The organism is Lysobacterales bacterium (assembly GCA_016703225.1).
GTDB lineage: Bacteria > Pseudomonadota > Gammaproteobacteria > Xanthomonadales > Ahniellaceae > JADKHK01.
In genome coordinates this window covers 284,498-341,458 of record JADJCM010000002.1, presented here as the reverse complement: position 1 = coordinate 341,458, position 56,961 = coordinate 284,498, and the positions used below count along the sequence as shown (strand labels likewise).

Genomic DNA, 56,961 nt, shown 5'->3' with positions numbered 1-56,961 from the left:
GCCATCGTCGTGCGCCCGATTCCGCTCGAAGCGATGGCGATCGAGACCTACGCCGGTGACGTGCGTGCGCGCGTGCAGAGTTCGCTCGGCTTCCGCGTTGCCGGCAAGATCGACAAACGCCTGGTCGATGTCGGCGCACGCGTGCGCAAGGGGCAGACGCTGGCCGAACTGGCGCCCGAAGACCTGGAACTGCAGGCCGGCGCGGCGCAAGCGGCGGTTGCCTCGGCCGAAGCCAACCTGGCGCTGGCCGACGCCGAATTGGAGCGCCATCGCCTACTGCTCGACAAGAAATACATCAGCCAGGCCCTGTTCGACGCCCGCGCCAACCAGCAGAAAGCCGCAGCCGCCGGGCTCGAACAGGCGCGCGCGCAACTCGAAGTGGCGCGCAACCAGAGCGCCTACACCACCTTGCTGGCGACCGCGGACGGCGTCATCACCACGATCAGCGCCGAGGTCGGCCAAGTCGTGTCGGCCGGCCAGCCAATCATGACCCTGGCCCATTCCGGGGAGCTTGAGGTCGCCATCGACGTGCCCGAATCGCGCGTCAGCGAGTTCAAGCCCGGCCGCGTCGTCATCGCCGAGATGTGGGCTGCAAGTGGCAAGCGCTACGCCGCCACCATCCGCGAAGTGTCGCCCCAGGCCGACCCGGCGACGCGTACCAGCGCCGTTCGCGTAGCGCTTGATGTCCCCGATGCCGACGTCCAGCTCGGGCGCACCGCACGCATCTACCTCACCGATGCCGCGCGCGCGTCCTCGCTGCTGCTGCCACTGTCTGCGATCCACGAAAAGGACGGCAAGCCGGCGCTGTGGGTGGTCGACGCGAAGACGCGCAAGGTCGCGCTGCGCGAGGTCACGCTCGGCATCTACCGCGAGGATGGCGCCACCATCACCGCCGGCGTTACCGCCAGCGACTGGGTCGTCGCCAACGGCGTGCACAAGCTGCAGCCCGGCCAGGCGATCAAGCCGATCGACCGCGACAACCGCCCGGTGACGCTGTGAGCGGGTTCAACTTGTCCGAGTGGGCGCTGCGCAACCGCTCGCTGGTGCTGTACTTCGCGGTAGTGCTGGCGATCGCCGGCATCTGGTCCTACTCACGCCTGGGCCAGAGCGAAGACCCGCCGTTCACCTTCAAGGTCATGGTCGTGCGCACGCTGTGGCCGGGCGCGACCGCCGAGGAAACCGCACGCCAGGTCACCGAGCGCATCGAGGAAAAGCTGCAGGAGCTGCCGCAGCTCGAGTTCATTCGCAGCTATTCGCGTCCGGGCGAGTCGAACGTGTTCGTGATCGGCAAGGACTCGCTGCCGTCGAAGGACATGCCTGACTTGTTCTACCAAGTGCGCAAGAAAGTCAACGACGTCCGCCACACGCTGCCGGCAGGCACCCAGGGACCCTTCGTCAACGACGAGTTCGGCGATACCTTCGGCAACATCTACGCACTGGTTGGCGACGGTTTCGACTACGGCCTGCTCAAGTCGTATGCCGAACGCGTGCAATTGCAGCTGCTGCGCGTGCCCGACGTGGCCAAGGTCGAACTGGTCGGCCTCCAGGATGAGCGCATCTACGTCGAGATCGCGAACGCCAAGATCGCCACCTTCGGCCTCGATTTCAGCGCGGTGATCCAGCAGCTCGAACAGCAGAACGCGGTGACGCCGGGCGGCAGCTTCGAGACTGAGAACGATCGCATCTTCGTGCGCGCCAGCGGCGCCTTCGACTCGGTCGACGCGATCCGCAACATCACCATCCGCGGCAACGGCCGCCTGTTCCGGCTCGGCGACGTGGCCGAGGTCCGCCGCGGTTTTGTCGATCCGCCGGCTGCGCGCATGCGCTTCCAGGGCCGCGAGGGCATCGGCCTCGCGGTGGCGATGAAGAAGGGCGGCGACATCGTGCGCCTCGGCCGCGCACTCGACGAGGCAACCGCCAATATCGAGAAGGACTTGCCGGTCGGGCTCGAGTTCGCGCGCGTCGCCGATCAGCCGCGCGCGGTGCGCAACTCGATCGCCGAATTCGTGCGCACCCTCGGCGAGGCGGTGCTGATCGTGCTCGCGGTGAGTTTCTTCTCGCTCGGCTACCGCACCGGGCTGGTGGTCGCGCTGTCGATCCCGCTGGTGCTGGCGATGACCTTCGCGGCGATGTACTTCTTCGACATCGGCCTGCACAAGATCTCGCTCGGCGCGCTGGTGCTGGCGCTCGGCCTGCTGGTCGACGACGCCATCATCGCGGTGGAAATGATGGCGGTGAAACTGGAGCAGGGCTACGACCGCATCCGCGCCGCCGCGTTCGCCTATTCGAGCACGGCGTTCCCGATGCTCACCGGCACCCTGATCACTGCCGCCGGCTTCCTGCCGATCGCGACCGCACAGTCCGGCACCGGCGAGTACACGCGCTCGATCTTCCAGGTGGTGACGATCGCGCTGGTGCTGTCCTGGATCGCCGCGGTGGTGTTCATCCCCTACTTCGGCTATCGCCTGCTGCCTGACGGCGACAAGTTGCGCGCCGAACACGCCGGGCACGACCTCTACGACACCCGCTTCTATCGCCGCTTTCGCGAACTCCTGGAGTGGTGCCTCGATCATCGGCGCACCGTGATTGCGGCCACCGCGCTCGCCTTCGTGGTCTCGCTCGGGCTGTTCCGCTTCGTGCAGCAGCAGTTCTTCCCGGCTTCGACGCGACTCGAACTGATGGTGGACATGAAGCTACCCGAAGGCAGCTCGCTGCACGCCACCGACAAGGCAGTGCTTCGCCTGGAGCAGTTCCTGGATCAGCAAAAGGGCGTCGAGAACTATGTGGCCTATGTCGGCACCGGCTCGCCACGCTTCTACCTGCCGCTCGACCAGCAATTGCCGCAGGCGAGCTTCGCGCAGTTCGTGGTGCTGACCGAGTCGATCGACGCGCGCGAAGCGCTGCGGGCGAAGCTGATTCGCCTGTTCGAGGACGAGTTCACCGGACTGCGCGGACGCGTGACGCGCCTGGAAAACGGGCCGCCGGTCGGCTTTCCGGTGCAGTTCCGGGTGATGGGCGAAGACATCCCGACGGTGCGCCGCATCGCCCGCGAGGTGGCCACGGTGATGCGCGCGAATGCAGACCTGTCCAACGTGCATTTGGACTGGGAGGAGCCGAGCAAGGTGATCCGCCTGGTCATCGACCAGGACCGCGCGCGCCAGATCGGCGTCAACTCGCAGCAGCTCTCGCAGTTCATCCAGAGCTCGATCAGCGGCTCGCGCATCACCCAGTACCGCGAGGGCGACGAGACCATCGACGTGATGCTGCGCAGCCCGGTCGAGGAGCGTGCGCGGCTGTCGCTGCTCGACTCGCTCGCGGTGCCGACCGAGTCCGGAAAGTCGGTGCCGCTGGCGCAGATCGCGACCATCGAGTACGGGCTGGAGGAAGGCATCGTCTGGCGCCGCAACCGGCTGCCGACGGTGACCGTGCGTGGCGATGTCTACGGCGAGGTGCAGCCACCGACGGTGACGGCGCAGGTCGACCGGCAGTTGGCCAAACTGCGCGCCGAACTGCCGCCGGGTTATCTGTTGCAGCTCGGCGGCACGGTCGAGGACAGCGCCCGCGGCCAGGCCTCGGTGAATGCTGGCGTGCCGCTGTTCGTGGTGGTGGTGCTGACCCTGCTGATGTTCCAGCTGAAGAGTTTCTCGCGCACCTTCCTGGTGTTCCTGACCGCGCCGCTCGGCCTGATCGGCGTGACCCTGTTCCTGCTGCTGTTCAACACTCCGTTCGGTTTCGTCGCGATGCTCGGCACGATCGCGCTGTCCGGCATGATCATGCGCAACTCGGTGATCCTGGTCGATCAGATCGACCACGACATCGGAGAGGGCATGACCCCGTGGGACGCGCTCGTCGGCTCCACCATCCGCCGTTTCCGTCCGATCGTGCTGACCGCACTCGCTGCCGTGCTGGCGATGATCCCGCTCAAGAGCAGCGCCTTCTTCGGCCCGATGGCAGTTGCGATCATGGGGGGATTGATCGTCGCCACCGCGCTCACGCTGCTGTTCCTGCCGGCGCTGTACGCGCAGTGGTTCAAGGTTGAGCGGCCGCAACTGAAGCCGACGGAACTCGGCGACGACCCTTGGCCCGGAGACGAGATCGAGGCCTGATTCGGGACGGCGCGGACTGGCCGCGGGCGATCCGGCGCTAAGATCGCCGGTCCGGATCGCGACACAGAACCGACGAATGGAAGCTGGACCTGTTGATATCGGGCGCGCGAGGCACATGCACCGCCTCGCACGCATCGCGGTGCCGCTCACTGGCGCAATCGGCATCGGCCTCGTCCCACTGCTGTGGGGCGACGCCGCCGTGCTGACATCGCCGCTGCGACTGGCCACCAACCTGCTGCCCTGGTTCGGCCCATGGCTGCTGCTGCTGGCGTGGTTGCGGCGTCCACTCGCAGCAAGCGTCTGGGTGATCCTGCTGCAGTCGATCTTCCTCGGCCTGCACGAACTCAAGCTTCGGCACCTGGGCCTGCCACTCGTGCCCGCCGATGCCGTCGCTGCCGAACAGATGCTGTTCAGCCCTGCGCTGTACCTGCGCTATCTCGATCCATCCTGGCGCTTGGCCGGCGCCGCCGGGTTGGTGGCGATCGCGCTGCTGCATCGTCTCGACCAGCCCGCTGCGGCACTGCGTGGAAGGCTTCGCTGGACGACCGCGATCGCCGGCGCGGCGATGATCACATCCCTCGCACTGGCGGCCTCGCCCTGGCGCTGGCTCTATGACCGCGAGCGTCTCGATGTCCACGTCTGGATGCCCGCCGAGGCCGCCGAGGCCGCCGGCGCAACCGCCCACTTCCTGCACCTGTACCTGCATACCTCGTCCAGCCTGCCGCCCGCCGACGCAGCCGTGGCGGCGGATGCGATGGCCTGGTTGGCGCGGAACGAACACGAGTTCGGCGTGACCGCCAGCACGACAACGCTGCCGGACCTGATCGTGGTGCAGAGCGAGTCGTTCATGGACCCGGGCGCGCTGCTGGGCATGGATACCGAACAATTCGCACCGCAGCTGGCGCGGTTGCGTCTCCAGCATGCACACGGTGACTTGCGCGTCCCGGCATTCGGCGGACTCACCACGCGCACCGAGTTCGAGTTCCTCACCGCATTCCCGTTGCTCGAGGACGCGCGCATCCAGTACCCGTACCAGGGTCTGGTGCATCGCCCCCTGCAGGCACTGCCCTGGACCCTGGTGACGCTTGGCTACCAGACCGCCGCAGTGCATCCCTACGACCTCCGCTTCTACCGGCGCGACCTCGTGCTGCCGCTGCTTGGCTTTGAGCAACTCCACGGTATCAGCGAATTCGATCCCGCCGATGTGCATGGCTACCACGTCTCGGATGCGGCACTGAACCGCCGCATCATCGAACTGCTCGGCGATGGCGCACCGCAGTTTCTCTTTGCCGTGACCATGGAGAACCACGGGCCTTGGGATGAAAGTCGCGCGATTCCGCAGGATGCTCTGCCGCAGTTGCCCGCAGCCGTGGCCCTGGCCGAAACCTCGGCGCTGCAAATGCGTCGCTTCCTGCATCACACGCGGCGCGCCGATGCGGCACTCGGCGAGCTGGCGCGGTGGGTGATGCAACGCCAGCGACCGACCCTGCTGCTGTTCTACGGCGACCACTTGCCGGGTCTGGCACCCGCGCTGGAGCAATGGGGATTCGACGATGGCCTGACCGCGGTGGCGCAGGCGACGCCCTGGCTGCTGGTTGACAACCGCAGCACCGGCACGCAACGCATCGACCTCCACGCCCATGAACTCGCGCCGTGGCTGCTGGCGCGCGCCGGCATCGCCGATGCCGGGCTGTTCGCGCCGCTGGAAGCGCTCCGGCGCGCACGCGCGCGATCGGCGCTGCCCGAGTCGGCGCGCGACTGGCACTCTCAGCTGGTGGCGGCGGCTTTGCGCGAGGAGCCAACGGCGCGCTCGATCGCGCTGGCGGACGCCGAGATGACAAAGCTCGTCGCATGGAGTCCGCAGTCGGCCGAAGCCGATGCCGAGGTCTCCGCGGCGCTGACCGTATGGTTCCAGTTCGAACCTGCCATCGACCGCAGCTTCCAGCTGGAAATCGGCGGCGAGCGCCTGCGCACGCTCAGGCAGGACGGCCATCTGTTGGTGGCCGAACTGCCCGCGCCCGGCCACCGATCTCTGCGTAGCGAACCGGCAACCGTTCCGGTGCGCCTGGTCGATCCGGTCGGGCGCCGCCAGCAAGTCATCGGCAAATTCGTCGTGCGCCCTCGCGCCGAGCGCCTGGGCGGTTGGCATGGCTTCGGCGCGGGGCCCTTCTGTGCGATCGACATCTTTGGTCCGCCGACCCTTGCCGCCAGCGCGAGCGCCGGCAATGAACGCGTCGGCCTGTGGTTGCGCGCCGGCTGCATTCCCGACGGCGCCAAACTGGTCTTCGACGGGACGGTACTCGACACCACCGTGGTCGACGACCTGGCTACCGCGTGGATTCCGCCCGCCCTGCTCGCCAAGCCGCGCGACGTGGCACTGCAACTGCGAGCCGGTGACGCCGAGCTGGCGGTCGGGCACATCGCGATCCAGCCGTGATGGCTCAGCCGTCTTCGTCGGTGAGCCGGCGCAGGTAGTCGTCGACATCGACCTCGACGGTGCGCGGGCGGCGGTTCAACAGGTCCTGGATGCGCTCGTTTTCGCTGGCGCGCACCTCGGCGACGGTGCCGGTGGTGAGCATGTCGCCCTGGTCGAGCACGGTGATGCGGTCGGCGATGCGGAACGCCGACTCGAGTTCGTGGGTGACCACGACGATGGTCATGCGCAGCGCATCGCGCAACTTCAGGATCAGCTCGTCGAGTTCGGCCGAGACCACCGGATCGAGACCGGCGCTGGGCTCATCGAAGAACAGCAGCTCCGGGTCCATGACGATGGCGCGCGCCAGCGCGGCGCGCTTGATCATGCCGCCGGAAAGCTGCGAGGGCATCAGGTCATGGAAGCCACCGAGGTTGACGAACTCGAGCTTGAGCCGCGACATGATGCGGATGGTGGTTTCGTCGAGCGCGGTATGTTCGCGCAACGGCAGCGCGACGTTCTCCCCCACCGACATCGAGGTGATCAGCGCGCCGCCCTGGAAGGAAACGCCGAGCTTGCGCCGCACTGCGAGCAACTCGCGCGCACCGGCAAGACCGACATCGACACCGAGGATCTTCACCGTGCCCGACACCGGTCGCTGCAACCCGATGATGTGGCGCAGCAGCGTTGACTTGCCCGAGCCCGACCCGCCCATGATCACGCGGATCTCGCCGCGCTTCACGCTGAAATCGACCCCGTGCAGGATGCGCCGACGCCCGTAGAAGGCTTCGAGTCCAACCACTTCGATCAGCGGCGCGGCGGCATTCATCGGTTCAGGAAAAAACTGAAGATCATGTCGGCGACGATGATCGCGCTGATCGAGACCACGACAGCACGCGTGGTCGCGCGGCCGACGCCTTCGGCACCGCCGCTCACCGAGAAGCCGGTGGCGACGCCGATGACGGTAATCAGCAGCGCGAACACAACGCTCTTGGCCAGTCCTTCCCAGACGTCGCGCGGGGTCAGGTGTTCCAGCGTCTGTGCCAGGTAGGTCGGCACGCTGATGTCGAGCATTGGCGCCGAATACAGCGCCGCGCCGAAGATGGCGGCGGCGTCGCTGAGTACGGTCAGCACCGGCAGCATCAGCAGCATCGCGACCAGCGCCGGCGCGACCAGATAACGCACCGGATCGATACCCATGACGCCGAGCGCGTCCACTTCCTGCGACACCGACATCGAGCCGATGCGCGCCGCGAACGAGGAGCCGGAACGGCCGGCGACGAGGATGCCGGTGATCAGCACGCCGAACTCGCGCGTCACCGACTTGGCGACGGCGAGCACCACCTGGGTCTGCGCGCCGAACTCGCTCAGCGTCGCGATGAACTGGATGGCGAGCATCAGACCCACGGTGAGCGACAGCAGCATCACGATTGGGATGGCATCGAATCCGACCTGGCGCATCTGCTCAACGATCGCAGCGAGTCGCACCGGCTGGCCGCGGTATCGACCAACCGCGGTGAACACCATCGCCTCGGCCACCAGCCCGGCGCCGTAGCCGACCGCGTCAACCGCGGCCACGGTACGGCGGCCGAGCCGGTTCAGCAGGTGCAGGGCCGGCTTCATTCGGTCGAACGCGCCGCGGCGAGGTCGGCGAAGATCGGGAACACGCGGTCCAGCCGCGCCAGCTCCAGCACCGCGCGCACCGGCTCGCTCGGCGCCAGCAGCGCGAAGCGACCGCCCTTGCCGCGCGCATGCTGGAAGCCCTCGACCAACGCGGCGATGCCGGAGGAGTCGATGTAGCTGACTGCATCCAGTTGCACTGCCAGCGCGCGCACCTTCGCGAACGCGTCGAGCACCTGGCGGCGCACGTCCTGCGACCACGACAGATCGACCTCGCCCCACACCTTCAATACCGCCCAGTCGCCGTCGCGGCTCAGCTCGCAACCCTTGTTCATGGTGCCGTCCTCGCATGCAGCTTGCGCACCATCGTCAGCACATTGCCGCAACGGTGCCTGAGCGGCCGCAGCCGCCAGTGGTCCATGGTTTCGTCGATGATATTGATGCCGAGCCCGCCCGGACGGCACTCCTCCAGATTGCGCGGGCGCAAGCAGCCGGGGTCCACCGCCGGCGCGCGGTCGCGCAGGCGAAAGCGCAGGCGTCCGCGTCGACGCTCGATGCACAGACCGATGCAGCCGCCATCACATTCGCGGTAGGCGTGGCGGATGATGTTGGCGCAGGCCTCATCGATCGCCAGCACCAGCTGCGCGGTATCGCGCGCCGCCAGCCCCTGGGCAGCGAGCGCGCGTTGCACCGAGGCGCGCACCGCAGACAATGCTTCGGCGCGCGCAGCAAACTCGATGCGCAACAGTGGCGGCGCGCTCATGCCGCAGCCTCGATCATCAACAAGGTGGTGTCATCGCCGAGCTGGCGTCGGCGCAGCTCGCCGACGATGCGGCGCAGACGCGTTTCCGGGCGCCACTGCGCATGGCGCTGGATCAGCTCGACCACGCCGTCGACGCCGAGCAGGTTGCGCGACTCGTCGCGCGCGTCGGTGGCGCCGTCGGAGAACAGGTACAGGCAACGCCCGTGCAGCACCGCCTGCTGCTGCGGAAAATCCATGCCCGGCACGATGCCGAGCGGCGGCCCCTCGGCACGAAACAACTGCGCACCCGCCGGACCATGCACCAGCACCGGCGGGAAGCCGGCATTGGCCCAGGTGGCGCTGGCGCTGGCCGGATCGTAGTAACCGACCGCGGCGCAGACGAAGGTGCCGCCGGCCACGGTGTCGCACAGGTCATCGTTGGCGCGCGCCAACCACTGCGCGGGGGTCAGCCCTTCCTTGCCGATGAAACGCAGCAGGCTGGCGCAGCGCACCATCAGGAACGCAGCGTCGAGGCCTTTGCCGGCGACATCGCCGATGGCGAAGCCGATGCGGCCGTCGGCGAGATCGAAGTGGTCGTAGAAGTCGCCCGAAATTTCGCGCGCCGGGCGGTTGATCGCGAGCAGCGGATAGCCACCGCGCCGACGCATCGGCAACAGCGAACGCTGCATGCGTCGCGCCAGCTGCAGTTCGCGGCGAATGCGCGCATGTTCGAGCAGGTTTTCGGTGAGCGCGGCATTGCTCGCCGCCAGCGCCGCGGTTGCGGCGAGCGCGCGCAGCAGGTCGCGATCGGATTCGTCGAACAGCGCGCCATCGCGCTTGTTGATCACCTGCAGCACGCCGATCGGTCCGCGCGCGGTGAGCAGCGGCGCGCCGAGCATGGTACGCGTGGACACGCCGGTGACAGCATCGATGACGCCGGTGAAATCGGGATCGGTGGCGGCGTCGCGCACGATCTGACACTGGCCGCTGGCGAGCGCGCGCCCAACGATGCCGCTATCGGCCGGAATGCGCAGGCCGATGATGTCGACCGGACCGGCGCAGGCGCGACAGACCAGTTCGTGCGTCGCGGTATCGAGCAGGAACACCGCGCCGCCCTGGGCACCGAGTGCGCCGATGATGCGCGCCAGCGCCAGGTTCAGCGCCGCATTCAGGTCGAGGGAAGACGCCAGCGCCTGGGCCAGATCGGCGACCAGCGCCAGCGCACTGTCGCCGGCACGACGGCCGGTGCCGCGATCGGCGGGGGCCATCGCGCTCATCGCATCACGGCGCCGCCGGACGCTCGCGTCGCTTGCGCATGCCCCACAGCGTCAGCACCGGGCCATGCGCCACGTAGAGCACGCAGATGCCGAGCAGCAGGCGCGGCGGATCGATCACCAGCAACACGATGATGCCGAGCGCGAGCGGGATCCAGATGAATGGCACGCGTTCCGATTCGGGCTTCGCCTTGAAACTCCAGTAGCGCAGCCGCGACACCATCAGGATGGCCGCGGTCAGGGTCACGAACAGCGCCAGGAATGCGACGCGAGTGCCGGGAATGGCGTGGTCGTTCATGGTCCAAACAAAGGACATCATGAGACCCGCGGATGCCGGACTCGCCAGCCCCTGGAAAAAACGCTTGTCGATCACGCCGATCTGGGTGTTGAAGCGCGCCAGGCGCATCGCCGCGCAGGCGGTGTACACGAAAGCCGCGGCCCAGCCGACCTTGCCCATGATCGGCCCATAGCCCTTGAGCGTGGCCAGCGCCCAGGCGTACATCACCACCGCCGGCGCCACGCCGAAGCTGACCAGGTCGGCGAGCGAGTCGTACTGCACGCCGAAATCGCTCTGCGTATTGGTCATGCGTGCCACGCGGCCGTCGACGCCATCCAGCAGCCCGGCCACGAATACCGCGATCGCAGCCTCGGTAAAGCGCCCGTTGAACGCCGAGATGATCGCGAAGAAGCCGGCCATCATGCCGGCCGTGGTGAACAGGTTCGGCAGCAGGTAGATGCCGGGGTGGCGCGCTGGGACGTTCGGGGAATCGCTCATGGGCGCAGTCTAGCGAAGCCGGGCGTGGTTCGCGTTACCATGTGTCCACCGCAGGAGGAACTCCGATGAAAATGAGTCTTGCAATCTGCCTTCTCGCCACTCTGGTGGCGGCAACCCCTGTCCACGCCGAGAAGTTCTACAAGTGGCAGGACGCGGACGGTGTCTGGCATTACAGCAACAAGCCGCCCAAGGACCAGCCAGCCGAAGCCCTGACCGTGCGCTCGAAGGGCGCCACGCAATCTGACGAGGAACGCGCCGAGCAGGCTCGCAAGGAGAAGGCGCGGGGTGGCGTTCCGGTGGCGACGGCCGAGCAGTGCACGAAGCTGCGCGAGAACCTCAAGGTGCTGGATTCGGCCACTTCAGTTCGCATCGACCGCAATGCGGATGGCGAGGCGGAAGATATGTCAATGGAAGAACAGCGCGCCGAAGCAGAAAAAACCCGGCGCCAGATCGAACGCTTCTGCGATTGATGTCTCCTCGTCGGAGAGCCGGCGGCTCGCGGCTGGAGCCACCGTGACGCTCGCGGTCAGCCGTATTGGCGGCCGACATCTGGACGCCGTGCCGCCGGACACGGCGTAGCGGGTAGAATCGGCGGCTCTGCCTTCTTCGAGCCCGCCCGATGCGCCTTTCGCAGTTCCATCTCCACACCACCAAGGAAACCCCGGCTGATGCCGATGTCGTCAGCCAGCAGCTGATGCTGCGCGCGGGGATGATCCGCAAGCTTGGAGCCGGGCTGTACACATGGACGCCGCTCGGTCTGCGCGTGTTGCGCAAGGTCGAGGCGGTGGTGCGCGAGGAGATGAACGCGGCCGGCGCGCTGGAACTGCTGATGCCCTCGGTGCAACCGCGCGAACTGTGGGAGGAAACCGGGCGTTGGCAGAAGTTCGGCGGCCAGTTGCTCAAGATCAAGGACCGCAAGCAGGCCGACTACTGCTACGGCCCGACGCACGAGGAAGTGATCACCGACTTCGCGCGCAACGAGCTGCGCAGCTACAAGCAGCTGCCGGTCAACTTCTATCAAATCCAGACCAAGTTCCGCGACGAAATCCGCCCGCGTTTCGGAGTGATGCGGGCGCGCGAGTTCCTGATGAAGGACGCCTACTCGTTCCACATGACGCCCGAGTGCATGGCGCGCGAGTACCAGAACATGTACGCCGCCTACACCCGCATCTTCACCCGCCTCGGGCTGAAGTTCCGCGCCGTGAACGCGGACACCGGCGCCATCGGCGGCAGCGCCTCGCATGAGTTCCACGTGCTCGCCGAATCCGGCGAGGACGCGATCGCGTTCTCGACCGCATCCGACTACGCCGCCAATATCGAGATGGCCGAAGCGCTGGCGCCGGCCGCAGCGCGTGCGCCAGCCGGTGGCGCGATGCGCAAGATCGCCACGCCGACGCAGAAGACCTGCGAAGAAGTCGCCGCGCTGCTCGGCATCGCGCTGACGCGCACGGTCAAGTCGGTGGCGCTGATGGCCGCGGATGGCCGCTTCGTGCTCGCGCTGGTGCGCGGTGACCACGTCGTCAACGAGATCAAGCTGGCCAAACTCGAGGGCATGGCCGAGTACCGGCTGGCGAGCGAGGCCGAAATCCTCGATCACCTCGGCTCCGAGCCGGGCTTCCTGGGCCCGGTTGCGCCGCGCCAGGCGGTGCGCGTGATCGCCGATCGCAGCGTCGCGGCAATGTCCGACTTCGTCGTTGGTGCCAACGAGGCAGGCTTCCATCTCGACGATGTGAACTGGGGTCGCGACCTGCCGGAGCCAGAACTCGTGGCCGACATCCGCAACGTCGTCGAGGGCGATCCCTCGCCCGATGGCACGGGCGAGCTCCGTATCGCGCGAGGAATCGAGGTCGGGCACGTGTTCCAGCTCGGCCAGAACTACGCCCGCGCCATGCACGCGAGCGTCGCCGATGAGCAGCAGCAGGCGCAGGTGATGTACATGGGCTGTTATGGCATCGGCGTGAGTCGCATCGTCGCTGCCGCGATCGAGCAGAACTTCGACGCCGCCGGCGTCATCTGGCCGGAACCGATGGCGCCGTGGCGCGTCGCGGTATGCGTGATCAATCCGAAGAATGACGCCAAGGTCGCGGACGCCGCGAGCGCACTTTACGCGGAGCTGAACAGTCGCGGCATCGAAACCACGCTCGACGATCGCGGCCTGCGCCCGGGCGCGATGTTCGCCGACATCGAGCTGATCGGTGTGCCGCACCGGGTCGTGGTCAGCGAGCGTGGGCTGGCGGCGGGAACCTTCGAGTACCGGGCGCGGCGCGCCAGCGAAGCAGAGCAGCTCGACCACGAGGCCTTGCTCGCCAGACTGAGTTGAAACCGGTTCGCCGCCGGAGATCGCCGCCACGGACGGGCGCAACCGATGCGTGCGCCGGTCACTCCAACTTCCCGCGCTGCGAGCGCAGCCCATCGATCTGGCTGGTCCAGTCGGCGAGGCGGGCTCGCTCCTGTTCGACCACGGCCGCCGGTGCGTTGGCGACGAAGGTTTCGCTGGCCAGCTTGCCCTGGCACTTCCTGATCTCGCCCTCGACGCGGGTGATTTCGCGATCGAGCCGCTTCTTCTCGGCGTCGAGATCGATCAGTCCGGCGAGCGGGATCAGCACGCGCAACGAACCGACGATGGCCGCGGCCGCCGCCGGCTCGGCTTCACCGGCGACAAGGAAACGCGGCGATTCGGCGCGCGCGAGGAACGCGATCTGGGCGGCGAACTTGGCGACACGGCGCGCATCATCGGCATCGCCGCCGGTGAACAGCATCGGGATAGCCTTGCTCGGCGCGATGTTCATTTCGCCGCGGATGCGGCGCACGCCCATCAACACGTCCTTCAGCCACTGCACTTCCGCAGCCGCGGTCGGATCGACCGTGATGTCGGTCGCCTGCGGGTAACGCTGGGTGGCGATGAACTGGCCTGCGGCATGGCCGAGTTTCGGCGACACGTGCTGCCAGATCTCCTCGGTCACGAACGGGACCAGCGGATGCAGCGCGCGCAGCACGGTCTCGAGCACATACAGCAGCGTGTGGCGCGTCGAGTCCGCGGCCACGGCGTCGTCGCCGGCCAGCGCCGGTTTGGTGAGTTCGAGGAACCAATCGCAGTATTCGTTCCAGGTGAACTCGTACAGCGCCTGCGAGGCCAGGTCGAAGCGGTAGTCGGCGAGTTGCGCGTGCACGCTGTCGATGGTCGCGGCCAGGCGCGACAGGATCCAGCGTTCGGCTTCAGTGCTCGCCGTAGGAGCGACCCCGGTCGCGACCGCAAACCCCTCCGTGTTCATCAGCACGAAGCGCGCCGCGTTCCACAGCTTGTTGCAGAAGTTCTTGTAGCCCTCGCAGCGATTGAAGTCGAACTTGATGTCGCGGCCGTGCGAGGCGAGCGAGGCGAAGGTGAAGCGCAACGCGTCGGCACCGACTGCGGTGATGCCTTCGGGGAACTCCTTGCGCGTGGCCGCTTCGATCTTGGGGGCATCCTTGGGCTGCATCAGACCCGAGGTGCGCTTGGCGATCAGGTCCGCGAGCGAGATGCCGTCGATCAGATCCAGCGGGTCGAGCACGTTGCCCTTGGACTTGGACATCTTGTTGCCGTCGCGGTCGCGCACCAGCCCGGTAATGTAGACGTGCTTGAACGGCACCTGGCCGGTGAAGTGGTCGGTCATCATGATCATCCGGGCGACCCAGAAGAAGATGATGTCGAAGCCGGTGACCAGCACCGAGGTCGGCAGGAAGGTGTCGAAGCCGTATTGCTTCATCGCATCCGCGTCCGGCCAACCGAGCGTCGAATGCGACCACAGCGCCGAGCTGAACCAGGTTTCGAGCACGTCGTCGTCGCGGGTGAGTCGGATCGCGCCATTCGACTCCGTTCGCACTGAGCCTGTCGAAGTGCGAGCGGAGTCGACCTCGAGGGATCGTCCTTCGACGGGCTCAGGGCGAACGGAACGCTTCGCCGCACGCGCCTTGTCCAGAGCTTCTGCTTCGGTCCGGGCGACGAAGATGTTTCCATCATCGTCGTACCACGCCGGAATGCGATGGCCCCACCACAACTGGCGCGAGATGCACCAGTCCTGGATGTTGCCGAGCCAATGGCGATAGGTGTTGATCCAGTTCTCCGGCACGAACTTGACGCTGCCGTTTTCCACCAGTTCGAGACCGCGGGCCGCGAGCCCGTCCATCTTCACGAACCACTGGTAGGTCAGGTACGGCTCGATCACCTGACCGGTGCGATCGCCGCGCGGCACCTGCAGCTTGTGCGCCTTTTCCTCCACCAGCAGCTCGGCCGCGGTCAGGTCGGCGAGAACGGCCTTGCGCGCGACATACCGATCGAGCCCGCGGTATTGGGCCGGGGCGTTGTCGTTGACGGTCGCGGTCGGCGTGAAGATGTTGATCATCGGCAGGCTGTGGCGCTTGCCGATTTCGTAGTCGTTGAAATCATGCGCCGGCGTGATCTTGACGCAGCCGGTACCGAAGTCCTTGTCGACATAGGCGTCGGCGATGATCGGGATCTCGCGCTCGGTCAGCGGCAGTTTCAGCATCTTGCCGATCAGGCCGGCGTAACGCTCGTCCTCCGGATGCACGGCAACGGCGACGTCACCCAGCATGGTTTCCGGACGCGTGGTCGCGACCACCAGCTGGCCCGAGCCATCGGCGAGCGGATACGCGATCGACCAGAGCTTGCCTTGTTCCTCCTCGCTGACCACTTCCAGATCGGAGATCGCGGTGAGCAGCACCGGGTCCCAGTTCACCAGGCGCTGGCCGCGGTAGATCAGGCCCTGTTCGTGCAGGCGCACAAAGGTCTCGACGACGGCCTTCGACAGGCCTTCGTCCATGGTGAAGCGTTCGCGCGACCAGTCGCCGCTGACGCCCATGCGCCGCATCTGGCGGCTGATCGTGCTGCCGGATTCTTCCTTCCACTGCCAGACGCGCTCGACGAACTGTTCGCGACCGAGTGCGTTGCGGGTCTGGCCTTCGCGTTCGAGCAGGCGGCTGACGACCATCTCGGTCGCGATGCCGGCATGATCGGTACCGAGCTGCCACAACGTGCGCTTGCCGCACATGCGCTGGTAACGGATCAGCGTATCCATGATCGTGTGCTGGAACGCATGCCCCATGTGCAGGGTGCCGGTCACGTTCGGCGGCGGCAGCATGATCGTGTACGGCTCGCCATCGCCGCTTGGTGCGAAGTAGCCGCTGGCCTCCCACTGCGGGTACCAGCGCGACTCGATGTCCCGGGGATCGAAGCTCTTGTCCATGCATGACTCCACTGCGTCGCGACCGGGCCGCAACGACTGAATGAGAACTGGAAGGGCCGTGAAACCGCGGCCGGAGGCCGGTTAGGCTAGCACGGGCGCCGTGTGCACCGAATTCAGTTGCGCTCGCGGTCGCGATCGCGACGGACGCCGGCGATAACGAAGCGGTGCGACTCGCCGAAGCGCTGCACATGGTGCCCGAGCGCGCGCGCCATGGCCGCGAAGGCACCATAGCGCTCCGGGCGCACCAGATACAGGCGCGGCCCCTCGGCTTCTGCGAGTTCTTCGGACAACACCTGGTCATAGCGCGGGTCCGCGCTCGGCGCGATGCTGATCCACTCGGCTTCGATGTCGAGGTAGAAACCGAGACCATAGCGCGGCGACTCGTCGATGAAGACCGCTTCACCCGGCTGGAACGGTACGACACGCCTGATTTCGGCGGCGAAGGCGCGCATGTCCTTGTTGTTGTGCACGTGCGCAGCCGCGGCCTTGAGCAGCACCAGCAGTACCGTCACCCACGGCAGCCAGGCCAGGCGCCGCCGCAGTCGCTGCGGCTCGGCCAGCCAGGCACGGGCAATGACCAGCGCGATCGCCGGGAACAGGGGCAACAGATACAGCGGCAGGCGCGAGCGCGCGAGCAGGAACACCAGCAGGGAAAGGCCGATCCACCAGGCCAGGAAGCGGCCCTGCGGCGCCAACCTCGACCAGCGCAATCGCGTCAACGGCAGCTCGCGCCAATGCCGCCACAAGGTCGGCAACCATGGCAGCGTGCCCACCAGCAGGGTCGGGCCATAGATGTAGAAGCCGCCCCACCACTGCGGAAAGCGGCCGTGCTCGCCCGAAGCGATGCGCGCCACCACCTCTTCGCGCAGCAGATAGCCGAACATCTCTGGATTGCGCAGCAACACGGCGAGGTACCAGCCGAGACCAAGCAGAACGAATACGAGCAGGCCGCGTAGATCGAACAACTGACGCGTCCGCAGGTGCGACTGCAGGCCATCGAAGATCAGGATCGCCGCCAGTGGCAGCAGACCCGGCGGCCCCTTGGTCACGAAGGCGAGCCCGAAGCCGGCCCACATCAGCAGGATCCATGGCCAGGCTGCGGCATTCGCGCGCAGCGGCCAGCGCGCCCCGACGTAGCCGAACACGCCCAACGTCGTCATCAACGTGAGCAGCGTATCTGTGGTCACCAGATTCGCAGCGAAAAAGGGCAGCGCAGTGGTCGTGTAGATCGCCGCTGGCAGTCCCGGCAGCCGCGGCGTGAGCCTTCGACCAATGCCGAACAACAGGCCTGCGGTCAAGGCGAAGGCCAGCGCATACGGCGCGCGCACCGCCCATTCGTTGCGCCCGAACCGGGAGACGCTTCCGGCGATCGCCCAGTAGGTCAGCGGCGGTTTGGTCGGATGGATGCGGTGGTGATGGCGGCGCGGCGTGATGTAGTCGCCGCTCAGCAGCATCTCCATCGCCACCTGGGTGTAGCGCCCCTCGTCGGGTTCCCACAGCCCGCGCGAGCCCTGGAACGCAAAGCCAAGCGCCAGCGTGAACGCCATCGTCAGCCAGCACGATTGCAGCAATCGCTGCAGCCGCGACGTGACTGGCATGGCTCGCGGCGACGGTTCCAGAACGATGGCGGACATGGACGGCGGCAAGAACGAGGGAGACGCAGCCTATCCCGCACACCGCTAACAGCCCGTTAGCGCGCCCCGCAGCTGCCGCTAAACTGCCGGACCCTCGACGCGGAGCACGACCATGGCCATGCAGTATCCCGAGCAGATCTGGTTCAACGGCAAGATCATGCGTTGGCGCGACGCCACCGTGCATGTGATGGCGCACGCGATCCACTACGGATCCTCGGTGTTCGAGGGCATTCGCGCCTACGACACGCCGAAGGGTCCCGCAGTGTTCCGCCTGACCGATCACATGAAGCGCCTGTACCAGTCAGCGAAGATCTACGACCTGCCGATTCCGTACACGCTGGAGGAACTGATCCAGGGTACGCGCGACGTGATCAAGGCGAATGGCCTTGGCAAGTGCTACATCCGACCGGTCGCGTTCCGCGGGCTCGGCGGCTTCGGGCTCTCGGCCGACTGCCCGACCGATGTCGCGATCGGCGCCTGGCCGATGGGCGAGTACCTCGGCCACGCAGTCACCGAGACCGGCATCGACGCGATGGTGTCGAGCTGGCAACGCTTCGCTCCCAACACCATCCCGGCCGGCGCCAAGGCCGGCGGCAATTACCTGAGTGGCCAGCTGATCGCGCGCGAAGCCCGGCGGCTCGGTTTCGGCGAGGGCATCGCACTCGCCAGCACCGGCCTGCTCTCGGAGGGCGCCGGCGAGAACCTGTTCCTGGTGATGAATGGCGAACTGCACACCACGCCGGTGTCGGCTGCGCTGCTCAACGGCATTACCCGCAACACCATCATCAGCCTCGCGAAGAGCGCAGGCATCCCCGTGGTCGAACGCGACCTGCCGCGCGAATACCTGTACCTGTGCGATGAACTGTTCATGTGCGGCACCGCGGCCGAGATCACGCCGATCAAGAGCGTGGACGGCAAGCCGGTTGGATGCGGTGAACGCGGCCCGATCACCGCGCAGATCCAGAAGCGCTACTTCGGCCTGGTCGGCGGCACCGAGCCAGACCCGAACGGCTGGCGCGAAATGGTGTGATCGCGCGCGGCGAGCGCCGTGCTTGATCTGGATCATGGACACGGGGCGCGGTGCAGGGCCAGCGTCGGCCCCGATCGTGGCAGTTCGTAACGGCCCGCGGCATCCCGATGCACGCTCCCGGGCGGCGCCACGAGCGTTCGTGAGCCACCGCCCGCCGGAGTGCCGCCATGCACCGATTCATCCGCGCCTTTTCCCCACTGCTGCTGCTCTCGGGCTCGATCCACGCCGCCGAATTCGTATACCTCGGCCAGATCGATGACCGCGGCACACCCGCAAACGGCCGCTATGACCTGCGCATCGCCGCGTTCGGCGACGAAAAATCCGCTGCCGAGCTGATGGCGCCGATCACATTCGGCGCGATCGAGGTGAAGGACGGCCGCTTCGAACTGCGCTTCGACGCCGCGCTCGTCAGCGCGCGCGAGACCTGGCTCGAAGTCGCGGTACGCGATGCCGGCGCCGGAGATTTCGCGACCATTCCGGGCCGCAGCAAGGCGATCCGTGCACCACTGATCGGCGCCTGCTGGAGCAGCACCGGCGATGCGGGAACCACGGGGAGCAACTTCCTCGGCACCACCGACGCGCAACCGCTGGTGCTGCGCACCGCCAACGTGCAGAGCCTGCGCATCGAACCTTCCGCGCAAACCTTCGGCGGCAGTCCAATCACCGCCAACGTGATCTCCGGCAGCAGCGTGAATGGCGTGACCGCCGGCGTGCGCGGCGCGACCATCGCCGGCGGCGGTATACCCACCGGAGACAGCGACCCGGCGATGATCTTCGAGGACCCGAATCGGGTCACCGACAGCTACGGCGCCATCGGTGGTGGCTGGGGCAACCGCACGGGCAACGACGACGGTGACCCGCTATCGCACGTTGCCGACACCGTCGCCGGCGGCGTCGCCAATGTCGCATCGGGCAGCACCACCAGCGTCGGCGGCGGGCTGCGCAATACCGCGAGCGGGTGGTACGGCACGGTGGCCGGCGGCGTGACCAACACTGCAAGCGGGACATCAAGCAGCGTCGCCGGCGGCGACGGCAACTGCGCGGGCGGTGATTACTCATTCGCCGGCGGGCGCTACGCCAAGGCACGTCCGGGCTCCGATTCCGGCCCGGACGGATACGGTTGCGCCGGAATCCCGAGATCCGGCGACGCCAACGGCGATGCCGGCACCTTCGTCTGGGGCGCGGGTACGGGCGCGGATTTCATCTCCACCGGCGACAACCAGTTCCTGGTCCGCGCCCAGGGCGGCATGGCATTGAACGCTCCGCCACCGCACGGCGACATCGAGCTGACCATCACCGCCGATGCCGATGGCGCCGACTACGCCAACCTCTGGCTGAAGCCGCGCGCGGCGAGCAATCGCGGCATCCTGCTGACCGCGGGCGACGGCAGCGGAGCCAACGACGCCGGCTTCTACATCGACCACTACAACGGCAGCACCATGAGCCGCCGCGTGGAACTGGCGAACAACGGCACGGTAACGGTTCGATCCAACATCACCGGGTCCGCCAGCGGCGTGGCCATGGCCGCCGGCGCCGGTTCCTGGAGTTCGCTCTCCGACCGCAGCGTGAAGACCGCGATCCGGCCGATCGATGCGCGCGCGGTTCTCGACCGCGTACTGGCGCTTCCGGTTACGAGCTGGAGCTACGCCGCGCAGGACGCGTCCATCCGCCACATCGGCCCGATGGCGCAGGACTTCCGGGCGCAGTTCGCGATCGGCGAGAACGACACGACGATCAGCAGCGTCGATGCCGACGGCGTCGCCCTGGCCGCGATCCAGGGCCTGAACGCCAAGCTCGAAACGGAGAACGCCGCCAAGGATGCGCAGATCACATCGCTGCGCGCGAGGTTGCAGGCGCTCGAATCCCGGCTCGACGCGCTTGCCGACAAGACGCACTGACCACAGGGCAACAGGAGAAACCCGATGTCGCCACTACTGAAAACCAGCTCCCTCGTGCTCGCGCTGCTCGCAGCACTGCTGCCGAAGACGCAAGCCGCCGATTCGTGTACGTCGGTCAACTCGATGACCGTGGCGCACCCGCGAATGGCCGTTACGACCTGCGCATCGCCGCCTTCGGCGACCAGAAATCGTCGTTCGCGGGAATGGCACCGATCGAGTTTCTCGCAGTCGAGGTCCGCGACGGTCGCTTCGAATTGCGCTTCGACGCCGCGCTCGCCAGCGCGCGCGAGACCTGGCTCGAAGTCGCGGTACGCGATGCCGGCGCCGGAGATTTCGCGACCATTCCGGGCCGCAGCAAGGCGATCCGTGCACCACTGATCGGCGCCTGCTGGAGCAGCACTGGCGACGCCGCGACCGATCCGTCGACGAATTTCCTCGGCACCACCGACGCGCAACCGTTGGTACTACGCACCGCCAACGTGCGCAGCCTGCGCATCGAGCCATCCGCGCAGACCTTCGGCGGCAGCCCGATCACCGCCAATGTCATTGCCGGATCGAGCGCCAACACAGTGACCGCCGGCGTGCGCGGCGCGACCATCGCCGGCGGCGGCGTACCCAGCGGCAACAGCGATCCCGACCTGGCCAGCGAAGCCCCCAACGCCGTGACCGACCACTACGGTACCGTGGGCGGTGGCTACGCCAACGTCGCCGGTGGTGGCTCGGGCACGCTGGTGGACCAGTCCTTCGCAACCGTCGGCGGCGGCTTGCTCAATCTCGCGCACGGCACTTCCAGCACCGTCGGCGGCGGAGATCTCAACACCGCCAATGGTTACTACGGCACCATCGCCGGCGGCAGCCAGAACTTCGCCCTGGGCCACTACAGCACCGTCGCGGGCGGCGGCGAAAATACCGCCGGCAGCGACTACGGCAGCGTCTCCGGCGGCCATGACAACTGCGCCGGCGGCACCGCTTCGTGGGCTGGCGGAAGCCATGCCAAGGTACGCCCGAGCATCCTGATCGGCGGGCTCGGCAGCAGTTGCGACGGCGTCCCGACCAACGGTCTGAATGGCGACGAAGGCACGTTCGTTTGGGCAGATCACCAGATCGGCGATCTCGTGTCCAACGGCACCAACCAGTTCCTGGTACGCGCGGCGGGTGGCCTATGGTTCGGCACGAGCAGCACGCCATCGATTCCCGCAGGACGCTTCCTCAACACATCGACCGGCGGCTATCTGAGCAGCAGCGGCGTGTGGACCGACTCCTCGTCGCGCACGCTCAAGACCGGATTCGCGGCGATCGATGCCGACCAGGTGCTGGACCGGGTGCTGGCACTGCCAATCGCCGAGTGGTCCTACCGAGCCGCACCGGACGTGCGCCACCTCGGCCCGGTGGCCGAGGACTTCCACACGGCGTTCGGACTCGGCGAAGGGGCGACGCACATCGCCAGCCTCGACACCGGCGGCGTCGCACTGGCGGCCATCCAGGGATTGAACGCGAAAGTCGAAGCCAAGGACTCCGAGATCGAGGCACTGCGCGGCGAGATCGCCGCGCTGCGAGCACTGGTTGAAGCCCGCCTGCACGGGGAGCACTGACATGACGCATCACCACCCCAGTCGCATCCTCGCCCTCACCGTGCTTGCCGCGATTCCGCTGCTCAGCCGCGCCACCGACGACAGTGCGCGCTTTCACGTGCGCGGCGAACTGAAGCCTGCGGCCACCAGCAGTGATGGCCGCTTCACGCTGCGTGCCGAGGCGCGCGTCACGCCAGCGGCCGAGTCGGCCGACGGCCGCTTCGCATTGAAATCGACCAACGCCAGCTGCAACCCGCTCGACTTCTCGATCTTCGCCGACGGCTTCGAGGGACCCTGAGCCACGACATCCGCCTGCCCGGAGAACTGCCATGAACCGCACCACGCTTTCGATCCTGCTGTTCGCTGTGTGCATGCCGACGCTGCCGGCACTGGCCAGTGAGTTCGTCTACCAAGGGCAACTCGACGACCGCGGCGCGCCCGCGAACGGTCGCTACGACTTTCGCATCGCCGCGCTCGGCGACGAGAAATCTGCTGCCGAACTGATGGCGCCGATCACATTCGGCGCGATCGAGGTGAAGGACGGCCGCTTCGAACTGCGCTTCGACGCCGCGCTCGCCAGCGCGCGCGAGACCTGGCTCGAAGTCGCGGTACGCGATGCCGGCGCCGGAGATTTCGCGGCCATTCCGGGCCGCAGCAAGGCGATCCGTGCACCGCTGATCGGCGCCTGCTGGAGCAGCACCGGCGATGGCGGAACCAGCCCGGCGACGAACTTCCTCGGCACCACCGATGCGCAACCGCTGGTACTGCGCACCGCCAACGTGCAGAGCCTGCGCATCGAACCCAGCGCGGATTTGTATGGCGGCAGCCCGATCACCGCAAATGTGATCGCCGGCAGCCGCGGCAACGCGGTGCAGCCCGGCGTCCGTGGCGCGACCATCGCAGGTGGTGGCGTGCCGCTTGGAGACAGTGATCCCACGTTTACCAACGACGACCCGAACTTCGTCGGCGACCACTACGGGACGGTAGGCGGCGGCTTTGCCAACGCGGCCGGTGACTACGTGGGCACGGTCGCCGACCGCGCCTTCGCCACCGTCGCCGGCGGCTACGTCAATGGCGCCCATGGCTACGCCAGCGCCGTGGGTGGCGGCGAACTGAACTTCGCCAGCGGCATGGATTCCACGGTCGCCGGCGGCGGCCTCAACACGGCCAGCCACCAATACAGCATGGTTGTGGGCGGCTACTTCAACTGCGCCGGTGGCGTTCGATCTTTCGCCGGCGGCACGTTCGCCAAGGTTCGCGTCGGCGCGCTCTCCGACTACGCCGGCTTCGGCTGCAGTACCGCCGCCGCCAGCGGCGACGACGATGGTGACGAGGGCTCGTTCGTCTGGGCTGATGCGGAGTGGGCCGACTTCTCCAGCAGTGGCCCCAACCAGTTCCTGGTGCGGGCGGCGGGCGGCGTCGGTATCAACAGCAACAACCTGCCCGCTGCCGTGGACCTGGCGCTGACCTCGCGCTCGGGTAACGCTGATCTGTGGATGCGTCCCGATGGCCAGCCGAATGGCATCAACCTGGCCGCCTTCGGCGATGCCAGCACCGCGGCGCTGTACATCGCCCGCTTCGATGGCAGCAATTACACCGACTACGCACTGTGGCAAACCGATGGACGCCTGCGCGTGTTCTTCGACAATCCGATCAAACCGACCTCGGGCGGTTGGGCGGCACCTTCGGACATGCGGCTGAAGCGCGACATCGAACCACTGAGCCACAGCCTCGACCGCCTGCTCGCGCTGCGCGGCGTGCGCTACGCATACCGCTCCGACGCACCCAATGGCTACTTCACGCCTGGCGTGCACGCCGGGTTCGTCGCCCAGGAAGTGGAAGCCGTCTTCCCGGAGTGGCTGAGCCGGGACGCTGATGGCTACCGGATGGTCGCGCCGCAAGGCTTCGAGGCCCTCGCCGTGGAAGCACTGCGCGAACTGCGCGACCGCGCCCTCAGCGCCGACGCCGCCCTGGCCGGGCGTATCGAAGCGCTGGAGCGCGAGAACGCTTCGCTCCACGCGGCGCTCTCGGAACTGGCTGCGGAGCAGGCGCGCGTCATCGCCGACCTGCGTGCCGAGCTGCACCCTGCCGCTGCGCCCGAACCTCTGGCAAACTCGAGTCGAGGCGACTGAAGCGGGTTTCCGCAGCGTTCGCCATCGCCTGGAGAATCGCCATGGAACAACTGCGTGCATCTTCCTCACGCCCGCAATGTGATCGCAGCGCACGCCGCTCGATGCCCTGGCTGCTGATGCTGCTCGGCGTCGGCGCGGCGAGCGCCGGCAATGACCGCGTCAGCGTCGCCTCTGATGGCAGTGAGGGCAACAACAACGCTGGGCAAGCGGCGATCTCCGCGAACGGCCGCTTCGTCGCGTTCGACTCGGCAGCCAGCAACCTGGTGGTCAGCGATCTGAACAAGTCCTGGGACGTGTTCGTGCACGACCGCCAGACCCACCAGACCACGCGCGTCTCCATCGCCAGCGATGGCCGCGAGGCCAACACCGACACCCGCAACCAGTCGGAACGCGCACCGGCGATCTCGGCCGACGGCCGCTACGTTGCGTTTCGCTCGTCCGCGGACAATCTGGTAGCCGCCGACACCAACAAGTCCTTCGATGTGTTCGTACACGACCGCCAGACCGCACAGACCACGCGCGTCAGCCTCGGCAGCGGCGGCATCGAGGGCGACGACCATTCCAGCTTCTTCTCCGACATCGCGATCTCGGCGGACGGCCGCTACGTGGCCTTCGAGAGCGGCGCGACCAACTGGATCGCCCCGGACACCAACGGCAACGACATCTACCGCCACGACCGCCAGACCGGGACCACGCTGCGCATCAGCGAATCCTCGACCGGCGTGCAGGCGAACCAGGGCTGCCTCGGCCCGGCGATGAGCGCGGACGGGCGCTACATCGCCTTCCGTTCCTATGCCGACAACCTGGTGACCGGCGACACCAACACGCTGCAGGACGTGTTTGTGCGCGACGTGCAAGCCGGCACCACGATCCGGGCCAGCATCGGCCAGGGCGGCGTCGAGGGCAACGACGACACCACAGACGATGTCGCGATCTCGGGCAACGGCCGCGTCGTTGCCTGGGTCAGCGGCGCCAGCAATCTGGTCGCGAACGACAACAACAACCGCGCCGACGTGTTCGTGCGCGACCTCGATGCCGGCACCACGACGCGCGTCAGCATCGATAGCGCCGGGGTCGAGGCCAACGACTTCACGGCACAACCGGCGCTGTCGTTCGATGGCCGCTTCGTCGCATTCTGGTCGCAGGCCAGCAACCTGGTCTCCGGCGACGGCAACGACTGGGACGTGTTCGTGCACGACCGCAGCACCGGCGTCACCCGTCTGATGTCGGTCGGCGTCGGCGGTGCCGGCGCCGGCGGCCTGGTGCCGACACTCAGCGGCGACGGCTTCTGGATCGCCTTCAGCTCGGACTCGACCAACCTGGTCGGCGACGACAGCAACCTCGCCACCGACGTCTTCGTCACCCCCGGCGTGCCGCAGCTGTTCTCCGACGGCTTCGAGGGGCCCTGAGCGACCGCGAGCCGCGCCTTGCGGCTCAGTGCCAGGTCCAGTCGTGCACCAGCTTGGCGACAACCACCCGGCGCTGCGCGTGATCGGCATGGACCTGCGCGAACTCGATCGCATCCGGCAACTTGCGGCGCCCACCGATGTGATCGTTGTGCTCGGACGGGTGCCCACCCGGCTCGCGCAGCACATGGAACAGGGCGATGAAATCGTCGCGCTGCACGCCGTCTTCGAAGCTCGGCAACTGCAGCACATGCGCCTTGCGCAGCTTCTTCTGCGCACCCGGCCGCGGATGCACGGCGCGCAGCTTCTGCAGAATCCAAAGTTGCGTATAGCCCATGCCGATGCGCTCGATCGGGTCGTGCTCGCGCTCGAAGCCGAGCGGCATCAGGTAGGACCAACGGCCCTCGTAGCGGTTGGTCATGTAGATGAAGACCTCCGGCACCGACGGCTCACCGGCGTCATCGAACGGCGTGCGTCGGGGCTGCAGCGCACCCGGATAGTCTTCCAGATAGATGCTCATGACCTGCCCCCCGTCCGGCTCGCCGTAGCGTAGCGCGCGGCATCCGCCGCGCCTGGGCACCGTTCCGCGATATGTCTGGCACCGTGGCGGGATCGTGCCCGCCGCTCCGTATCCGGAGTGAACGGCCCATTCCGGGCCGATCGGAGCCACTCCATGAACAGACCTTCCAACACCACGCCTGCGGCGCGAACGCGGCGGCGGCGATGGCCGCTGATCTGCGCGCTGGCCGCCGCCGGCACCGCGATGGCGGGCGGGCGATTCAGCGTCGACTCGCACACCGTCGATGGCGGTGGCAGCCACAGCCAGGGCGCCCGCTTCAGCGTCGAGGGCACGATTGGCCAGCCCGACGCCGGCCCGGCCCACACCGGCCCGCGCTTCTCGGTCAGCGGCGGATTCTGGCAAGCCACGACCGCGCCGCCGGTATCCAACCTCATTTTCAGCAACGGTTTCGAGGATTGACCATGAACAAGATGCTCGCAGTACTCGCGTTCCTCGCCCTGCCCCTGGGCAGCACTTCCGTCCGCGCCGAAGACGTCGGCGACGGCTTCACCTACCAGGGCCGCCTGCAAGACAACGGCACGCCGGCCAACGGCCTGTACGACCTGAGCTTCACCCTGCACGACGTACCCACGGGCATGGGGACCATCGTGCTCGATCCAGTGCAGTTCGAAGACGTCCCAGTCGAGGACGGCGTTTTCAGCGTCACGCTCGATTTCGGCGGCGGGCTGTTCGACGGCCAACGGCGCTGGCTTCAGATCAGCGTGCGCGAAGGCGCATCAATCGGCGCCTACGAAACCCTGGCCGGCCGCCAGGAACTGACCCCGGCGCCCTATGCCATGTACGCGCTCAGCGGCAATCCCGGGCCGGCAGGTCCTCAAGGCGACACCGGTCCGGCTGGCCCGCAGGGCGCGACTGGTCCCGCCGGTGCCACCGGGCCAACGGGTCCAGCCGGCGCTATCGGCCCGCAAGGCCCCAGCGGCGTGGTGTCGATCGCCACCATCGCTACCCAGGTCTGGCCCATCGCGGCAGGGGGCGGCAATGCGCCCTGGACATGGGCCCAAAGCCCTGGAAGCTTGGCGACCATGACGGTCACGGCCGGTCAGCGCATCACCGGCTCTGCGGTCGCGGTGTTCGGGCATGCGTCCAGCAATACCGTTCCGGTGAGCTTCAGCCTCTGCATCAGCTACGACAATGGCGTCACCCTCTATCCCTTTTACACCGCGACCTATCCCGACGGCACGGTCCTGGAGAGTCCGAAGAAGACAGCGCTCGCGGCGGCGGCGAGCGTGGTGGTTGCGTCCTCCGGCACCGTCAAGGTCGGCTATTGCGTCAAGAACAAGACCACGCTGAACATCACCCTTGGCAACAACGACTACGTCAACGGCTGGTTCATGGTCAGCAACTGAGCGTGCGGCCCGTGGCGTCAGCCGAAGCGCAAGGTGGCGACGGCACCGCGGGTTTCGCCCGGCGCCAGCGTCACCTGCCAGCCGTACAGATCGCACAGGCGGCGGACGATGGCGAGGCCGAGTCCGGCGCCCTTGCCGCCGGCGCCGTCGCCGCGCACGCCGCGCGTGAACAGGCGCTCGGCGTCCTTGGCGTCGATGCCCGGGCCTTCGTCCTCGACACGCACTTCGTTGCCATCCAGCACCACGCGGATCTCGCCCTGCGGGGTGTAGCGGATGGCGTTGCCGATCAGGTTCGACAGCGCCACCGCCAGCACCGCGGACGGCGCGTCGACACTGTTCGCGGCGTCTCCCGCCGCGGTGTGCACGATGCGCAGCTCGAGCGGTTTGCTGCCGATCTGCGCACGCTGGGTCTCGACCACCTGTTCGACCACGCCCGCAACGGCAGTGGACTCGGCGTGCGCCGGCGCCTGGCGCTCGTTGCGCGAGAGCAGCAACAGCGCCTCGATCAACTCGTTCGACTGGCGCGCGGCGCGGTCGATGCGCAACAGCCGCTGCCGCGTCTTTTCGGGCAGGTCGTTCTGCGACAGCAGCAGCTCGGCGGCACCGCGGATCACCGCGATCGGCGTGCGCAGTTCGTGCGAGACGTCGGCGTTGAACTCGCGGTCGCGGATCACCAGCTCGGTGAGCTTGCCGGCGTAGTCGTCGAGCGTCGCCGCCAGTTGGCCGACTTCGTCGTTGGCGAAATGCGGTGCCAGCTCGGCAACACCGCCGCTCTTGCCGAATTGGGCCAGGCGCTCGGCCAGGTCGGCGACCGGGCGCATCACCCGCGACGCCGACCAGAACGCGATCAGTGCGGAGAGCCCGGCAAACACCACGACCACCGCGACCAGCCCCCACAGCAAGCGGTTGCGCAGGCGCAGTTCGTGCGAGATGTCGTATTGCAGGAAGTACCAGGTGCCGCCGGTCTTGCGCACCGCCAGCTTGTAGGCCGCCGGCCCGCCGCTCTGGGTGTCGTCGGTGATGGTGTGCACGCCATCGGGCAGGTCGCGCCAGTTCATCGGCACGTTGGCGCGCTTGCGCTCGCTGAACGAGAAGCCTTCGATGCGCGAGAACGCCGGCTGCGCGTCCGGGTCGTTTTCCAGCGCACGCGCGTGGTTTTCCAGCTCGAAACTGAGCTGGCGGCCGATCAACTGGTCTTCGAGATAGCCACGCAGCAGCACCGCCGACAAGGCGAAGGCCGCAGTCAACAGGCTGCCGAACAGGAAGAACGACAGGATGATGCGGCTTCTAAGCCGGCGTCGATAACGCATCCGGATCGCTCAGGCTGTAACCGATGCCATGCCGGGTGTGGATCAGCGGCTTGCCGAACGGCTTGTCGATCGCCGCGCGCAAGCCGTGGATGTGCACGCGCAGCGAATCGCTGTCGGGCAGCTCTTCGCCCCACACGCGCAACTCGAGCTCGCGCCGCGTCACCACCGAGGGCGAGGATTCCATCAGGCACTGCAGCAGCTTGAGCCCGATCGGGTTCAGGTTGATCGCCTTGCCGGCACGCGCGATCTGCAGCGTGTCGAGGTTGTAGTTCAGATCGGACACGCTCAGCACGCGCGAACTCGGCGCGCGCCCGCGCTTGCCGAGCACGTTCAGGCGCGCCTCGATTTCCTGCAGCGCGAACGGTTTCACCATGTAGTCGTCGGCGCCGCTTTCGAAACCGGCGAGCTTCTGGTCGAGCGCGTCGCGCGCGGTCAGCATCAGCACCGGCGTATGCCGGTGCGACTCGGCACGCAGACGCTTGCACACCTGCAGCCCGTCCATGCCGGGCAGGGTCAGATCGAGCACGATCACGTCGAACGGTTCGCGCAACGCGAGGTTCAGGCCGCTGATGCCGTCACCAGCGAAGTCGACCACATGACCCTTGTCGGCGAGGAAGTCGCCCAGGTTGGCGGCAAGATCGGAATTGTCTTCGATGACCAGGATGTGCATGGGCGAAGCATAGGCTCGTGATGGCGGCGACCGGAAGGGCCAGCAAAGAAAAAGCCCGAGGAGGTTCTGAGAACCACCTCGGGCTCAAGCTATTGCCCCGATTACCGTAATCTGCTCGCCATCCGCTTGCAGGAGTGTGTGCAGGTCTTGGTGGGGAGATGCTAGGCGCTTGTGGATTAAATCGATGTTAAGCACGCGCACGCCGTTTTGCGGGCGCGGCTTTTGTCACCTTCTTCGGCTTCGCCACCTTGCCCGCCACCGCCGCACGACGACGCTGCACGCGCATCTCGTCCTGGCGCACGCGGCGCTCGAGGTAGGCGATGATGGCCCCGGCAACATCGACGCCGGTGGCGTGCTCGATGCCTTCGAGCCCAGGCGAGGAATTCACTTCCAGCACCAGCGGTCCGCGCTTCGAGCGCAACAAGTCGACGCCGGCGATGCCGAGGCCCATCACCGCAGCGGCGCGGATCGCGGCATCGGCCTCGGCCTCGCTGAGAATGGTCGCTTCGGCACTGCCGCCACGATGCAGATTGGAGCGGAACTCGCCGGCCTTGGCCTGACGTCGCATCGACGCGATGACCTTGCCGCCGACGACGAAGCAGCGTACGTCCGCGCCCTTCGACTCGGCGATGTACTCCTGCACCAGGAAGTTCGCGTAGAGGCCGCGGAAGGCCTCGATCACCGAGCGTGAACCGGTGATCTTCTCGGCCAGCACCACGCCCTGCCCCTGCGCGCCCTCGACCAGCTTGATCACGTGCGGCGGCTTGCCGAGCATCGCCAGCAAGTCAGTAGTGTCGTCGGGGTTGTCGCCGAACACCGTGCTCGGCAAGCCCAGGCCCTGCTGCGCCAGCAGCTGCAGGCAACGCAGCTTGTCGCGCGCGCGCAGCACCGGGTCGGACTTGTTCGGCGTGAACACGCCCATCATTTCGAACTGGCGCAGCACCGCGGTGCCATAACGCGTGATCGAAGCACCGATGCGCGGGATCACCGCGTCGAAGCGGCTCAGATCACGGCCCTTGTAGTGCATCTCGAAGCGGCCAGCGTCGATGCGCATGTAGCAGCGCAGCGGATCGAGCACGCGCACACTGTGGTGGCGCTCGCGCGCGGCCTCGACCAGGCGATGCGTCGAATACAGGCGGCTGTTGCGCGAAAGGATCGCGATCTTCATTCGGGCCCACCCTGTCTGCGTTTGTGGCGACGCGGCTTGTCGCCGAGCACGAACGAGCGCTCGGGATCGACGATGATGCGTCCGGCCATCGCGGTGCGACCGAGCAGCATCGGGAACATCATGCCATGGCGATTGGTCAGATTGGTTTCGATCTCGAACACCTCGGCGCCGATGCGCACGCGGGTACGGATGAAAGGCCGCAGCGCGCAGCTGCCGCCGGAATCGGTGACCTTGCGGCGGTCCGCGAGCGGCGCTTCGAACCAACGCGCGCGACGTCCACTCCGGGTGCTCGGGTCGAGCGCGAAGCGCACCCAGGCGACGCCTTCGCGCGCGAACTCCTCGATCGCCTCGACATGCAGACTCGACGAGCGCGCGCCGCTGTCGAGCTTGGCCTTGATCGCGCGCACGCCGAAGTCCGGCAAGGCCAGCCATTCGCGCCAACCGAGCATGCGGCGCAGGCGCGTGTTTGGCTCTGCACTGGGATCGGATGCTGCGGCAATGGACACTGCGCCGGCGCCTTGGACACGGGTCGGCACCTTCGCGCGCGCCGCGGCTGCCGTCAATCTCCACGGTGGATGACGCAGGTCAAGCGCTCCCGTTGGCCGCCTTGAAATCGCCGCCGGCCGATGCAACCTTCGCCGCAGTCAAAGGGAATGCCGTGCGCCCCGCCCCCGAAGCAGCCACCGCCTGGCCAACGACACCGAAGCAGATGCGCGACCAGCTGTGCCTGATCGTGCTCGGCTGCGCCTTGGCTTCGCCGGAGCGCGACTACCAGATGCGCATCGTGCGCCACCGGCTTTCGGTGCTGTGCGTGCTCGTCGCCGCCGGCCTGCTGACGTGGATCCCGATCGACCTGCAGGCGATGCCGAGGGTCGCTGCGCAACCCATCGTGCTGCTGCGCATCGCGCTCGCCGTCGTGCTGCTGGGGGCGGCCTGGTTTGGCCGCAGCGCGTCAACTGTGAAACTGCCCGCGTGTCCGTCCCTGGCGGTATTCGCGATCGCGCAGTGCGCCGCCTTCACCATCATGCAGCGCCATGTGCCCGCCGATGCGCCGGCGCTGTTGCGCCTCGGCTATGGCCTGTTTCCGTTCATCGTCGGGGCCCAGCTGGCGATCTTCCCGCTGCCGATCGCGGCCACGGCCGCGCTCTCGTTGCCGATCTTCCTGCTGGTGCTGCTGCCTGGGACCATCGTTCCGTTTGCGCCCGAACTCTCGCCACTCGGCAGCCTGTGGCTGCTGAGCCTGATCGTGATCGTCGCGTCCTGGGCCGGTGCCTCGCAGCTGGCTCTCCTGCAGGGATTGCTGCAGGCTCGCAGCGACGCTGCCCACGACGTGCTGACCGGACTCGCCAACCGGCGCATGGGCCTGGCGCGGCTCGATGCCGACATCGCCCTGGCCCGCCGCGCCCCGGAACCGCTGTCGGTACTCGCACTCGACCTCGACCACTTCAAGCGCATCAACGATCGCCATGGCCATGCCATCGGCGACCGCGTTCTGGTGGCGTTTTCACAAGCGATGCGCGGCGAACTGCGCGCCGGCGATCTCGGCGCGCGCATCGGCGGCGAGGAGTTCATCGCGGTCCTGCCGGCCACCGACGCCGCGGCTGCGGCCGTGGTCGGTGAACGCATCCGCGCCGCCAGCGCAGCGCTCGCGGTGCCCACTGACAACGGCGATGCGGTGCGCTTCACCATCAGCATCGGCGTCGCCAGTCTGCAGCCTGGAGAAGACAGCACGCGCCTGCTTGCGCGCGCCGATGGCGGCCTCTACCGCGCCAAGTCCGAAGGCCGCAACCGCGTGGTGCGGGTGGATTGAGGCGGATTGCGGAATCCGAAAACGACGAAGCCACCGCAAGGGTGGCTTCGTGCGATTACGCAAACTGCCCGATCAGCGTCGTTGCGTGGCGATCCAGCCCGCGCCAAGCACACCAGCGAGCAGCGCCAGCGCCGCCCACAGCGAGAGCGCCGGGACCGGCACCGGCGGATCCAGCGCGCCGGCAACCGAGGCGGAGGCCGCGTCATTGGCCGGATTCGGGTCGGTGGTGGTCGAAGTTACGGTCGCGGTGTTGTCAATCGCACCGGTCTGCGCCACCGTGACCGTAATCGAGCAGGTCGCGTTCGCGGCATTGGCGAGAGCGCCGACATTCCAGGTCAGGGTCGGTGCCGCATAGGTGGCGCCACAGGTGTTCGAGACATAAGTGACCTGGGCCGGGAGCGTGTCCGTCACCACCACACCGGTCGCACCGGCGGGCCCGGCATTGGACACGGTCAGGTCATAGTTGAAGTTGCTGCCGATCGCGAGCGTGCCAGCGACGACCGCGGTCTTGGTCAGGCTGACATCGGCCTCGGACGGCACGCCGGCGAGCGTGATCGGGAAGCCCTGCTGCGTCACCGTGCCGCCATCGTTGGCCGCGGCCCAGACGCCAGCGTTGGACTGCATTGCATTGCCGGTGGTGGTCTGTCCGATGATGGTGATCGGCGGTGCCCACGGACCGGAACCGAGGCTGCCGGCCAGCTGCCAGTCGAGCCAGTAAGTGCCTGCCGGCAGCGCGATCGAAAGGGCGCCTGCGGTCACGGTCATGATCGGGCGGGTGGTACCGCCAGGAGTACCTTCGGAATCGCGATAGATGTTGCTGAACGAGGTCGCGGTCATGCGGTTGGTGGTGGTATCCCCAAACACGACAGCCGATCCGCCCACGCTCGGATTGCCGTTCCAGATCTGGAAGTTCAGTCCGGTGAAGGTCGAGGTGGTGGTCGAGCCGGTCTGGTAGCCGTACACCGAGACGTCGGTGATGGTCCAGCCGGAAGCGGGCACGACGAAGTCGTCGGTCATGCGGAAGTTCGCGCCCTGCGCAATGTTCAGTCCGAGCGTGGTCATGCTGAGCGTGGTGTTCTGCAGACGACTGACGTCGGCGCCGCCCGCACCGATACCCGGATGCGTCACGAGCTGCGGGCGACCGTCCTGCAGGATCGGCGAACCCAGTGGACGCATCGGCACCGTTGGCGCGACGTTGACCACCAGCGCTTCGGCCGGATTGACGGTTTCACGGTCCTGCGCAACAAGCGGCGCGGCCAATCCGAACGATGTCGCGAACAACAGCAATGAACGGAACTTCATGGGGCGATTCTCCAGCAGGGTCGAGGGCGGGGTGCCGGCGCGCAGCATAGGGCAACCGTGCTCCACGTCACCTTCACTGAACGCCCACGTTTCGGGCGTGGGTGGAGCGGGTGAAGGGAATCGAACCCTCGTCAGTAGCTTGGGAAGCTACAGCTCTACCATTGAGCTACACCCGCGCTCGGCGGCGATTATGGTGATTTCACCAGCCGTGGCGCAATGGCTTGGCGGATGCCGCGCACTCGCCCAGAATCGCGCCATGACGATCCGACCCCGAATCCTGCTGGCCTGGCTGGCGGCGAGCTTGTGCACGATACCGGCCGGCGCCGCGGAATGGACACCGGTCGTGAGCCCGCAGGGTCAGGTGTTTCCGTCGCTGGTGCTCGCTACCGCCAACCTGCCGGCCCCGGCCAAACCCAAGGCGCGCCTGCTTGGCGATCCGAATGGTCTGATCGGCGCGCGTGTGGTCGCCGAGCGTGACGGCCAACGCGCGCGGCTGACGGTGCGCATGCCGGGCTGGCTGCGCGCCTCGACGCTGGACGTGGTGTTGCCGGCAGCGAACACGCGCTACGCGCTGTTTCCGACGCTGGAGTGGGAGTTCGCGCAATTGCGTACCGCGCAACAGGCAATGCCGGAGACGATGAGCTTCGAGCTGCAGCTCGACGACGCGCCGGTGCAACGCAAGGTCGAACGCGTGCGCCTGCACTCGGTCAACGAGGCGCCGTACTTCGTCGTCGGCGAGCGCTCGACCACCGACCTCGCCTGGATGTTCGCGGCCTACGTCGACGAGGACCATCCGCTGGTGCGCAAGATCCTCAGCGAAGCGCTGAAGACCAAAGTGGTGAAGCGCTTCGACGGCTACCAATCACGCGACCCGCGCCAGGTGATGAATCAGGTCTATGCGCTGTGGCGGGCGCTGCAGGAGCGCGGCATCCGCTACAGCTCGATCACCCGCACCGGCAACGGCAAGACCGGCGTGCTGTCGCAACACGTACGCTTCATCGACGACAGCTTCGGCAATGCCGAAGCCAACTGCGTCGACGGCTCGGTGCTGTTCGCCTCGCTGCTGCGCAAGATCGACCTGAACCCGGCGCTGGTGATGGTGCCCGGGCACATGTTCCTGGCCTTCGAACTCACCCCCGGCGGCGAGCGCAGCTTTCTGGAGACCACCCTGATCGACGACGTGCTGCCGAGCGCCGGCGACGAAGGCGACGACGCCTCGTTCGCCAGCTTCGTGCGCGCCAGCGAACGCGGCCACGCCCAGTATCAGAAAGCCCGCGCCCGCTTCGGCGACCGCAAGCAACCCGAGTACCAGATCATCGACATCGGCGCTGCCCGCGACCTCGGCGTCGTGCCGATCGGTGCGCGTCGATAGTGCCGAAGCGTCATCGCACCCCGCGCTCGATTTCGGTGAGGGCGACCTTGTCGCGCAGGTAGGCGGGCAGGGCGAATTCGGGGGCGATGCCGTGGCCGCGTTGCCAACGCGAGACGGCGAGTTCGGCGATGCGCGAGGCGCGCGGGAAGCGGGCGCCATCGGCGAACTCCGGCGCACCGATGCGTGGCGACCAGAACCCCGGATAGGCGCTCCAGCCGGTGCCGATGACGCCCCAGCGTTCGGCGCGCGCCAGCGGCACGCTGTGCGCCGGACCGACGCATTCGTCGCCGATCAATTGCACGCCGTGCTGCGCGTCGAAGCGATAGCAGCCGGCGTAGACCTCGCCCATGCGCGCGTCGATCGTTGCCAGCACGGTCAGGGTCGGGTCGATGTCGAGCACGTCCGCGGCGAGCGCGGCCAGCGACGAGATCGGCAGCACCGGCACGTCGAGCCCGAGCGCGATGCCCTGAGCCACCGAAATGCCGAGGCGCACGCCGGTGAAGGCGCCCGGTCCGCGACCGACTGCGATCGCGCCAAGCATGGACTTGGCGATGCCGGCTTCGGCCAGCACCTCGTCGATCATCGGCAATACCAACTGCGCCTGTCGCTTCGGCGCGAGCTCGAAGCGTTCGTAGCACTCGGCGGCGCGCAGCAGCGCGACCGAGACCGCTTCGGTCGAGGTATCGAGGGACAGCAGCCAGCCGCTCATGACGCTTGCTCCGCCGGGTCCGGCAGTTCGGGGGGAACCGGTGCGCCGAATGCGTACCAGTCGATGCGGCGCGTCAGATACATGGTCGCCGCGATCAGGGCAAGCACCAGTCCGCTGCCGGCGAGCAGGGCGTAGTCCTCGGCACCGACCAGCACGTACAAGGTCGCATACAGCAGCGCAAGCCACAGCGCGATCACCGCACCATGGCGCGGTCGCCGCAACACCGCCGCGGCGTAACCCGCGACCATCGCGATCAGCACGGCGGCAGCGAGCAGGTAGGCGAGCCCGAAGCGCAGGTGCTCGGAGGCAGCGAGCAGCACCAGGAAGAACGCCGCCAGCGCCGCCCCGACCAGCAGGTATTGCACCGGATGCAGACGCAGCCGCGCCAGCGTCTCGAACAGGAAGAACACGCCGAAGCTGAGTGCGATCACCAGTAGTCCGAACTTCAGCGTGCGCTCGTTGCGCTGGTAGACATCGCCCGGCTGATACAAGGCGACGCCGAAGTCCTGCGCCGCCAGCGCGCCCGCCTGCAGGTCCTGGGCACGGAACACCGCCGGCAGGTTGCGGTTGAACTCGAGCACCTGCCACGCCGCTTCGGATGCACCGGCAGCGATGCGCGAATGCGTCGGCGAAAACGCGCCGCCGAAACTCGGGTCGGACCAGGGCGCGCGTAGGTGGGCGCGGTAGTCGCGCGCCAGTGGCAGCCAGTCGAAGCGGCGTGAACCGGCCACCGACAGCGTCACCTTGCCGATCAGCGCTGCGTCGCTTGCATCCAGCGCGACGCTGGCCAGCCGGAACAACGGCAGCCCACCCGGCCCCTCGCCGAGCGACTCCGCCGGCGTCGGTTTGGTCGCAGCGAAGTCGGCGCCGATCTCGCGCAGGCCGCGCGGGTCACTGATGCCAATGACCAGTTCCGCCTGCGCCCATTGCGCCTCGCCGTCGATCTCGCCGAAGCCGCTGCGCGCGTGCGCGAAGCGGGTCGCGAGCACCACCTTGGCTTGATAGACCGGCAACTCGAAGATGCCGCGACGGCGCCGCTCGATGGACAGGTCCGCTTCGCCGTCGACGCGGTCCGGCACCTGGTACAGCCAGCTGCGGCGCAGCCGTGTGCTGCCATCCGACTGCGCCACGCGCATCTCCACCGGCACCCGCAGCAGCGGCGCGCCGATGCGCTGCGCTTCGCCGAAACTTGTGGCCAGGGCTTGCTCGGCCTCGCCACGGCGCGCCTCGCGTTCGCGCCGCAGCCCCTCCAGCATCGACAGCGGGATCGCCATCAACAAGGCGAGAAAGCCGACGCCGAGCAACTTCAGCGTGGCCGAGCGGTGGAAGGCGGGACGGGGGATGGACATCGGGCGACTCCTTCGGTGCAGGTGTGGCGAGCAGACACCCGGCATCTGTCCGCGACCGGTGCAAATGTGGCGATGGCGGACGGAGTGCGGCGCGATCGCGGGCGCGCGTGCTTTGCACTTCAATAGCTTTTTTGGATTGCTTCGATCTGAAATATCGATTTTGCAGATAGATGCCGCGAGACTAAGGTGGCGCCACTGCAAACCCACCCCAACCCAGGAGCAAGCCCATGTCCCAGATCAATTCCGAAATCAAGCCGTTCAACGCGATGGCTTTCCACAATGGCCAGTTCGTCGAGGTCAACGACCAGACCGTCAAGGGCAAGTGGTCGGTGTTCTTCTTCTACCCGGCCGACTTCACCTTCGTCTGCCCGACCGAACTCGGCGACCTCGCCGACCATTACGCCGAGTTCCAGAAGCTCGGCGTCGAGATCTACGGCGTCTCCACCGACACCCACTTCACGCACAAGGCCTGGCACGACGCTTCCGACACCATCCGCAAGATCCGCTATCCGCTGGTCGGCGATCCGACGCACGCGATCTCACGCAACTTCGACGTGCTGATCGAGGCCAAGGGCCTGGCCGACCGCGGCACCTTCGTGGTCGATCCGAACGGTCGCATCCAGATCGTCGAGATCACCGCCGGCGGCATCGGCCGCGATGCCAGCGAACTGCTGCGGAAGGTCAAGGCTGCGCAGTACGTCGCCAGCCACCCGGGTGAAGTCTGCCCGGCGAAGTGGCAGGAAGGCGCGGCCACGCTCAAGCCCTCGCTCGACCTGGTCGGCAAGATCTGATCGCAACCCCGCGGCGGCCGCGTTCCGTGGCCGCCGAGGGGGCTTCGGCAGACCCGCGCCTGCCCAAGCCCCAGCCTGCGCTGGACGACGCCCTGCCCGCGTCGCGGGCGCCACTGCCCCGAGGAAACCGCCATGCTCGATACCGACCTCACCGAACAACTGCGCAGTTACTTGAGCAAGCTCGTCGACCCGATCGAACTGGTCGCCGCGCTCGACGCCAGCGAACCGGCGCACGATCTCGATTCGCTGCTGCACGAGATCGCCGCGCTGTCGCCAAAGATCCGCGTGCTGCGCGACGACGCCGACGCGCGCAAGCCTTCGTTCCTGATCCGTCGTCAGGGCGAAGCCGGCGGCCTGCGCTTTGCCGGCATGCCGCTCGGTCACGAGTTCACGTCGCTGGTGCTGGCGCTGCTGCAGGTCGGCGGCCACCCGTCGAAGGAGTCGCGAGAACTGATCGAGCAGATCCGTGCGATCGACGGGGAGTTCCGTTTCGAAACCTATTTCTCGCAGTCCTGCCAGAACTGCCCGGACGTGGTGCAGGCGCTGAACCTGATGTCCGTGCTCAACCCGAAGATCCAGCATGTCGCCATCGACGGCGCGCTGTTCCAGGACGAGATCGAGGCACGCCAGGTCATGGCGGTGCCGAGCGTGTTCCTGAACGGCCAGCCGTTCGGCTCGGGTCGCATGGACCTGGCGCAAATCGTGGGCAAGCTCGACACCGGCGCCGCAGCGCGGGCCGCTGCGTCGCTGCAGAACCAGGCGCCGTTTGACGTGCTCGTCGTCGGCGGCGGCCCGGCGGGTGCGGCCGCGGCGATCTATGCCGCGCGCAAGGGCATCCGTACCGGCGTGCTCTCCGAGCGATTCGGCGGTCAGGTGCTCGACACCTTGGCGATCGAGAACTTCGTCTCGGTGCGCGAAACCGAAGGCCCACGCCTCGCCGCCGCGCTGGAAGCGCACGTGCGCGACTACGGCGTCGAGATCATGAACGGCCAGCGCGCGGCTGCGCTCGACGCCGCCGACGCCTCGGGACTGCTCGGCATCCGCCTCGACAACGGCGCGACGCTGAGATCGCGCGCGATCGTGCTGGCGCCGGGCGCGCGCTGGCGCTCAATGAACGTGCCCGGCGAAGCCGAGTACCGCAACAAGGGCGTCGCCTACTGCCCGCATTGCGACGGCCCGCTGTTCAAGGGCAAGCGCGTCGCGGTGATCGGCGGTGGCAACTCCGGCGTCGAGGCGGCGATCGACCTCGCCGGCATCGTCGCCCACGTCACCCTGATCGAATTCGACGCCAAGCTGCGCGCTGATGAAGTGCTGCAGCGCAAGCTGCGCAGCCTCGCCAACGTCACCGTCATCGTCAGCGCGCTGACCACGGAGGTGCACGGCAACGGCAGCAAGGTGATCGGCCTGAGCTACCAGGACCGCATCGCCGGTGGCCTGCACCGCGTCGAGCTCGATGGCATCTTCGTGCAGATCGGCCTGCTGCCGAACAGCGAGTGGCTGAAGGGCACGCTGGAGCTGTCGCCACGCGGCGAGATCGCGATCGATGCGCACGGCGCGACCTCGCTGCCCGGCGTGTTCGCCGCCGGCGATGCGACCACGGTGCCTTACAAGCAGATCGTCATCGCCATGGGCGCGGGCGCGACCGCGGCGCTCGGCGCCTTTGATCATCTGATCCGAAGCAGCGCGCCGCAGCCTGCGCTGGCAGCCGCAGCCTGAGGGCTGGGCTACCATCGGCGCACTGTTCCGGGAGCCGAGATGAACCTGCGCGATCTGCGCTATCTGGTGGCGCTCGCCGACCTGCGCCACTTCGGTCGTGCGGCGCAGGCCTGCTTCGTCAGCCAGCCGACGCTATCGACACAGCTGAAGAAGCTGGAGGAAGAACTCGGCGTGCTCCTGATCGAGCGCACCTCGCGCCAGGTGATGCTCACCGAAGTCGGTCGCGAGATCGCAGACCGCGCGCGCGCGGTACTGCGCGAGGCCGACCAGATCCGCGAACTGGCCAAGCGCACGCGCGATCCCGAGGCCGGCACGGTGCGCTTGGGCTTGTTCCCGACGCTGGCGCCCTACCTGCTGCCGCACGTGGTGCCGCGCATCCGCGCACGCTTCCCGCAACTGACCCCGCTGCTGACCGAAGACCGCACCGGAGAATTGCTGCGCATGTTGCGCGAGGGCAGCCTCGACGCCGCAGTGCTGGCGCTGCCGATCAACGATCCGCAACTGACCTGCGTCGAACTCTTCGTCGAGGACTTTCTGCTGGCGCTGCCGCCAGGGCACGCGCTCGGCAAGCGCAAGCGCATCGGCATCGGCGACCTGGCGAACCGGGAACTGCTGCTGCTCGAAGACGGCCACTGCCTGCGCGACCAGGCGCTCGATGTCTGCCGCCTGGCCGGCGCGACGGAGACCGGCAGCTTCCGCGCCACCAGCCTGGAGACGCTGCGGCAGATGGTCGCATCCGGCGTCGGCATGACCTTGCTGCCGGCGTTGGCGGTGGCGCCGCCGGTGCCGCCAAGTCCCAATCTGCAGTTGCTGCGCTTCAGCGGCGAGGTTCCGCAACGGCGGATCGCGCTGTGCTGGCGGCGCAGCAGCGCAGTCGGTGGCCTGCTCCTGCGCCTGGCGGAGGAACTCGCTGCGGTGCCCGCGGCGGCCCGCACCGGACGGGGCGGCAGTTGACCCGCGTCGCGGCACTGCGCACAGTGCGCACATGCGCTACCGATCGCTCGGATTCCTGGCTCTGCTGACGGCCGCCGCGTCGCTGCGCGCGGCCGAGTCGGCAGTGCCCTACGCGGCGCTGTACGAGTCGCTGCGCCCGGCGCTGGAGATCTCCAGCCATGACCGCCTGCGAGCGCTCACGCGCATCGTCAGCAAGCAGACCAGCGTGAGTCCGGCGCAGATCCGCCTCGAAATCCGCGCCCGTGACGGGGTGCGCCGCATCGCCGTCGGCAGCGATGGCGATTTCGAATTTCCGCTCGATGCGCGCCTGCGCGACGAGAATCCGCCGGTGGTTTCGAACCAACCCAAAGGCTCGCTGACGCTGTCGGTTGCGATCGTGCTGAAGGCGCCGGCGACGACGCGCTTTCCGTATGGCGAAATCGCGCGCGGGGTCGACCAGATGCGCGCCGTGGTCGCGGCCGATGGCGGCGGCGCGGCGCTGCACGTGGCCGGGGTCGAATTATGGTTCGATCCGCGCGCCCAGGCGCAGCTCAACGTGAGCGGACGCATCGAACGCCTGCTGATGGCCGATCATCTCGGTCGCATCGTGCTCGACGATTCCGCCGAACTGCGCGAAGCCGGGGTGATGCTGGCGCTGTCGGTGCCGCCGCGGCGGATCGTGCCGATGCTGCGCGCGCAGGAGCGGCGATGATCGATCCCGTCTCTCCCGCAGCGAAAGCCCCCCCTGCCGGCAACCTCGGTCACTGGATCGGGCTGGCCGGCGTTGCCGCAGACGAGAATGCTCGCGCGCGCCGCGTCGGTCACTGGTTCGAATGGCTGCTGGTGCCGCTGGCCCTGTGGCTACCGATCCAGTTGTCGCTGGAGAGCAGCGGCCAGGTCTCTAGCGCCGTCGCGCAACTGGTCGCGTGGATCACCTGGCTGATCTTCGTCGCCGAGGCCGCGGCACTCGGGCGGCTGGTCGACCATCGCCGTCGCTACTTCCGCGGCAACTGGCTCAACCTGCTGATCATCGTGTTCGGGCTGCCGGCGCTGTGGGGCGACACCGACTGGGCGGAGTTCGGACGCGCCGCGCGCGTGCTGGTGATGCTGTCGCTGCTGGCCAATGCCGCGGGCGTGGTGCGGCACATGCTGTCGCAGAACCGGCTCGGACCGATTCTGACCGCGATCGTGATCGTGACCACGCTCGGCGGCGCCATCATCGGCTACTTCGATCCGGGCTTCTCGCGCCCACTCGATGGCATCTGGTGGGCCTGGGTCACGGTGACCACGGTCGGCTACGGTGATCTGGTGCCGCAAACGCCGGCGGCGCGCGTGTTCGCGGTGATCCTGATGCTGCTCGGGGTGTCGATGATCGCCCTGCTTTCGGCCTCGCTGGTCGCGTTCTTCCAGGAAGACGAGGAACGCGAAGCGCGCCACATCCGACGCATGATCTGGATCAAACTGCAGCACATGGAAGAAGACGCCGAAGCACGCGCACGCCACGCCGAGCAGATGCTGCAACGCCTCGCCACCATCGAGATGGCGCTGCTCAAGGCAGTCGAGGAACGCAGCGCCCTGGAACGCAAGCTGGAGCGGGTGCTGGCGACTCGGGACGGAACAACGTCCCAGCACGAGTGAAGCCTGAGCGTCACCTCATTCGAGCGACAGCACCAGCCGCTTGCCGAGCATGTGCGCTGCGCGATCAAGCTGCTTCAGGCTGGGCCAATGGTTGGGATCTTCCAGCCGTTGCGCGGCGGCCCACGAGGTTTCAAGGGCACGCGCAAGTTCGGACAGGGGCCGTGACCCGCGCGCGGCGCGCAGCAGCAGTGCCGACTGCACGGCTGCATTCGGTGCAGCGGCACGACGCTTTCCGCGCTTGCTTGGCAGCGGAATTTCCTGCGCGTGTTCGAGCCGATACGCGAGGATTGCGGAGAGCACTTCGGCGGCATTGAAGGCCGCCTCTTCAAGCGTATCCCCCTGAGAAAAGGCTTCCTCCAGGTCAACGAACTGGACCAGATAGCCGCCGCCGGGCTGCGCTTCGAGCGTGTAGGGATAGGCGAGGTTCATTTCAGCGTTACTCCGGTCTGGCGTTGGATGGCTGCGAGCAACCCGGGCTTGAGGTCCTTATTGCCGTGCACCGGCACAGGAACCGGGCGCGGCATGCCGGGTTTTTCGAGAACGTGATGACTGCCTTCGATGCGTGCCAGCGACCACCCCGCCGCCTTCAGCTTGTCGATGACCTGCTTCGCATTCATGGCCTGCATCATGTATCAGAAAAGATAGCTTGTCGAGCCAGGAAGCGGCCGGCTGCAAGCGCGGTGTTCGTTCACGCGGCGTCTTCGCTCTGGCGACTACCTTGCCCTCTGATCACCGGATTCGTCATGACTGCACTGCCAACATCCTTGAATGAGGCCGCGCCAGCCGGCCACAGCACCACGCAGCTCCCGCCCAACCCGCACCATGTCCACGGTCGTGCAATCGACGGCGACTTTCCCGGAATGCGCCAGGTGTATTTCGGCATGGGCTGCTTCTGGGGCGCGGAGCGCAAGTTCTGGTCGCTGCCGGGGGTGTACACGACTGCGGTCGGCTACGCCGGCGGGCACACGCCGGCGCCAAATTATCGCGAAGTCTGCAGCGGTCGCAGCGGCCACGCGGAAGTGGTGCGGGTGGTGTACGACCCGGCCGCGATCGACTTCGAGACGCTGTTGCGGGTGTTTTTCGAAGGCCACGACCCGACCCAGGGCATGCGCCAGGGCAACGACGTCGGCAGCCAGTACCGTTCCGCAATCTACGTCGAGGACCCCACCGATCTGGCCGCGGCCGTCGCCGTGGCTGCCGACTACGCGGTGCGATTGCGCTCGGCGGGCTATCCGGCACTGACCACCGAAATGCGCGCGGGCGTGCCGTTTCACCTGGCCGAAGACGAACACCAGCAGTATCTCTCGAAGCACCCCCGCGGCTATTGCGGCCTCGGGGGCACCGGCGTGCCGTGTTCGCCCTGAGGCGCGACCCGCGAGATCAGTCCTTGTCCTGACGGTCGTGCTTCTGCTTGGCGATGTTGGCGCTGGCGCGATTTTCAGAGCGCTGCAGGCGCGCGCGCTCGCGTTTGGTCACGACGCCATCGGCCTCGATACGCTCTTCCTTGTTCTCGATGCGCTCCTGCTGCGCGTCGAGCCGCGCTTCCTCGCGCTTGGTGATCTCGCCGCTGGCCACACCTTGCTCGATGCGTTGTTCCTGGTTTTCCTGGCGCTGATCGGCCACCGGCGTCTCCGCCACGGCCACCATCGAACCCAGAACGAGCGTCACAGCACAGAGCAACTGCTTCATGGTCATTTCTCCATCCGCGGGATCGCGTCCCGAGAATAACGCGCAGGCCCGGCGATGGTTGACCGGCGCCGCCCAGCCGATCCCGGATTGCCGCTACACTGCGCGCCCCACCCGGCATACGGGCGCAGATCCGCGTTGGAATGAACGACGACCCCCCCAGTAGCAGCGCGCCGCCAGCGCGCTCCTGGCTCGACCGGTTGGGGCACATGCTCTCCGGCGAGCCGCGCAACCGCGAGGAACTGCTCGAGGAATTGCGCAATGCCCAGACCAACGGCCTGCTCAGCGTCGATACGCTGACCATGATCGAAGGCGCGTTCGCGGTCACCGACCGCCAGGTCTCGGATGTGATGGTGCCGCGCGCGCAGATGGTCTCGGTGCCGGTGGACGGCTCGCTCGCCGAGATCCTCGACGTCGTCATCGAGTCTGGCCACTCGCGCTTCCCGGTCACCGGCGAGGATCGCGACGAGATCATCGGCACCCTGCTGGCCAAGGACCTGCTCAAGTGCCTGGCGCAACCGGACCGGCCCTGCGATATCGGCACCCTGATCCGACCGGTGCGGTTGATTCCCGAATCGAAGCGGCTGAACGTGCTGCTCAAGGAGTTCCGTTCGTCACGCCATCACATGGCCGTGGTGGTGGACGAGTACGGCGGCGTCGCCGGCCTGGTCACGATCGAGGACGTGCTCGAGGAGATCGTCGGCGACATCGACGACGAGCATGACGACGAAAGCAACCCGGATGCGCAGATCCGCCTGCTTCCCGACGGTCGCCGCAGCGTCAGCGCGCTGACCCCGATCGCCGATTTCAACGAAGCCTTCCACACCATCTTCTCGGACGAGGAATACGACACCGTCGGCGGCCTGGTCACGGCCCAGTTCGGCCACCTGCCCGAGGTCGGCGAAGAAACCGCGCTCGGCAGCTGCCGCTTCCAGGTGTCCAAGGCCGACGCGCGGCGCGTGCATCAGTTCATCGTCGACATGGGCAAGGCGTGAGTCGAGTCCGACGGCTGCTGCTCGGGCTGCTGGGCGGCCTGTTCGCCTGCAGTGCGGTCGCTCAGCAACTCGACCGCGACAGCGGCGAAGCGTTTCGCGTCGCACTGGTGACTGCGGCGCCAGGCGAAATCTACTGGCAGCGCTTCGGGCACAACGCGCTGCTGGTCGAGAACACCGTCACTGGCGATGCGCGACTGTACAACTTCGGCATCTTCGATTTTGAACAGGAGAACTTCCTGCTCAACTTCGTGCAGGGGCGCATGCTGTACCGGCTCGCGGCCTTCGCGCCGGAATCTGATCTGGCGAATTACGCGGCCGAGGGCCGCAGCGTCTGGATCCAGGAACTGAACCTGCTCCCGGAGCAGCGCTATGCGGTCGCCGAAATGCTCGGCCAGAATGCGCTGCCCGAAAATGCCGAGTATCGCTACGACTATTTCGCAGTGAACTGCTCCACGCGGCTGCGCGACGTGCTCGACGCCGTGCTCGAAGGCGATCTGCGCCGCAGCATGAGCGTGCGTGCGCGCGGCGAGACCTATCGCTCGCTGGCCGCGACTTTTGCGGTGCCCGAGCCCTGGATGGCGCTCGGCATCGACCTCGGCCTCGGTCCAGCGGCAGATCGCAAGCTCAGCTTCTGGGACGAGATGTTCCTGCCGCTGCGCCTGCGGGACTTGTTGCGCGAGGTGCGCGTGCGCGATGCCGACGGCAATCTGCAACCGCTGGTCGCGCGCGAGTGGACGGCCTACGACGGACGCCTCAACGACCGCTTGCCCGAGCGCGAGCGCTGGTTCGTCGCGTTCGCGCTGGCCGGGTTCATTGGCGCGCTGCTGCTGCACCTGGCGCTTCATCAGGCACGACGCACGGCGCTGCGCTTGATCGCGGCGGGCACGGCCGCCGCCACCGCATTGGCACTCGGACTGGGCGGGCTGCTGCTTGCCTTTCTGTGGGCCGCGACCGACCACGCCATCGCCTACGCCAACCTGAATCTGGTGCTGTTCGATCCGTTGTGCCTGTTGCTGGCATGGCCGCTGTGGCGCTCACGCCAGGGCCAGGCCGGATCGCAAGCGGCGCGCGCCATCAGCGCCCTGGTGCTGGTGGTCGCACTCGCCGGCCTCGCCTGGACCACGCTGCCCGGCACGCAGCAGGCCAATGCGCACTGGTTCGCGCTGATCCTGCCGTTGCATCTCCTGTTCGCCTGGCGATTCTGGTTCGCGCCCGCGCGCTGACGTTGCCAGACGCGGCAGGTCGTGGGCATGATCGCGCGTCACCGGAGCACGCGCATGAACCTGTCGGTCGAGAAGACTCCCAGCAAGCCGCCGATGGTGATCAACAGCGTCGCCTATGCCGCCGACGGCCACCGTCTGCCGGACATCACGCTTGACCAGATCAGCGACGTGCTGCAGCGACCCGATACCTTCGTCTGGGTCGGCTTGCATGAACCGGACGAGCCGCTGCTGGAGAAGTTGCAGGAGGAGTTCGGTTTGCACGACCTCGCCATCGAGGACGCGCACCACGCCCACCAGCGCCCGAAAATCGAGGTCTACGGCGATTCGTTGTTCATCGTGCTGCACACGGCGCAATTCGTCGGCGGCAAGATCGAGTTCGGCGAGACCCACATCTTCCTCGGCCCGCGTTATCTGCTGACGGTGCGCCACGGCGCGTCGCTCAGCTACTCGCCGGCGCGCGCACGCTGCGAGAAGGAGCCGGAACTGCTGGCGATCGGACCAAGCTATGGCCTGTACGCGGTGATGGACTTCATCGTCGACAACTTTTTCCCGATCGTGCGCTCGTTCCAGGACGAACTGGCCGAAGTCGAGAGCGACATCTTCGAGTCCACCTACAAGCGCGAGACCATCGAGCGCCTGTACGAACTGAAGAAGGAACTGGTCACCCTGCGCCTGGCGGTCGCGCCGCTGCAGGACATGCTCAACCAGCTGATGCGCTTCCACCCGACCATCATCCGCGACGACGTGCGCCTGTACTTCCGCGACGTGTTCGACCACGCCGTGCGCGTCAAGGAAGCCTGCGACACCATGAGCGAAATGCTGACCGCGGCGATGTCGGTCTCGCTCGCCATGGTCACCGTCGGCCAGGGCGAAGTCGTCAAGCGCCTCGCCGGCTGGGCCGGCCTGCTCGGCGTCCCGACCCTGATGGCCAGCTGGTACGGCATGAACTTCAAGCACATGCCCGAACTCGCCGGCGCGACCAGCTACTACGCCTTCACCGCCGCCACCATCGCCGTCATCGCCGTCGTCTACGTCATCCTGAAACGGGCGAAGTGGTTGTAGGACTTCGCAACGAGCGGCACGGCGCCGGCCGGGACTACATCACCGGTCCCGCAACCACTACATGCTCCATCACCCCAAGCGCCTCGGCGTAGGCCCTCTGCCCGACATCGTTGGTCAGGATGGTGAAGTTGATGGCCAGACCCTTGCTCAGCACCAGTCCCGCAGACACGTACTTGTACTGCCCGGCGGGCACACTCGTGACCTGGTCCAAGTCGGCGTCGGTGAACTCGCAGAACGCACCCGCGCCTTCGACACGCTTGAGCAACTTCGGTGCACATTGCTGCTCGATCGACTCAGCGGCGTTGTCCTTGTTCATTTCACGCACCACGCTCTGCACGTCGACTTCCGGCGGAGCAGGAAAAAACAGGGCGGTGACCAGCAACGTCAGTTGGCTCTTGGGAGCGCTGAACTTCGCCGTGATCGCTCCCTCCACAACCCGATGATCACTCTGTTCCCAGCCTTCCGGCAGCTCGAAGATTGCCTTCTGGGCACCCACGGGCAACGCGACTCGATGCGGCTCCGCAGTCGTCCTGCCGGACAGCAACACCCCGGCGAACAGCACCGCTCGCCAAATCGGGGACTTCGACATATACCTCACTCCGGTTGAACCCAACGAAACGCGCGCTCGACGCGCACACCACGCCGCACGACTTGGTTGCGACCAGTCGAATGTTACGCCGTGCGCCGGTTCATCGCAGCCACCCCTCGGAGCCGGCGTCGCTCTGCAGCTTGCAGCGCCAGGAAAGCGCTGATAGGTTCGACCCCATGCATACCGCAAGCGCCAGCTTTTATTGGTACTACTTTCCAAGCCCTCGGGCGGTGGAAGGCAGACCGGTGCGCGCGTAACAGCAAACGACCGAACCTTCGAAAACCGCCAGCGATCCTGGCGGTTTTTTTGCGGCCGCCGGGAAGCCCCATCCCCGAGGAGCCATGCCATGTCGATGTCCCTGAAACTGGTCCAGCCGCACTCCGTCCCCGCCACCGATGACCTGCGCATCCGCGCGATCCGCGAGCTGGCGCCGCCGGCGCACCTGATCCGCGAGTTCCCGTGCAACGCACGCGCGGCCACCACGACTGCCGACGCGCGCGATGCCATCCATCGCATCCTCGAGGGTCGCGATGACCGCCTGCTGGCGGTGGTCGGTCCCTGCTCGATCCACGACGCCGATGCCGCGCTCGACTATGCCGAGCGACTGGCGCGCCTGCGTGCGCGGCTCGGCGACGAGTTGGAACTGGTGATGCGCGTCTACTTCGAAAAACCGCGCACGACCGTCGGCTGGAAGGGGCTGATCAACGACCCGCACCTCGACGACAGCCACGACATCAACACCGGCCTGCGCCTGGCGCGGCGCCTGCTACTCGCGATCAATGAGCTGGAGCTGCCGGCTGCGACCGAGTTCCTGGACCTGATCTCGCCGCAATACACGGCTGACCTGGTGGCCTGGGGCGCGATCGGCGCGCGCACCACCGAGAGCCAGTCGCACCGACAACTCGCGTCCGGGTTGTCCTGCCCGGTCGGGTTCAAGAACGGCACCGATGGCAATCTGCGCATCGCAGTCGATGCGATCAAGGCCGCGGCGGCGCCGCATCACTTCCTGTCGGTGACCAAGGGCGGCCACTCGGCCATCGTCGCCACTGCCGGCAACCGCGACTGCCATCTGATCCTGCGTGGCGGCAAGCAACCGAACTACGATGCCGCGCACGTCGCCGCCGCCTGCGCGGAACTGGCCGCATCGGGGCTGCCGGAGCGGGTGATGATCGACTGCTCGCACGCCAATTCGAGCAAGCAGTACGCCCGCCAACTCGCCGTCGGCGCCGACGTGGCCGACCAGCTCGCGCACGGCGACCGGCGCATCAGCGGCGTGATGATCGAAAGCCACCTCCACGAAGGCCGCCAGGACCTGTTGCCCGGCCGTGCACCAGCCTACGGCGTCTCGATCACCGACGCCTGCATCGGCTGGGCGCACACCGAAGCCCTGCTCGACGATCTGGCGAAGGCTGTGCGGGCGCGGCGCGCGGGAGCGGGTTGAAGGGGAAGGCTTCGCCCCATAGACTGGTCTTCGCACCAGTCAGCTCAGGAGATCGCCATGCACACTTGGCCAGTCCAGGATGCAGAGGCCCGCTTCAGCGAGTTGCTGGACGCTTGCATCGAAACGGGGCCTCAGGTCGTGACCCGTCGTGGCGCGGAAGCCGCGGTGCTCGTTCCGATCGATGCATGGCGTCGCCTGCAGAGCGCGGGACGCCCTTCGCTCAAGGACTTGTTGTTGACGGAATTGGCGCGCACGGAAGCGCTCGTTCCGGAGCGCGGCGCGGCGCAGCGTCGGCAGGTTGCCGACCTGCGCTGAAACCGTATGTACTTGCTGGACACCAATGTCGTTTCCGAACTGCGCAAGCCGCGTCCGCACGGCGCAGTCTTGGCGTGGCTCCAGTCCGTCGACGACGCCCATCTCCACCTATCCGCGGTGACACTCGGCGAAATCCAGGCCGGCATCGAAATCACCCGAGAACAAGATGCAGTCAAAGCGAACGAAATCGAAGCCTGGCTGGATCTCGTCGCCAATAGCTACAGCATCCTACCCGTGGATGGTGCGGCCTTCCGTCGCTGGGCGCGACTCATGCACCGCAAGTCTGAAACGCTGTATGAGGATGCCTTGATCGCGGCAACAGCGAAGGCGCATGGCCTCATCGTCGTCACGAGGAATTCGGTCGACTTCGCAGCACTCGACGTCGACGTGCTCAATCCATTTGAGTTCCGCGCGGACCACTGAACCGCTGCACCCCTCATCGAAACTCCTTGCCGACCGGTGCCGCCGCCAGCATTTCGCCACCGTGCAGCTTCGGGTCGAACGCTTTGAGTTTTTGCGCCAGGGTCTTGACTGGCGGGCGGGCGGGACCGCGACGGGGCCGCTTGGCCCCGCCGGGTGTTGGACGCGGATGCGGGCGCTTACTGAAGATGCGCCTTCAACCAGGCATTGACCTCGTTGTGCCACTGCACCGAGTTGTGCGGCTTCAGTACCCAGTGGTTCTCGTCCGGGAAGAACAGGAACTTCGATTCGATGCCGCGGCGCTGCAACGCGGTGAACAGGGCGATGCCTTCCTCGACCGGGACGCGGTAGTCGAGCGCGCCGTGCACGACCATGGTCGGGATCTTCCAGTCCTGACGTGGTTGACCGGATTGTGGCGCTCGTAGTTGGCCGGCTGCTCGTAGGGCGTGCCCTGCATCTCCCACTCGTCGAACCAGAGCTCTTCGGTGCTGTAGCCCATGAAGCGGTTGTCGAAAATGCCGGCGTGGCTGACCAGGCAGTCGAAGCCGTCGGTCCAGTTGCCGGCGATCCAGTTCATCATGTAGCCGCCGTAGGAACCGCCGAGCGCGCAGGCTTTGCCGCCGTCGAGCCAGTCGTACTTCGCCACCGCGGCGGCCATGCCTTTCTTGAGGTCTTCGAGCGGCTTGCCGCCCCAGTCGCCGGAGATCGAGTCGGTGAACTTCTGGCCGTAGCCGGTGGAGCCATGGAAGTTGATCGCGATCACCGCGAAGCCGGCGCCAGCGTAGGTCTGCGGATTCCAGCGGTAGTGCCAATCGTTGCCGAAGGCGCCCTGCGGTCCGCCATGCACGAGGAAGGCGATCGGGTACTTCTTGCCCGCTTCGAAATTCCACGGCTTGACCACGTAGCCCTCGACACGTTCGTCGTTGAAGCCCTTGAACTCGAAGAACTCGGGTGCGCCCATGGTGATGCCGGCGAGCTTGTCGGTGTTGAAGTTCGTCAGCTGTTTCTCGCTCGCGTTCTTGGCGTTGCGCGCGAACAGGTGTACCGGCGAAGTCAGCGTGTCGCGCGCGAACACGTAGCCGTTCGGCCCGATCGAGAACGCGGCGATGTTGCCGGCACCGGTCAGGTCGCGGACCTTGCCCGACTTCGCATCGATCGCGAACACCGGGTGTTCGCCGTCGGAATCGCTGCTGGTGTAGAGCGTCTTGCCGTCGGCCGAGAGTTGCAGCGGGCCGGCGGAGCGATCCCAGTCGGCCGCGAGGTCGCGGGTGACGCCGGTGGCGAGGTCGCGCGCCTTGATCTGGAAGCGGTCGGCCTCGAAGGTCGGGCGGCTCATGGCGAGGTAGTACAGCGTCTTGCCGTCGCGCGAGAACAGCGGGTAGCTGTCCCACGCTTGATTCGCGGCCGTGAGGTTGACCGGCGCCATCGCGCCGCTGGCCGGCGTTGAATACAGGTCGAAGTTGGTGCTCCAGGCCTCGGTCTTGCCGGCGATGCGCGCGGCGAACACCAGGCTTTGTCCATCCGGTGCAAAGGTGTATTCGGTCTCATCGCCGAACGGTTTGGACGGCACATCACCGTCGATGCCCTTGCTGACCCAGGCCGGTGCGGCTTCGGCGCGGCCGTCGGCGCCGAGGTCGGCAACGAACAGCTGGCTGCGACGACCGTCCGACCAGGTATCCCAGTGGCGCATGAACAGCTTGTCGAACACCTTGCCACTGGCCTTGGTCGCGGCCATGTCGTCGAGGCGCTTCTTGCTGCACTCGAGCGTGTCGCAGTCGTTGAACACCTCGAACGTGATCGCCAGTTGCTTGCCGCTCGGCGACAGCTGGAACGTGCCGACATCGAGCGGATAGTCGCTGACCTGGCTCGCCTCACCACCGGCGAGCGACAGGTTCCAGACTTGCATCGAGCCCGAGCGCGGCGAGAGGAAGTAGATCGATTTGCTGTCCTGCGCCCAGCGCGGGCCGACCGAGGTCACGCCCTTCGCGGTGAGCCGCCGGGGCGCGGCGGAGCCATCCGCCGGCACCAGCCACAGACTCTGCACGCCCTTGTTCGCGGCGTAGTCGGTCTCGCGCAACTGGAACGCAACCTGGCGGCCATCCGGCGACAGACGCGGATCGGCGACGCGGTCGAGATTGACCAGGTCATCGACCTTGAATCCACGCGGTTCGGCAAACACCGATCCGGCGGCAACGAGCGCGAACGCGCCCAGGGCAAGCACACGCATGGCAGGACTCCTCACGAACGGGACCGGCATCGTAGTCGCCCGCGCCGGGCTGTCCAAGCACCGCGGGACTGGCCGTGCTGGCGGTGTGGCCGGCATACTCCGGCGTCCCTGGTCCCGGAATCGCCCATGAATGCTGTCGCGTCGAACGAATTGCTCGGTCATCCGAAAGGCCTGTACGTCTGTTTCATGACCGAGATGTGGGAGCGTTTCGCGTTCTACGGCATGAAGGCGCTGCTGTTCCTGTACCTGACCAAGTACCACCTGTTCAACGACAGCGACGGCTACGTGCTGCTCGGCACCTACGCTGGCCTCGCCTATGCGCTGCCGCTGCTCGGCGGCATGATCGCCGACCGCTGGCTCGGGATGCGCAAGGCGGTGCTGTTCGGCGGGGCGCTGCTGGTCCTCGGCCAACTCGGCATGGCCTGGACCGGCGATCCGGCGACCGGGTCGGTCGGCGCCGCGACCCGCGACACGCTCGCGATCCAGATCATGTACCTGTCGCTGGCGCTGATCGCGGTCGGCGTCGGCTTCCTCAAGCCCAACATCTCGACCATCGTCGGGCGACTCTACGCCGACAACGATCCGCGCCGCGATTCCGGCTTCACCATCTTCTACATGGGCATCAACGTCGGCGCCGCGCTGTCCTCGCTGATCGTCGCCTACATCGGCGAGAACTACGGCTGGGGCTACGGATTCGCGCTCAGCGGCGTGATGATGGCCGGCGGCCTGGTGCAGTTCATCTGGGGGCAGAAGCATCTGATGGGCCAGGCCGAGCCGCCGCACCCGGCCAACCTGCGCGAACCGGTATTCGGTATGCCGCGCGAGTTCTTCATCTACCTCGCCGGCCTGATCACCACCGTCGCGGTCTGGAAGATCCTGCAAACCAAGATCGAGCTCAGCGCATTGACCGCGCTCGCCGGCGGTCACGAGGTGACGCTGACCGAAGTGGTCGCGGTGGTCATGGGCCTTGGCTTGTTCGTGTGGTTCCTCAAGTTCCTGTTCAGCGGCATCGACGCCACTGAGCGCGGCAAGATGATCGTGCTGATGGTGCTGATCGCGATCAGCGCGCTGTTCTGGGGCATCTACGAGCAGAGCTACGGCACCTGGGTCGCGTTCGCCGAGCGCGCCATGGATCGCACCACTTTCGGCGTCGAGTGGACCGCCGGGCAGACCACGTCTTTCGGGGCGATCTTCGTGATCCTGTTCAGCCCGATCTTTGCCTGGTTGTGGCCGCGCCTGGACAAACTCGGACTCAACCCCAGCCTGCCGGCCAAGTTCGGCTGGGGACTCATCTTCTGCGGGCTCGGCACCGGCCTGCTGATGATCACCGCGCGCAACGCCGGCAGCGACGGCCTGGTCAGCCTGTGGTGGATGATCGCCGCCTACGCGATCCTGGTGCTCGGCGAGATGGTGCTGTCGCCGATCGGACTCTCGGCGGTTACCACGCTGTCGGTGCCGCGCGTGGTCGGCATGATGATGGGCGCGTGGTTCCTGGCCTCGGCCTTCGGCGAGATGATCGCCGGACGCTTCGGCACCTGGGCCTCGATCGAACCCAACGCCGACGGCAGTTTCGACAAGGCGAAGGCCCTGCTCGTGTACGCTGATGTGTTCGGCGACCTGATGTGGATCGGCGTGATCGCCGGCGGCCTGATGCTGCTGGCGACGCCACTGCTGCGCAAACTGGCACATACCTGATCTCGAAAGTGCCGCCCGGGGCTTCAGTCCGGGCGGCGCCTCTGCGACACTGTGCGTGTCCGCATGACGGGCTCGCCGCGAATACGGTCGATAGAAGGTGTATCCGGGGGCATTCAATGGGTTTTTCTGGGTTCTTCAAGCGCTTGTTCGGGGGCAGCAAGCCCGCAGCGCACCGGACTGTGGTCACCGCCACCGGCAAGACCGTGCTGGCGCCGGAGCGTCGCGAGGGCGGCCGCGGTGGCGCCCGCGAAGGCACGCGCGTGCTGGTCATCGATGACTCGACCACGGTGCTGGCGGTGCTGCGTCGCTACCTCGAACAGAACCAGTACATCGTGCTCGAAGCCGAGACCGCGGAGGCGGGCATCCAGATCGCCCGTCAGGAACACCCGGACTTGGTCTTCCTCGACATCGTGTTGCCGGGCATGAACGGTTTCACCGCGTTGCGCACGCTGCGCCGCGAGCCGGGCACCAAAGACATTCCGGTGATCATGATGAGCGGCAACGAGCAGGCCACCGAGCAGTTCTACGCCCAGCGCATCGGTGCCGACGACTTCATGAAAAAGCCGTTCTCGCGCCCCGAGCTGTTCGCGCGCATCGAACGCCTGCTCGACGCCGACAAGGTGCCCAAGCGCTTCGCCGCCGGCGCCACCAGCCAGAGTTTTGGCGGCGCTCAGTAGTCCAGAGGGAGGGCGTCACGTGGACTTGGGCGCAACCGCGGTCGCAGCCACGCACTCGACCGCGCGTCACGAAGTCCTGCACGCATACCAGATGGCCGAGGATGCCTTCGCGATCGGAAACCTGTCCGAATCGGTGAAGTTCGCGAGACAGGCACTGCAGCAAGCGCCAACGTTTGCTCCGGCACATCTGCTTCTCTCCACCATCGCCTTCTCCGGGGGGCAACTGCGGCTAGCGGTACGTGATCTCCTGCGCGCCAGCGAACATGCCACGCGACAACCGGCAACATTGATCGCAGCGATTGCTCTCCGCTTGATCAGCCTAGGGGAAACTGGCGCCGCATTGAAGACCATCAACGATATGGATACCGCCAGCATCCAAGAATCGTCGGTCCTCTTCGACTTAGCACAGCAATTGACGTTGCTGGAACAGCACGGGGTAGCGCTACAGTTCCTTGAAGAGGTGGAGTCGCGGGGAGGCGAGACCTTCCTAACAGCCTATTTCCGTGGCAACGCCATGAAATTCATGGGCCGCATGGATGACGCCGAACGAGCCTTCGAGCGAAGCATTGCACTGAAGTCGGAATACTGCCATTCGCACTGGGCGCTCGCCTTTCTCGGTCGCGTAGCAGGGGCTGCGCGACGCGCGAATCGGATCCAAGCCCTAATCACCGGAGGCGTGCCGACCGACGCAGACCGCTGCTACCTGGAGTACGCGCAGTACCGCGAGCTGGAAATGCTGGGAGACGATGTTGCAGCGTGGAATTCGCTCGAACACGGATTTCGCTCCAAGCGACGCACCATAAGACACGATGTCGCTACCGAGACCAAGCTTTTCGACCTAGTCATGAATGCATTCCCAAGCCTGCCTCCTCCCCAGGTGACGCTTCCGGAAGAGAGCACGCCAATCTTCATCGTCGGAATGCCGCGCACGGGCACGACCCTGCTCGAGCGCATATTGGGCAACAGTGATGCGATCGCGTTGTGTGGCGAGCTCAACGACTTGCGCATGCAGTACAAGTGGGTGACCGACTACTACTGCCCAGGCTATTTTGATGCGCGTTCGCTGGCCGAAATTGGAACAGTCGACTTCCATCTGTTCGGCCGCCGGTATCTGGAGCACGTGAAATGGCGCGCGCCGGGTGCTCCCTTCTTCACTGACAAGAACCCCGGTAACTTCGTGATGATCGGCGCGATCCTCAGGGCTCTGCCACACGCCCGCATAATCCACCTGCGGCGTGATCCGCTCGACGCTTGCTTCTCAAACCTCAAGGAATTGTTTGCGGCAAATGCCTATGCCTACAGCTACGACCTGCACGAACTGGCCGCGCACCATCGCAACTATGCGCGCCTTATGGAGCACTGGCAGGAGATCGCACCCGGGCGAATCCTCGACCTCCGCTACGAAGATCTGGTCACCGAACCAGAACTCCAGACGCAGCGAGTAATGCAATATCTCGAACTACCCTACTCATCCGATCTGGTGCATGTGGAAGTCAGCAATAAAATCGTGTCGACCGCGAGTAGCGTACAGGTACGCGAGCCGATTCACAGTCGCAACATTGGCGGCTGGCGCCGCTACGCACAGCAATTGCAACCGCTCGCCGACGCACTGGGGCGGGACACCGACAACTAGCGTCGCGAACGCGGCAGCCAAACGTTCAGCAGTTGCGACAGGGCCGGGTCCTGGACCGGCAGGCCCCACAGCTCGATCGCGTTCGCGAGCATGCCGCCGTGTTGCCAGATGGCGGCGCCGCAGCGCGTTGGCGATCCACTGCAGCAGGAGCGCCGCGGCGATGGCCCCCAGCGCGAGTCTGGTGGCGCCGCGTTGAAACGCGCGCAACCTTTCCGCCCGCTCGGTGCGCACGCTCGCGCTGCAATCGCGATCGCTCGCTGCCTTGCTGGCGATTTCGTCCGACCGGGCGCAGGGCGCATCGACATCGATTCCATTGTGGACGACGAACAGCGCCAGCAACGCGAACGCGGCGATTGCCCACACCGCGCGCAACAACGCGGCGCGATACGCGCGTGCGTCGGCGCTGCCGCTCCAGACCACGCGCTCGTTTGGCAGCGTGTGGACCGGGAATTGCAGGCGCGGG

Annotated in this window: 50 protein-coding genes, 1 tRNA gene and 1 pseudogene (1 of these 52 running past the window's edge); 30 read left to right on the top strand and 22 right to left on the bottom strand. The window is 66.9% G+C overall.

Translation table 11 applies throughout. The features are described from left to right. From IPG63_10090 to IPG63_10080, 3 genes are all read left to right on the top strand, one after another. Nucleotides 1-999: the 3' portion of an efflux RND transporter periplasmic adaptor subunit gene (locus IPG63_10090; protein MBK6727593.1), read on the top strand. 105 nt of this gene lie to the left of the window's left edge; only the last 999 of its 1,104 coding nucleotides appear in the window; the start codon falls outside the window, past its left edge; its stop codon occupies nucleotides 997-999. Then, a complete protein-coding gene (locus IPG63_10085) occupies nucleotides 996-4,106 on the top strand; it encodes an efflux RND transporter permease subunit (GenBank protein ID MBK6727592.1) in 3,111 nt (1,036 codons plus the stop codon). Before IPG63_10090 ends, IPG63_10085 begins: the two co-directional genes overlap by 4 nt. A 115-nt stretch (nucleotides 4,107-4,221) precedes the next feature. Next, nucleotides 4,222-6,543: an LTA synthase family protein gene (locus tag IPG63_10080; GenBank protein MBK6727591.1), complete on the top strand. Its 2,322-nt coding sequence runs from the start codon at nucleotides 4,222-4,224 to the stop codon at nucleotides 6,541-6,543. 4 nt (nucleotides 6,544-6,547) lie between these two features. Here IPG63_10080 and IPG63_10075 read toward each other — a convergent pair whose 3' ends face one another. Genes IPG63_10075 through IPG63_10050 form a run of 6 tightly spaced genes read right to left on the bottom strand, consistent with a single transcriptional unit; the run spans nucleotide 6,548 to nucleotide 10,930 of the window. Then, the gene (locus IPG63_10075) at nucleotides 6,548-7,348 is read right to left on the bottom strand and encodes an ABC transporter ATP-binding protein (protein MBK6727590.1); all 801 of its coding nucleotides are present in this window, start codon (nucleotides 7,346-7,348) and stop codon (nucleotides 6,548-6,550) included. Then, entirely contained in the window at nucleotides 7,345-8,142 is a 798-nt protein-coding gene (locus IPG63_10070; GenBank protein MBK6727589.1) for an ABC transporter permease, read from the bottom strand. The genes IPG63_10075 and IPG63_10070 overlap by 4 nt, the downstream gene beginning before the upstream one ends. Continuing rightward, nucleotides 8,139-8,474: an STAS domain-containing protein gene (locus IPG63_10065; GenBank protein ID MBK6727588.1), complete on the bottom strand. Its 336-nt coding sequence runs from the start codon at nucleotides 8,472-8,474 to the stop codon at nucleotides 8,139-8,141. Before IPG63_10065 ends, IPG63_10070 begins: the two co-directional genes overlap by 4 nt. Continuing rightward, nucleotides 8,471-8,902 carry an ATP-binding protein gene (locus tag IPG63_10060; protein ID MBK6727587.1) on the bottom strand — a complete coding sequence of 144 codons (432 nt, stop codon included), beginning with the start codon at nucleotides 8,900-8,902 and terminating at the stop codon, nucleotides 8,471-8,473. The genes IPG63_10065 and IPG63_10060 overlap by 4 nt, the downstream gene beginning before the upstream one ends. After that, nucleotides 8,899-10,149 (bottom strand): SpoIIE family protein phosphatase, encoded by a 1,251-nt coding sequence (locus tag IPG63_10055; protein MBK6727586.1) that lies wholly within the window; start codon nucleotides 10,147-10,149, stop codon nucleotides 8,899-8,901. Before IPG63_10055 ends, IPG63_10060 begins: the two co-directional genes overlap by 4 nt. Before the next feature lie 13 nt (nucleotides 10,150-10,162). After that, nucleotides 10,163-10,930 carry a phosphatidylcholine/phosphatidylserine synthase gene (locus IPG63_10050; protein ID MBK6727585.1) on the bottom strand — a complete coding sequence of 256 codons (768 nt, stop codon included), beginning with the start codon at nucleotides 10,928-10,930 and terminating at the stop codon, nucleotides 10,163-10,165. Nucleotides 10,931-10,995: 65 nt separating this feature from the next. On the opposite strand from IPG63_10050, the gene IPG63_10045 reads away from it, so the two are divergent. Together IPG63_10045 and IPG63_10040 are read left to right on the top strand one after the other, a co-directional pair. Then, complete coding sequence (locus IPG63_10045; GenBank protein ID MBK6727584.1) at nucleotides 10,996-11,400, top strand: DUF4124 domain-containing protein; 405 nt, start codon at nucleotides 10,996-10,998, stop codon at nucleotides 11,398-11,400. A 149-nt stretch (nucleotides 11,401-11,549) separates the two neighbouring features. Then, entirely contained in the window at nucleotides 11,550-13,250 is a 1,701-nt protein-coding gene (locus IPG63_10040) for a proline--tRNA ligase (GenBank protein ID MBK6727583.1), read from the top strand. Between the two features lie 58 nt (nucleotides 13,251-13,308). Here IPG63_10040 and IPG63_10035 read toward each other — a convergent pair whose 3' ends face one another. Next, nucleotides 13,309-16,170 (bottom strand): valine--tRNA ligase, encoded by a 2,862-nt coding sequence (locus tag IPG63_10035; protein ID MBK6727582.1) that lies wholly within the window; start codon nucleotides 16,168-16,170, stop codon nucleotides 13,309-13,311. 113 nt (nucleotides 16,171-16,283) lie between these two features. After that, nucleotides 16,284-17,804, bottom strand: coding sequence for a glycosyltransferase family 39 protein (locus tag IPG63_10030; protein MBK6727581.1), 1,521 nt, complete (start codon nucleotides 17,802-17,804; stop codon nucleotides 16,284-16,286). Nucleotides 17,805-17,916: 112 nt separating this feature from the next. Between IPG63_10030 and IPG63_10025 the strand changes: the two genes are divergently transcribed. The 6 genes from IPG63_10025 to IPG63_10000 all read left to right on the top strand — a co-directional run bounded on the left by IPG63_10025 (nucleotide 17,917) and on the right by IPG63_10000 (nucleotide 25,844). Further along, entirely contained in the window at nucleotides 17,917-18,834 is a 918-nt protein-coding gene (locus IPG63_10025) for a branched-chain amino acid transaminase (GenBank protein ID MBK6727580.1), read from the top strand. Between the two features lie 167 nt (nucleotides 18,835-19,001). Further along, nucleotides 19,002-20,732, top strand: coding sequence for a tail fiber domain-containing protein (locus tag IPG63_10020; protein MBK6727579.1), 1,731 nt, complete (start codon nucleotides 19,002-19,004; stop codon nucleotides 20,730-20,732). Between the two features lie 104 nt (nucleotides 20,733-20,836). Then, the gene (locus tag IPG63_10015; protein ID MBK6727578.1) at nucleotides 20,837-22,324 is read left to right on the top strand and encodes a hypothetical protein; all 1,488 of its coding nucleotides are present in this window, start codon (nucleotides 20,837-20,839) and stop codon (nucleotides 22,322-22,324) included. Nucleotide 22,325: 1 nt separating this feature from the next. Continuing rightward, nucleotides 22,326-22,601 (top strand): hypothetical protein, encoded by a 276-nt coding sequence (locus IPG63_10010; GenBank protein MBK6727577.1) that lies wholly within the window; start codon nucleotides 22,326-22,328, stop codon nucleotides 22,599-22,601. A gap of 31 nt (nucleotides 22,602-22,632) precedes the next feature. After that, a complete protein-coding gene (locus IPG63_10005) occupies nucleotides 22,633-24,435 on the top strand; it encodes a tail fiber domain-containing protein (GenBank protein ID MBK6727576.1) in 1,803 nt (600 codons plus the stop codon). A 212-nt stretch (nucleotides 24,436-24,647) separates the two neighbouring features. Further along, complete coding sequence (locus tag IPG63_10000; GenBank protein ID MBK6727575.1) at nucleotides 24,648-25,844, top strand: PD40 domain-containing protein; 1,197 nt, start codon at nucleotides 24,648-24,650, stop codon at nucleotides 25,842-25,844. Between the two features lie 25 nt (nucleotides 25,845-25,869). Here the strand turns inward: IPG63_10000 and IPG63_09995 are convergent, their stop codons facing one another. Further along, entirely contained in the window at nucleotides 25,870-26,361 is a 492-nt protein-coding gene (locus IPG63_09995) for a hypothetical protein (protein ID MBK6727574.1), read from the bottom strand. Nucleotides 26,362-26,514: 153 nt separating this feature from the next. Between IPG63_09995 and IPG63_09990 the strand changes: the two genes are divergently transcribed. After that, entirely contained in the window at nucleotides 26,515-26,820 is a 306-nt protein-coding gene (locus IPG63_09990; GenBank protein ID MBK6727573.1) for a hypothetical protein, read from the top strand. Nucleotides 26,821-26,822: 2 nt separating this feature from the next. After that, on the top strand, nucleotides 26,823-27,767 hold the full coding sequence (locus tag IPG63_09985) for a collagen-like protein (GenBank protein ID MBK6727572.1): 945 nt from the start codon (nucleotides 26,823-26,825) through the stop codon (nucleotides 27,765-27,767). 17 nt (nucleotides 27,768-27,784) lie between these two features. Here the strand turns inward: IPG63_09985 and IPG63_09980 are convergent, their stop codons facing one another. From IPG63_09980 to IPG63_09965, 4 genes are all read right to left on the bottom strand, one after another. Continuing rightward, nucleotides 27,785-29,077 (bottom strand): HAMP domain-containing histidine kinase, encoded by a 1,293-nt coding sequence (locus IPG63_09980; GenBank protein MBK6727571.1) that lies wholly within the window; start codon nucleotides 29,075-29,077, stop codon nucleotides 27,785-27,787. Continuing rightward, a complete protein-coding gene (locus tag IPG63_09975) occupies nucleotides 29,055-29,747 on the bottom strand; it encodes a response regulator transcription factor (GenBank protein MBK6727570.1) in 693 nt (230 codons plus the stop codon). Before IPG63_09975 ends, IPG63_09980 begins: the two co-directional genes overlap by 23 nt. 187 nt (nucleotides 29,748-29,934) lie before the next feature. Further along, a complete protein-coding gene (rimK, locus tag IPG63_09970; protein MBK6727569.1) occupies nucleotides 29,935-30,915 on the bottom strand; it encodes a 30S ribosomal protein S6--L-glutamate ligase in 981 nt (326 codons plus the stop codon). Continuing rightward, nucleotides 30,912-31,364, bottom strand: coding sequence for an ATP-dependent zinc protease (locus IPG63_09965; GenBank protein ID MBK6727568.1), 453 nt, complete (start codon nucleotides 31,362-31,364; stop codon nucleotides 30,912-30,914). Before IPG63_09965 ends, rimK begins: the two co-directional genes overlap by 4 nt. A 209-nt stretch (nucleotides 31,365-31,573) precedes the next feature. Here IPG63_09965 and IPG63_09960 point away from each other — a divergent pair, with 209 nt between their 5' ends. Next, nucleotides 31,574-32,725 (top strand): GGDEF domain-containing protein, encoded by a 1,152-nt coding sequence (locus tag IPG63_09960; protein ID MBK6727567.1) that lies wholly within the window; start codon nucleotides 31,574-31,576, stop codon nucleotides 32,723-32,725. A 72-nt stretch (nucleotides 32,726-32,797) separates the two neighbouring features. Here the strand turns inward: IPG63_09960 and IPG63_09955 are convergent, their stop codons facing one another. Beyond that, a complete protein-coding gene (locus IPG63_09955) occupies nucleotides 32,798-34,027 on the bottom strand; it encodes a DUF11 domain-containing protein (protein ID MBK6727566.1) in 1,230 nt (409 codons plus the stop codon). A 102-nt stretch (nucleotides 34,028-34,129) separates the two neighbouring features. Then, nucleotides 34,130-34,203, bottom strand: a tRNA-Gly gene (locus IPG63_09950). Nucleotides 34,204-34,283: 80 nt separating this feature from the next. Here IPG63_09950 and IPG63_09945 point away from each other — a divergent pair. Next, the gene (locus IPG63_09945) at nucleotides 34,284-35,399 is read left to right on the top strand and encodes a hypothetical protein (protein ID MBK6727565.1); all 1,116 of its coding nucleotides are present in this window, start codon (nucleotides 34,284-34,286) and stop codon (nucleotides 35,397-35,399) included. 10 nt (nucleotides 35,400-35,409) lie between these two features. Here the strand turns inward: IPG63_09945 and tsaB are convergent, their stop codons facing one another. Both tsaB and IPG63_09935 read right to left on the bottom strand, forming a co-directional pair. Further along, complete coding sequence (gene tsaB, locus IPG63_09940; GenBank protein ID MBK6727564.1) at nucleotides 35,410-36,108, bottom strand: tRNA (adenosine(37)-N6)-threonylcarbamoyltransferase complex dimerization subunit type 1 TsaB; 699 nt, start codon at nucleotides 36,106-36,108, stop codon at nucleotides 35,410-35,412. Then, nucleotides 36,105-37,457 carry a cell envelope integrity protein CreD gene (locus IPG63_09935; protein ID MBK6727563.1) on the bottom strand — a complete coding sequence of 451 codons (1,353 nt, stop codon included), beginning with the start codon at nucleotides 37,455-37,457 and terminating at the stop codon, nucleotides 36,105-36,107. The genes tsaB and IPG63_09935 overlap by 4 nt, the downstream gene beginning before the upstream one ends. A 227-nt stretch (nucleotides 37,458-37,684) precedes the next feature. Here IPG63_09935 and ahpC point away from each other — a divergent pair, with 227 nt between their 5' ends. The 5 genes from ahpC to IPG63_09910 all read left to right on the top strand — a co-directional run bounded on the left by ahpC (nucleotide 37,685) and on the right by IPG63_09910 (nucleotide 42,535). Next, nucleotides 37,685-38,248 (top strand): alkyl hydroperoxide reductase subunit C, encoded by a 564-nt coding sequence (gene ahpC / locus IPG63_09930; protein ID MBK6727562.1) that lies wholly within the window; start codon nucleotides 37,685-37,687, stop codon nucleotides 38,246-38,248. Nucleotides 38,249-38,380: 132 nt separating this feature from the next. Next, nucleotides 38,381-39,964, top strand: coding sequence for an alkyl hydroperoxide reductase subunit F (gene ahpF / locus IPG63_09925; protein ID MBK6727561.1), 1,584 nt, complete (start codon nucleotides 38,381-38,383; stop codon nucleotides 39,962-39,964). Nucleotides 39,965-40,003: 39 nt separating this feature from the next. Next, a complete protein-coding gene (locus IPG63_09920; GenBank protein MBK6727560.1) occupies nucleotides 40,004-40,918 on the top strand; it encodes a LysR family transcriptional regulator in 915 nt (304 codons plus the stop codon). A 31-nt stretch (nucleotides 40,919-40,949) separates the two neighbouring features. Then, nucleotides 40,950-41,609, top strand: a complete 660-nt coding sequence (locus IPG63_09915; protein MBK6727559.1) for a hypothetical protein — start codon at nucleotides 40,950-40,952, stop codon at nucleotides 41,607-41,609. Then, entirely contained in the window at nucleotides 41,606-42,535 is a 930-nt protein-coding gene (locus IPG63_09910; GenBank protein ID MBK6727558.1) for an ion transporter, read from the top strand. Before IPG63_09915 ends, IPG63_09910 begins: the two co-directional genes overlap by 4 nt. A 15-nt stretch (nucleotides 42,536-42,550) precedes the next feature. Here IPG63_09910 and IPG63_09905 read toward each other — a convergent pair whose 3' ends face one another. Together IPG63_09905 and IPG63_09900 are read right to left on the bottom strand one after the other, a co-directional pair. After that, complete coding sequence (locus IPG63_09905) at nucleotides 42,551-42,964, bottom strand: type II toxin-antitoxin system HicB family antitoxin (protein MBK6727557.1); 414 nt, start codon at nucleotides 42,962-42,964, stop codon at nucleotides 42,551-42,553. Next, a complete protein-coding gene (locus tag IPG63_09900; protein ID MBK6727556.1) occupies nucleotides 42,961-43,152 on the bottom strand; it encodes a type II toxin-antitoxin system HicA family toxin in 192 nt (63 codons plus the stop codon). Before IPG63_09900 ends, IPG63_09905 begins: the two co-directional genes overlap by 4 nt. Nucleotides 43,153-43,278: 126 nt before the next feature. On the opposite strand from IPG63_09900, the gene msrA reads away from it, so the two are divergent. Beyond that, the gene (gene msrA / locus IPG63_09895; GenBank protein ID MBK6727555.1) at nucleotides 43,279-43,899 is read left to right on the top strand and encodes a peptide-methionine (S)-S-oxide reductase MsrA; all 621 of its coding nucleotides are present in this window, start codon (nucleotides 43,279-43,281) and stop codon (nucleotides 43,897-43,899) included. Between the two features lie 16 nt (nucleotides 43,900-43,915). Here the strand turns inward: msrA and IPG63_09890 are convergent, their stop codons facing one another. Next, nucleotides 43,916-44,230: a hypothetical protein gene (locus IPG63_09890; GenBank protein MBK6727554.1), complete on the bottom strand. Its 315-nt coding sequence runs from the start codon at nucleotides 44,228-44,230 to the stop codon at nucleotides 43,916-43,918. A gap of 134 nt (nucleotides 44,231-44,364) precedes the next feature. On the opposite strand from IPG63_09890, the gene IPG63_09885 reads away from it, so the two are divergent. From IPG63_09885 to IPG63_09875, 3 genes are read left to right on the top strand one after another with little or no spacing between them, the layout of a single operon-like run. After that, nucleotides 44,365-45,216: a CBS domain-containing protein gene (locus IPG63_09885; GenBank protein MBK6727553.1), complete on the top strand. Its 852-nt coding sequence runs from the start codon at nucleotides 44,365-44,367 to the stop codon at nucleotides 45,214-45,216. Next, nucleotides 45,213-46,439, top strand: coding sequence for a DUF4105 domain-containing protein (locus IPG63_09880; GenBank protein ID MBK6727552.1), 1,227 nt, complete (start codon nucleotides 45,213-45,215; stop codon nucleotides 46,437-46,439). The genes IPG63_09885 and IPG63_09880 overlap by 4 nt, the downstream gene beginning before the upstream one ends. 54 nt (nucleotides 46,440-46,493) lie before the next feature. Then, complete coding sequence (locus tag IPG63_09875; GenBank protein ID MBK6727551.1) at nucleotides 46,494-47,501, top strand: magnesium and cobalt transport protein CorA; 1,008 nt, start codon at nucleotides 46,494-46,496, stop codon at nucleotides 47,499-47,501. A gap of 34 nt (nucleotides 47,502-47,535) precedes the next feature. On the opposite strand, the gene IPG63_09870 is transcribed toward IPG63_09875, so the two are convergent. Beyond that, nucleotides 47,536-48,090 carry a hypothetical protein gene (locus IPG63_09870; protein MBK6727550.1) on the bottom strand — a complete coding sequence of 185 codons (555 nt, stop codon included), beginning with the start codon at nucleotides 48,088-48,090 and terminating at the stop codon, nucleotides 47,536-47,538. A 352-nt stretch (nucleotides 48,091-48,442) separates the two neighbouring features. On the opposite strand from IPG63_09870, the gene aroG reads away from it, so the two are divergent. From aroG to IPG63_09855, 3 genes are read left to right on the top strand one after another with little or no spacing between them, the layout of a single operon-like run. Then, nucleotides 48,443-49,531, top strand: coding sequence for a 3-deoxy-7-phosphoheptulonate synthase AroG (aroG, locus tag IPG63_09865; protein MBK6727549.1), 1,089 nt, complete (start codon nucleotides 48,443-48,445; stop codon nucleotides 49,529-49,531). Between the two features lie 57 nt (nucleotides 49,532-49,588). Beyond that, entirely contained in the window at nucleotides 49,589-49,846 is a 258-nt protein-coding gene (locus tag IPG63_09860; protein ID MBK6727548.1) for a type II toxin-antitoxin system Phd/YefM family antitoxin, read from the top strand. Nucleotides 49,847-49,852: 6 nt separating this feature from the next. Further along, nucleotides 49,853-50,269, top strand: coding sequence for a type II toxin-antitoxin system VapC family toxin (locus IPG63_09855; GenBank protein MBK6727547.1), 417 nt, complete (start codon nucleotides 49,853-49,855; stop codon nucleotides 50,267-50,269). Nucleotides 50,270-50,445: 176 nt separating this feature from the next. On the opposite strand, the pseudogene IPG63_09850 reads toward IPG63_09855, so the two are convergent. Beyond that, nucleotides 50,446-52,493: pseudogene (locus IPG63_09850) on the bottom strand (S9 family peptidase). Nucleotides 52,494-52,619: 126 nt separating this feature from the next. On the opposite strand from IPG63_09850, the gene IPG63_09845 reads away from it, so the two are divergent. The 3 genes from IPG63_09845 to IPG63_09835 all read left to right on the top strand — a co-directional run bounded on the left by IPG63_09845 (nucleotide 52,620) and on the right by IPG63_09835 (nucleotide 56,498). Next, entirely contained in the window at nucleotides 52,620-54,188 is a 1,569-nt protein-coding gene (locus IPG63_09845) for a peptide MFS transporter (GenBank protein ID MBK6727546.1), read from the top strand. Between the two features lie 116 nt (nucleotides 54,189-54,304). Beyond that, a complete protein-coding gene (locus IPG63_09840) occupies nucleotides 54,305-54,865 on the top strand; it encodes a response regulator (GenBank protein ID MBK6727545.1) in 561 nt (186 codons plus the stop codon). A gap of 19 nt (nucleotides 54,866-54,884) precedes the next feature. Then, on the top strand, nucleotides 54,885-56,498 hold the full coding sequence (locus IPG63_09835; GenBank protein MBK6727544.1) for a sulfotransferase: 1,614 nt from the start codon (nucleotides 54,885-54,887) through the stop codon (nucleotides 56,496-56,498). Nucleotides 56,499-56,961 lie beyond the last annotated feature (463 nt).

Excerpts from the sequence above, each read along its gene's own strand:
- IPG63_10080 (MBK6727591.1), top strand. The coding sequence starts at position 4,222 with ATGCACCGCCTCGCACGCATCGCGGTGCCGCTCACTGGCGCAATCGGC.
- IPG63_10075 (MBK6727590.1), bottom strand. The coding sequence starts at position 7,348 with ATGAATGCCGCCGCGCCGCTGATCGAAGTGGTTGGACTCGAAGCCTTC.
- IPG63_10070 (MBK6727589.1), bottom strand. The coding sequence starts at position 8,142 with ATGAAGCCGGCCCTGCACCTGCTGAACCGGCTCGGCCGCCGTACCGTG.
- IPG63_10065 (MBK6727588.1), bottom strand. The coding sequence starts at position 8,474 with ATGAACAAGGGTTGCGAGCTGAGCCGCGACGGCGACTGGGCGGTATTG.
- IPG63_10060 (MBK6727587.1), bottom strand. The coding sequence starts at position 8,902 with ATGAGCGCGCCGCCACTGTTGCGCATCGAGTTTGCTGCGCGCGCCGAA.
- IPG63_10055 (MBK6727586.1), bottom strand. The coding sequence starts at position 10,149 with ATGGCCCCCGCCGATCGCGGCACCGGCCGTCGTGCCGGCGACAGTGCG.
- IPG63_10050 (MBK6727585.1), bottom strand. The coding sequence starts at position 10,930 with ATGAGCGATTCCCCGAACGTCCCAGCGCGCCACCCCGGCATCTACCTG.
- IPG63_10045 (MBK6727584.1), top strand. The coding sequence starts at position 10,996 with ATGAAAATGAGTCTTGCAATCTGCCTTCTCGCCACTCTGGTGGCGGCA.
- IPG63_10040 (MBK6727583.1), top strand. The coding sequence starts at position 11,550 with ATGCGCCTTTCGCAGTTCCATCTCCACACCACCAAGGAAACCCCGGCT.
- IPG63_10035 (MBK6727582.1), bottom strand. The coding sequence starts at position 16,170 with ATGGACAAGAGCTTCGATCCCCGGGACATCGAGTCGCGCTGGTACCCG.
- IPG63_10030 (MBK6727581.1), bottom strand. The coding sequence starts at position 17,804 with ATGTCCGCCATCGTTCTGGAACCGTCGCCGCGAGCCATGCCAGTCACG.
- IPG63_10025 (MBK6727580.1), top strand. The coding sequence starts at position 17,917 with ATGGCCATGCAGTATCCCGAGCAGATCTGGTTCAACGGCAAGATCATG.
- IPG63_10020 (MBK6727579.1), top strand. The coding sequence starts at position 19,002 with ATGCACCGATTCATCCGCGCCTTTTCCCCACTGCTGCTGCTCTCGGGC.
- IPG63_10010 (MBK6727577.1), top strand. The coding sequence starts at position 22,326 with ATGACGCATCACCACCCCAGTCGCATCCTCGCCCTCACCGTGCTTGCC.
- IPG63_10005 (MBK6727576.1), top strand. The coding sequence starts at position 22,633 with ATGAACCGCACCACGCTTTCGATCCTGCTGTTCGCTGTGTGCATGCCG.
- IPG63_09995 (MBK6727574.1), bottom strand. The coding sequence starts at position 26,361 with ATGAGCATCTATCTGGAAGACTATCCGGGTGCGCTGCAGCCCCGACGC.
- IPG63_09990 (MBK6727573.1), top strand. The coding sequence starts at position 26,515 with ATGAACAGACCTTCCAACACCACGCCTGCGGCGCGAACGCGGCGGCGG.
- IPG63_09985 (MBK6727572.1), top strand. The coding sequence starts at position 26,823 with ATGAACAAGATGCTCGCAGTACTCGCGTTCCTCGCCCTGCCCCTGGGC.
- IPG63_09980 (MBK6727571.1), bottom strand. The coding sequence starts at position 29,077 with ATGCGTTATCGACGCCGGCTTAGAAGCCGCATCATCCTGTCGTTCTTC.
- IPG63_09975 (MBK6727570.1), bottom strand. The coding sequence starts at position 29,747 with ATGCACATCCTGGTCATCGAAGACAATTCCGATCTTGCCGCCAACCTG.
- rimK (MBK6727569.1), bottom strand. The coding sequence starts at position 30,915 with ATGAAGATCGCGATCCTTTCGCGCAACAGCCGCCTGTATTCGACGCAT.
- IPG63_09965 (MBK6727568.1), bottom strand. The coding sequence starts at position 31,364 with ATGCTCGGTTGGCGCGAATGGCTGGCCTTGCCGGACTTCGGCGTGCGC.
- IPG63_09955 (MBK6727566.1), bottom strand. The coding sequence starts at position 34,027 with ATGAAGTTCCGTTCATTGCTGTTGTTCGCGACATCGTTCGGATTGGCC.
- IPG63_09945 (MBK6727565.1), top strand. The coding sequence starts at position 34,284 with ATGACGATCCGACCCCGAATCCTGCTGGCCTGGCTGGCGGCGAGCTTG.
- tsaB (MBK6727564.1), bottom strand. The coding sequence starts at position 36,108 with ATGAGCGGCTGGCTGCTGTCCCTCGATACCTCGACCGAAGCGGTCTCG.
- IPG63_09935 (MBK6727563.1), bottom strand. The coding sequence starts at position 37,457 with ATGTCCATCCCCCGTCCCGCCTTCCACCGCTCGGCCACGCTGAAGTTG.
- ahpC (MBK6727562.1), top strand. The coding sequence starts at position 37,685 with ATGTCCCAGATCAATTCCGAAATCAAGCCGTTCAACGCGATGGCTTTC.
- ahpF (MBK6727561.1), top strand. The coding sequence starts at position 38,381 with ATGCTCGATACCGACCTCACCGAACAACTGCGCAGTTACTTGAGCAAG.
- IPG63_09920 (MBK6727560.1), top strand. The coding sequence starts at position 40,004 with ATGAACCTGCGCGATCTGCGCTATCTGGTGGCGCTCGCCGACCTGCGC.
- IPG63_09915 (MBK6727559.1), top strand. The coding sequence starts at position 40,950 with ATGCGCTACCGATCGCTCGGATTCCTGGCTCTGCTGACGGCCGCCGCG.
- IPG63_09910 (MBK6727558.1), top strand. The coding sequence starts at position 41,606 with ATGATCGATCCCGTCTCTCCCGCAGCGAAAGCCCCCCCTGCCGGCAAC.
- IPG63_09905 (MBK6727557.1), bottom strand. The coding sequence starts at position 42,964 with ATGAACCTCGCCTATCCCTACACGCTCGAAGCGCAGCCCGGCGGCGGC.
- IPG63_09900 (MBK6727556.1), bottom strand. The coding sequence starts at position 43,152 with ATGAATGCGAAGCAGGTCATCGACAAGCTGAAGGCGGCGGGGTGGTCG.
- msrA (MBK6727555.1), top strand. The coding sequence starts at position 43,279 with ATGACTGCACTGCCAACATCCTTGAATGAGGCCGCGCCAGCCGGCCAC.
- IPG63_09890 (MBK6727554.1), bottom strand. The coding sequence starts at position 44,230 with ATGACCATGAAGCAGTTGCTCTGTGCTGTGACGCTCGTTCTGGGTTCG.
- IPG63_09885 (MBK6727553.1), top strand. The coding sequence starts at position 44,365 with ATGAACGACGACCCCCCCAGTAGCAGCGCGCCGCCAGCGCGCTCCTGG.
- IPG63_09875 (MBK6727551.1), top strand. The coding sequence starts at position 46,494 with ATGAACCTGTCGGTCGAGAAGACTCCCAGCAAGCCGCCGATGGTGATC.
- IPG63_09870 (MBK6727550.1), bottom strand. The coding sequence starts at position 48,090 with ATGTCGAAGTCCCCGATTTGGCGAGCGGTGCTGTTCGCCGGGGTGTTG.
- aroG (MBK6727549.1), top strand. The coding sequence starts at position 48,443 with ATGTCCCTGAAACTGGTCCAGCCGCACTCCGTCCCCGCCACCGATGAC.
- IPG63_09860 (MBK6727548.1), top strand. The coding sequence starts at position 49,589 with ATGCACACTTGGCCAGTCCAGGATGCAGAGGCCCGCTTCAGCGAGTTG.
- IPG63_09855 (MBK6727547.1), top strand. The coding sequence starts at position 49,853 with ATGTACTTGCTGGACACCAATGTCGTTTCCGAACTGCGCAAGCCGCGT.
- IPG63_09845 (MBK6727546.1), top strand. The coding sequence starts at position 52,620 with ATGAATGCTGTCGCGTCGAACGAATTGCTCGGTCATCCGAAAGGCCTG.
- IPG63_09840 (MBK6727545.1), top strand. The coding sequence starts at position 54,305 with ATGGGTTTTTCTGGGTTCTTCAAGCGCTTGTTCGGGGGCAGCAAGCCC.